Raw genomic sequence first — 54,334 nt, 5'->3', positions numbered from 1 at the left:
ACTTTGAAATATCCAATTTAATGGCTTTGGCATTTGTTTAACTAATCGCTCGGCAGCCTCAGATAAAGGTGTGTGTCCATACATAATTTCTGCCTCTAATGATTGAAGTGCTGATTTTAATAACCTAAGTTGCCTCGGCCTCTCACTGTATCTTTTAGCGTACGAAAACCCGAAAAAGGTGCTGACCGCAACGATTAACACTGCACCAAATATTTTCACCATACGCCCTCAGCCTTTCTATTTGATAACACTGGTTTTCCATATTTATCTTTCACCTGCATAACCGTTCCTGGACCCCTCGCTTTTGACAACTCCACAAACCTATCAAATATACCAAGCTCTAGCACTGCCTTGAGCGATGGACGTCTCACAACATCCTCATAGGAAAATCCGTGTGCGCTTATAAAAAGCTGAACACCTGCATGCACTGCCTCCATAATTGCTTCACTATCTTCTTTACGGCCAATTTCATCTACGATCAAAATATCAGGACTCATAGAACGAATCATCATCATCATTCCTTCTGCCTTTGGACATGCGTCTAACACATCGACTCGGGTACCAAAATCATATTGCGGGATTCCTTTCACACAGCCAGCAATTTCTGAACGTTCATCAACGATCCCCACTTTACAGGAAGGAATTTCCGAAGCACTTACCCCTTGACTCATGCAACGTGCTACATCTCTTAAAAGTGTCGTTTTTCCCGTTTGGGGAGGGCCAATTACCATCGTGTTTAACCACCTTTTTTCATACAAATATGGCAAAAGCGGTTCAGCAATCCCTATTTTTTGACGAGCAATACGAATATTAAAGGAAGAGACATCACGAATCATTTTCACTGCGCTTTTTTCTGTAATGACTTTTCCTGCTAACCCGATTCTATGCCCCCCGCGAAGCGTCACATACCCACGTTTTAATTCCTCTTCCATCGTATAAATTGAGAATTGACTTAATTTATTCAATAAGTAAATAGCATCCTCTGCAGTAGTGATATAGTCATAAAAAAACACCTTTCCGTGTGCAATACACTCTAGCGGCCTTCCAATTCGAACACGAATTTCCTCTAAAGCATCGTATTGCTTACATTCTTCAATTAAGTACTTCATCGTTTTTGGTAAAACTTCTAATACCTCTTTCATCGGCTTCTCCCCACTATACTCGACTTACTATTTCAGTAATGCGATAAAAATACAGCAAATTCCAAGCGCTAGAAAAAAGAGCTTCAAGAAAGAAATTTCACTTGCTACACTCGCTATCCCAATTGTCATTGTTAAAATTAATACGGTAGGTCCAACAAACGCCAACATACCATTTATAAACAACGCTTTCTTCGCATCATTCACATAAAGCATAAGCAAAGCAGCAAATATCTCCGCACTACCTGAAAATAATCGAAGTGCCCCCATAACAAGCACGGATGTTTCCATTGCCGCTAGCCACTGTTTCATTCTTCCACCTTCTCCCGTAACAGTTACTAACTTCGTATTCTAAAAAAGAATATATTTGTACAACCATATGCAGAGGTTGTCTATTTCAGAAGTAAAAACATAATTTTTCTCTAAAGTCTGAATTAGAATCTGAATATTCATATTATTTTATGGTATATTATGGTATATTTAGTTTGAAAGGGGTTTAAACCATGCAGCACATCACTTTATTACCACTAGATTTATGCTATACAAATGTGATTTTCGAGCTATCAAGTGATCCACATATAAAAAATGCATTGGGGATAACGGTAGAAAACATCGAAGACACGAAAACATTTCTTCTTTTCGCAATAGAAGAAGAGCGTCAAAAGAAATCCTTATCGAGAATGATTGTGAATGAAGAAAATGAAATAATTGGCCTCACCACACTTAAACATATTAATAATGAAAAAAAGCAATCTCACATTGGTAGTTGGATTGGCTATCCATACTGGGGAAAAGGCTATAACGAGGCTGCTAAAAAAGAAATCTTTAAAATCGCCTTTTTAGACTTACAACTTTCCTACGTATTTGCTGGTGCTAAAACGAATAATATCCGCTCACTAAAAGCACAAGAAAAACTACCCTATATTTCATTGCATGTGGAAAACAAGTTTCCAGACGAACACGCTGCACTAGAGAAAGAAGTAAGGTCACCTTGCTCTCTGCATGTCGTGTCACGTGAAAATTTTTTAAACTGGTTGAAATTACAGAATGAGGAGGAAAAATATGAAGGCATTGAAAATTAGTTTAACCGTTGTAGTAGAATTAGCTCTTATTTATCTTTTTTCATTATTAGTCGGTTGGTCATTTATAGAGACCTTTTTCCTTGGTAGTTTAGCAATATTTGCAATTATGTGGTTAATTATTATGAGTAACCATAGAAATAACATTACAGATCACGCAATAAGCAAAACATTAACTGGCGTTGAGACTGGCGAAATAAAACCATTTCAAATTGTTTTGACTCCATCTATTATGGGTACTCTTTCACTTGTTTTAGTCAGTTTTATAGTAACAGCTATTTACTATCTACCCTATTTCCTATAAAAAAAACACTCGTGAATTATCACGAGTGTTTTTTTACTATGCACGAGAAACGTATTTACCTTCACCAGTGTTGATGATAAGCATTTCGCCTTCGTTAATGAAGATTGGTACTTGTACAACAAGACCAGTTTCTAATGTAGCTGGTTTTGTTACGTTAGAAGCAGTATCACCTTTAATACCAGGCTCTGTTTCTGTAACTTGTAATTCAACTGTGTTTGGAAGTTCAACACCAAGTACTTCGCCTTGGTAAGTCATAATTGCTACTTCCATGTTTTCTTTTAGGAATTTAAGCTCGCGCTCGATTTGTTTTTCACCAAGTTCGATTTGCTCATAAGTTCCGTTATCCATAAATACGTGAGCCTCACCGCTTGCGTATAAGTATTGCATACGACGGTTTTCGATGTGTGCTTTTTCTACTTTCTCACCTGCACGGAATGTTTTCTCTTGAACAGAACCTGTGCGAAGATTACGTAGTTTAGAACGAACGAATGCAGCACCTTTACCTGGCTTTACGTGTTGGAAATCAAGTACTTGCCAAAGGGCATTGTCCACTGAAATTGTTAAACCTGTACGAAAATCGTTTACTGAAATCATGTAAAAAAATCCTCCTGTGTATTACAAAATAATAAGTTCTTTTGGTGATTTCGTAATTACTTCATTACCTTCACTTGTCACAATGATATCATCTTCAATACGTACGCCGCCAATACCTGGAATATAAATACCTGGCTCTACTGTTACAGCCATACCTGGTTCAAGTACTGTATCAGAACGGAACGCTAAACCTGGTGCTTCATGGATTTCAAGACCTATTCCATGACCAGTAGAGTGTCCAAAGTATTCACCATATCCTTTTTCCGTTATGTAGTCACGCGTTAGCGCATCAGCCTCGCGACCTGTTAAACCAGCTTTAATACCGTTCACACCACGTAGTTGTGCTTCTAAAACGATATTATAAATTTCTTTTAATTTATCAGATGGTTCACCGACTGCAATCGTACGAGTAATATCAGAACAATATCCTTTGTAATAAGCGCCGAAGTCTAATGTAACGAAATCTCCTGTTTCTATCACTTTTTCAGATGCCACGCCGTGCGGTAATGCCGAACGAAGACCTGAAGCAACGATAATATCAAACGAAGAAGATGTTGCTCCTTGTTTTCTCATGAAAAATTCAAGTTCATTTGACACTTCAATTTCAGATACTCCCGGGCGAATGAATGATAGAATATGCTCAAAGGCAGCATCTGCAATCTGTGCAGCTTCCTTTAATATCTTAATCTCTGAATCAGTCTTTATCAAGCGTAACTTTTCTACAAGTCCAGAAGTCGGGATAAATTCAGCATCAATCGCTTCCTTATGCACTGAATAAGAACTATATGTAAGAGTATCTTGCTCAAAACCAAGTTTTTGAATTCCAAGCTCTTTCACTTGCTTTGCCACTTCATCAATGATCAATCCTGCGTGCTGTACAACCTCATATCCAACCGCTTGTTTACTTGCCTGATCGACGTAACGGAAATCTGTAATAAATTGAGCACGATCTTTTGAAATAAGAACAACGCCTGCTGTTCCTGTGAAGTTAGCCATATATCTACGACTATGTTCATTTGTTAACAAAATACCGTCAATGCCAGCCTCATCAAATGCACTTCGTAATCTTTCAATTTTCTCCATTACTTTATGCCTCCCTCAATTTCTCCATTAATGCAAATAACGCTAACTTATAGCCATAAAAACCAAATCCTACAATTTGACCTGCACAAACAGCTGCCGTCACAGATTCATGACGGAACGATTCACGCTGATGAATATTAGAAATATGTACTTCAATAACAGGAATCGAAATGCTCGCAATGGCATCACGAATCGCATAGCTATAATGCGTAAATGCTCCCGGATTTAAAATGATCCCTTCATATATATCTTCCGCTTCATGAATAATGTCGATAATGGCACCTTCATGATTCGATTGGAAACATTCTAACTCCACTCCCATTGTTTCTGCTTCTTGCTTCATATCTGCTTCAAGTGTCGCTAGCGTGCCCTTTCCATATACATTTACCTCACGAACACCGAGGCGATTTAGGTTAGGACCGTTTACGAGGAGTAACTTTTTCATATTCTTAAAACTCCTTAATATTAAATATCTATACAATATTTTAACATAGGAGTTACTTATTTGAATAGTTCGTCTTCTCTTATCCTTCTTGTTCTGCTTTATTGCTATTTACTGCGTAAGAAACAGAATATGCTATAAACACACCATACAATATAAAAATACATATTGTCGTCACAATTGTCTCTTTTGGTAAATGGAGCGCACTTTTAATAACAGGAGCCATTAAACCCATCCCCAAAAACAGTAGTGCCCACCAAAATAGCCCATAAATAATTCCCGCTATAATCCCTTCAAACTTCGCAAAAAATGCTTTATACAAAAAGGCGATCAAAATTGAAAGAAGTCCCATACACACTATTCCGAACACATTGCCCCATACCCCCTCTTTCCAACTTCCAAACGCAAATGGTAAAAGGAAATAATTCGGTCCCGCCTCCGTGAATGAAAATATATGAAGGAAATACCAGATCCCGCCCCAAAAGATTCCACCAAACAAACCAATCTGCACAAAATTCCTTGTTCCTAATTGTTCTTGACTCACATCGACACCTCCGCTCAATAGTATGCCCGAAACTATTTTGAAGCATGTTTAAATCCTGCGAAATTTGTCTATAAAAAGAATAAGAAATGTCCGACTCTCATAACATTTTCCCTTGTCATCTACTTGTATTTGCCGATAAAATAAAGGAAACTCGGTGATTGTCTTATTTCAAAACGACAGAACCCAGTATGACAATTGCCTCTTTTTCTACATAAGAGAGAAACAAATACAGGTTGGTGTTAACATGGCAGAAGAGTCAAAACAAATATATGGCGGGCAAGCGGTCATAGAAGGAGTTATGTTTGGCGGTAGAGAATATACTGTTACAGCGGTTCGTCGTAAAGATAAATCGATTGAATTTTATCGATTACCACGCGTTCGTAATAAAGTACTATCTACCCTAAAAAAAATTCCATTTTTACGAGGGATTGCCGCTATTGTAGATGCAAGTGCGAATGGAGCAAAGCATTTAAACTTCGCTTCAGAACGATTTGACGTCCACCCAGAAGATGATGAACAAATTGCAAATAAAAAAGAAGAACAATCAAAATTAACGATGGTATTAGGAGTTGCAGCTGTTGGCGTTTTATCTTTTATATTCGGTAAAGTCATTTTCACAGCAGTTCCTGCACTATTAGCTGAATTAACGAGACCGATTTTCCCATCTCATACTGGGCAAATCATTGTCGAAAGTGTCATTAAGCTCATGCTATTATTGAGCTATATATACTTTATTTCTTTAACCCCACTTATTAAGCGGGTATTTCAGTATCACGGTGCAGAGCATAAGGTAATCAATGCTTACGAGAATAACCTTCCTCTGACTGTAGAAAACGTTCAAAAGCAAACTCGTCTCCATTATAGATGCGGCAGTAGCTTTATTATATTTACAGTCATTATTGGAATGTTCGTTTATTTCCTAGTCCCTACAGATCCTCTTTGGGCACGAGTTATAAACAGAATTTTATTAATTCCAGTTGTACTTGGTATTTCTTTTGAAGTATTGCAATTTACAAATCGATTACGAGATATTCCCGTATTACGCGTACTTGGATATCCTGGATTATGGCTACAACTATTAACAACGAAAGAACCAACAGATGATCAAGTGGAAGTAGCAATTGCATCGTTTGAAGAATTATTACGTTTAGAGAACAAACAATAATTATTTAAAAATGGTGTTCAACTCCTTTCCTCATCGTTAATATACTAATTTCAATATATGTTTTTAGGAGGTGTCCCTTATGAACGGTCGTTCGTTTACTTTCGCTATATTTGTGCTTATTATCGGATTGGCAATATTCGGCCTTGTTTCATCTGTTATTACAAATCCCATGGGTGTATTAAGAAATATCGGGTACATGTTACTTGTTGTCGGTATCTTTTACTTGCTATACAAGATGTTTACAAATTCCAGTGGTTCCGCAAATTCGCAAAGCTCATATAAGCGTGCGGCAAAACAATCGAACCGCAAACATGGGAAACAAAATGTAGCACCCCTAGGCAATTCCTTCTTTAAGTCAAATACTTCTAATGACAAAAGTAAAAAAGGGAATTCTTCCACTTTGAAACGAAAAAGAAAACAGTCTCATTTAACTGTCATTGAAGGCAAAAAAAGCAAAAAGAAAGACCGTGCTTCCTTTTAGGAAATACGGTCTTTTTTTATACTTTGAAGCACTTCTTTTAAACTTTTCTCTCTCATACTTTCAATTCGAAGATGATGATTTTCAAACGGTAAATTCCGTGTCACATCATTAGGTACCACAACGCACGTTAATCCCGCTGCAACTGCTGCTCTCAATCCATTTAATGAGTCTTCAAATACAACAGCTTCAGATGGCTTAATTCCTAATTCTTCTATTGCAACTCGATAAAGAGCTGGATCTGGTTTTACCTTCTCAACATCTTCTCTCGTTTTAATTACTTCAAAATATTCTCGAATTTGTAGCTCTTCTAAAAAATGAATAACCCATTCTCTAGAAGAACTAGAAGCTAGTGCAATTTTTAATCCCATTCCTTTCGCTTCTTCTAAATATTCTTTTACCCCGTCACGAGCTTCTGGTATTCTCATTTTCTCTTTATGTAAAGTTGCCACTTTTTCTTTTAATACACTTTTGTTAAACTTCTCTTTTAATTGATCATTTAAATATGTATAAAGTACCTCATCTGTTGTTCCAATGCATTTCGCAAATTCCTCTAAAGGTAGTTCCCCGCCGTATTCACGAACAGCATCTCTGAAAGAGTGAAACCATATCGTTTCTGTGTCCACAATTAATCCATCAAAATCAAAAATAATTGCTTTCATAATTCTCCCATCCTTTTCGAATTGAAATAAAAAAGGAAACGCCATACGTTCCCCTTAATTACTTTTCTCTTCATTTGCTCTTTGAACACCGCGAAGTGTTTCCACTCGGAATGCATCTTGTTCAAAGTATTGCACTAAATCACCAATGCGATCAATCGCTTCCCAACTTAAATGATGTTCAATTCCTTCTACATCATTGTAAATTTTACTTTCATCCACACCGATAATACGCATAAATTGCTCTAGCAAGTCATGACGATATACGAGACGTTCTCCGATTTTTTTACCTTTTGTTGTTAATACAAGCCCTCTATATTTTTCATAAATTAGATATTCATCTTTGTCTAATTTTTGCACCATTTTTGTTACAGAGGATGGATGTACACTAAGCGCTTCAGCAATATCAGATACGCGGGCGTAACCCTTTTCATCAATCAACAAATAAATTTGTTCAATATAATCTTCCATACTAGGGGTAGGCATCGGTTTCCTCCATCCAAGTTCATTTTGCTTATTCCGTACGAAGCAATCAATAAAATGATACACCAGAAAGAATAACGTGACAAGTTGAAAACGAGCCTAAATATATAAAACAAAAAAGAATCTGTATTTGCATACAGACCCCCCTTAAGTAAAATATTGTATTTCTGCATTAGGAAAAAATTCATTTATATAACCTCTTATCGTTTCTTCCAATACTGCTGCATCATCCTTTTTATATACATATTTTCCGATGCCATATCGTCCCCATTTATACTTCCGCTTCTCTTCATCCATTTCAAGCTTCGTATTTGGATAACGCTCTTGAATAACCTTTTTCGCTGGTTTCGTAAAACGATGCTGAATTAATTCAAACGTTAAATTTGGTATCGTCATATCTTTCAGCGCATTGTACAGTCGCTCAAATAGTTCACGATATCCTTCTTCCCATCCTTCATGCATATAAAGTGGCGCGACTATAAAACCAAGTGGATAACCTGCACCTGCTACTTTACGTGCCGCCTCAATTCGCTCCTCAAATGGCGATGTCCCTGGTTCAAAATTTTTAATTACATATCGTGAATTTATACTAAACCTGAAACGAGTTTTCCCATTATGCTTTGCATCTAATAAATGATCAACGTGCGAATATTTCGTGACGAAACGTAAGCGCCCATATTCACTTTCTCCAATGAATTCAATCGCCCGCTTTAATGCATGTGTTAAATGATCAATCCCAACAATGTCTGATGTACACGCTGCTTCAAATCTTGTTATTTCAGGTGCCCTTTCATCCATATATTGCTTTGCCTTCTCAAATATTTCATCAAGATTGACATACACACGAACGTAAGGCTTACTCCCAAGTGTTGTTTGCAAATAGCAATAATGACAATGTCCCATACACCCTGTTGCGAGCGGAATTGCATATTCAGCTGACGGTTTTGACGTATCAAACTTTAGCGTCTTCCTTACTCCAACGACAAGTGTAGCCTTTGCATTACGATACTTTTGCAAATCATTTTCTCCTGGCAAATTTCTAATTTGATTATGTGATGTCGTTTCACGAATTTCTAATCCCATCTTCGTAAACTTCTCATAAAGCTCTTTTCCAAGCGGATATTCAAGTGCCTTTGGTTCAAAGTAAACGAGTTTTGGCATAAATGGTTTCATGTGCTTCCCTCCCTCTCGTTAGTATGGGAAACGTTGAAAAATTAACACGCATTAAAGTTTTCCACTTCAGTAACTTGCGTTGCAAGTTACTGAATGTTATAATTTGGATAACAGCTACCTTGCAACGCAAGTTACCTGAGTAAAAGGTGGTGAAATCATGCACAGCCAAATGTTAAAAGGTGTACTAGAAGGTTGCATCCTATACATCATTTCACAAGAAGAAGTGTACGGATATGAACTGAGCACAAAATTAAATAAACACGGATTTACATTCGTAAGCGAAGGAAGCATCTATCCGTTATTATTACGTATGCAAAAAGAAAAATTGATCGAAGGCACATTAAAAGCTTCCTCACTCGGTCCAAAGCGAAAATATTATCACATAACCGATAAAGGATTAGAGCAGCTTGAAGAATTTAAACAAAGCTGGGGAATGGTTTCAACTACGGTAAATAACTTATTACAGGGGGAGTGATAGGGATGAATGCACAAGACATGATTGAATTGAATAATAAAAAACGTGAGCTTCTAACACCTGAAAATGAAGTTGCTTATAGCGATATGTTAATTTATCTTCGTTTATCTAACGTGCCAGAGCAACAAATGGAAGAACTGTTACTAGAAATATTAGATCACCTCATCGAAGCACAAGCAGAAAATAAAAACGCTTATGACATCTTTGGAGATAATTTACAATCTTATTGCGATGAACTTATATCAGCTTTACCAACTCAAACAAAGTTAGAAAAAGCCTCTTTAATTGGATTTTCTATTAGCTTACTTCTTGCTATACAGTTTGGCATAAATGCAATTATTTCATTTTTTATGTTTTTCTTTGAAAAAAACAATACATTATCAAGTCCGCCTTTTAGCATCCTTGGAACTACTTTGTCTGTTTCAATAATTATACTAGGTATACTATTTATTTTATATTTATTAAAGCGTTACTCCTTTAATCAGAAAATGAATTGGAAAAGAAGAATTCTATTTGGATTCGCATTTGCTACTCCATTTTGTTCCGCTGTATTCTTAAATATTTATTTCCAAAAGCAACCTTATCTCATTTATCATCTAAACTTTTGGCAAAATGCTTTAATTGCTATCTTATTTTTTATTTTATATAAATTACTATATAAAAAATCAAATTTTTAACAGCCCTTCAAAAGGCTGTTTTTTCTTCTGTCTAATTTTACAAATTGAAAAATTTCATAAAGAAAATAAGAAAAATGCAAAATAATTAAAGTTAATTGTTGACGTGATGCTTTTATTATCGGTATCATAAATCTTCGTGAGCAATTATTTTTCGTTATACGATTTTTTTATTATTACTGAATTTTTGAGAGGAGAAATTAGATGTCAGTTAAGAAGAAAACGCAAGTACGCACCGGCAAAATGGTACGTGAACTAATGTTAGCAGACGAAGATGTAAATGCTTCGCTAATTATGGTATATAGTGAAAACGGTGTAAACGCAGAAATTAAAATCGAGGGCTTAACGCCGAAATGTAACGAAGAATTATTTTTGAGCGGAAACGTGGATTGGAACAAGAGTGTTATTTATAAAATTGTTGATTTCACTGGAAACGCTGAAGTTGGTAAAGTTACATTAACAGCGATGAACAAAAACAATGTTTCTCTAGAAATTGAACGCGTTATGTGGAGTAAAGAAAATAAAGAAGCTGCCGAGCAAGAAGAAACACAGGTAGAAGCAGCACCGAAAAAGGAAGTAGTTGTAGAAGCTCCAAAAGCAATTACGCCTGCTCCTAAGCCTGTTACGCGTGTGGAAACACCTGCTATGGCACCTAAGCCTACTCCGGTACCGACACCGAAGCCAGTAAGCGTAGAAGCAGCTGTAGAACTAGTTACTCCAGCGCCTGTGAAAAAAGCGGTCCCTACTCCAGTTACAAAGCAAGAGACAGCACCGGTTGCTCCTGCAAAACCGAAGCAGCCTGCTTTGACTGAAACAAATTCAAAACTACAAGAAAATTATGTTAAACTCGTGAAAAAGACAATTGAAGTTTGTCAAGATTACGAGCTTGGCATCGACATAGATGATTCTATTGAAAGCTTAAAAGAAGAACTACAAAGCCAAGGTATTAGCGTTACATTTGACAAAGAAATTATGGACGTTGTAAGTCGCCTTCGTTCTTTACAAGATAAAGGAATCAAAGTAGAAAAAGTACTTAATTTACTATAAAAAAATAAGAGATGGCAATTGCCATCTCTTATTTTTTATAATTCCACTCATTACTTTCATACTTTTCTTTCGCTAACGTTTGAACTTCATGTAACTGTTCTTCTGTTAATTCATATGGAACAAGTTCTACATCCAATCCTTTTTCAAAGCCAACTTCAAACGCTTTAATTAACTGTTCTATCGTAAATGTACGGTCTGTTAATTCATTAATTGCTACTGCTTTAGAAGAGAACATACTCTTCATGCGTTCCTTCACACGTTCATTTGGGAATAAAAATAGATCATATAGTTCATCTAAATCAATTTCTAATGGAATCGATCCATGCTGTAGAATAACACCTTTTTGACGCGTTTGAGCACTACCAGCAATTTTTCGTCCTTCCACTACAATTTCATACCAAGATGGTGCATCAAAACATACGCCGGAACGTGGATTTTTTAAATTTTCACGATCTGCTTCTGTTTTTGGAACTGCATAATATGCTTCTAACCCTAATGCCTTAAAACCATCTAATAAACCTTGCGAAATAACACGATACGCTTCTGTAACTGTTTTCGGCATATTCGGATGATCTTCAGACACAATAACACTATACGTTAACTCTTTGTCATGTAGTACACCCCTGCCGCCTGTTTGACGACGAACGAATCCATATTTCTTTTCGTTAACTACATCCATATTAATATCTTTTTCAACACGTTGAAAATACCCAACTGTTAATGTTGGTACTTCCCATTCATAAAAACGAATTGTTGGTGGCATTTTCTTTTCACTTTGCCAATTTAATAAACATTCATCTAACGCCATATTAAATGCCGGTGAACATTGACCAGAGTTAATATAACACCATTTTTCTTTTCCCATCCTGCACCTCATATAACCAATTATTTTTCACATTCTCTAGTCTACCAAATTCGACAAAATTTGTGAAAGAATACGAAATTTCTTCTTATATGCAAATGAATCTGTTGCATAAATACATAAGGGCATTATAATATTGAAAGTAGGATAAGAAAAAAGGGAGCGATAGAATCGTGTCAACAACTTGGATTATTTTATTAGCCGTAATCGTAGCATTTATCGGCTACACTGTATGGATGTACTTCTATCAGAAAAAATTAATTAAAACTCTTACAGAAGAAGAATTTCGCGCTGGCTACCGTAAAGCACAGCTTATCGATATTCGTGAAGCAGACGAATATAACGCAGGGCATATTTTAGGTGCACGTAACATTCCGTTATCACAAATTCGCCTTCGCCATAAAGAACTTCGTCAAGATCAACCTGTTTACTTATATTGCCAAAGCGGATTCCGTACAGGTCGTGCAGCGCAATACTTAAAAAAACAAGGCTACAAAGATTTCTACCAATTACAAGGTGGATTTAAATCTTGGACAGGCAAAATTAAAAAGAAATAATAACATACAAAAAACTAGCTGAATAAATCAGCTAGTTTTTTCATTTCATCTTATTCGCAATGTATAATAAATTCTGCTTGATTATCTTTTCATCGTTCTCTTCTACATTCCGATACAGCAGTTGATATTCAATTCCTTTCTCTTTCCATATAAGCGTAGCAAATTCGTCACCACGTTCATAATCATCTTTATTTTTAAAATAAGCAGACGTTCCATTATTCAGTTTCATTTGTTCTTGAAATCGCTTCTCTTCCACAAGATCCGGAAAACTATAAGGAAAGTTCGCGACATTTAACTCAATATACTCATTTCTACCTGGCTCTTTCTGTTTATATTTAATCGTTAAGACAGTGCTCTTTTTCCCAAGCGTTCTTACTTCCCCCTTCACATCACTTGTAATGTCGTACGGTAAAAACGTTGGAACTTTAAACTTCACCGGAAAATATTTTGGAAGCTCCTTTAGCGGAATAGGATCTGTAACACGATCCATAGCTCCTCCCGTTGTTCCCACAAAGTGTTTTTCTTCTTGCATCGTTTGCTGAAACGAACACGAACTAAGCACGAAACTAGAAAACACGAAACAAATGATTCTTTTTTTCAATTTGTTTCCGCCCTTTCATATCGCTCTCTTAACGAACGAAGCGTTGATATTCTCTTCATATTCGCTTTGTCACCAAACTCCACCTTTGAAAACTTTCCACGTTATTCTCACACATTTTGACAACACTTTTTGCAAACAAAAAAGACCCCTATCATTCTTACGCCCAAGTGAAAAGGTTACGCGAATAAAAAGAAGTCTTATTAATACCATAGTTTGTGAAAAGCTTTTCAGGTCAAGATTTTTTCTTTCTTATTATTTTCCCTTTATAATAAGGGAAAGAGGTGATACATATGGCCAATATAAAACAAATTGCTAAAACTGCTGGTGTATCGATATCAACTGTTTCTCGTGTCCTGAATAATCACCCTTACGTAAAAGAAGAAAAGCGTAAGCGTGTTCTAGATGCTGTTGAAGAATTAAACTACGCAAAAAATATAAATGCTGTCCATTTAATAAGAGGGAAAACATATACAATTGGCGTTATGCTTCCTTTCATTAACCTCCCCTACTTCAGTACGATTATTGAAGGAATCGGAAACGAAGCGTTATTAGCTGGGTATCATATTAATTTATGTCAAACGAATTACGATAGCATTGAAGAAATTCGTGTTCTTGAAATGATGAAAATGAAACAATTTGATGGGATGATTATTTGCTCCCGAACGAGCTCTTGGGAACAAATCGAACCTTTTGCAAAATTTGCCCCTATTATTTCATGTGAAAAAATGAAACATCCCCTCATTTCATCCATCTACGTAGATCATTATGAAGGTTTCCGTCTTGGTACTGCCTATTTACTAAGTAGAGGCCATGAAAAAATCGGAATTTGTTTAGCAAGAAAAACAAGTGTAAATTCCATGGAGCGCGAAAAAGCGTTCGCCGATACACTTCGTAACGAAGGGAAAACGTTGCATCCTGAATGGATTTTCCACCAATGCTATACAATGCAGGACGGAGCACAAATACTCCATCGTATTTTAAATATGAAAAATCGTCCAACTGCTATTTTCACAGCGAACGATCAAGTTGCAGCTGGTTTATTAACAGAGGCTCGAAAACATGGTATTCGAGTACCTGAAGACCTTGCTATCCTTGGATTTGATAATCATGAAATTTCAAAGGCATTAGAAATTTCCACAATTGAACATCCCGGTCTCGCAATGGGCTCACATGCTTTTTCTTTATTCCATAAGCAGATCCAAAGCGAGCAAATTGTCGGCAGTGCAAAAGAACTTTCATTCCATTTAATTGAGCGAGAGACTGTCTAAAAAGAGCGTTACTTATAACGCTCTTTCTCAGCTCTTCACCTATTGACTTTATATTTCCCATCTCATATAATGAACCTAACGAACGGTAGGTAGGGGATGAAAATGACAGCAAACCGCATTAAAGCTGTAGCACTTTCTCATTTCGCACGCTACGGCTATGAAGGAACTTCATTGGCAAATATTGCTCAAGAAGTTGGGATTAAAAAACCATCGATTTACGCACACTTTAAAGGAAAAGAAGAGCTATATTTCATATGCTTAGAATCTGCTCTTCAAAAAGATTTGCAGAGCTTCACAGGCGATATCGAAAGCTTTTCCAATTCGTCCACTGAAGAATTGCTTTTAAAATTATTAAAAGGGTATGCAAAACGATTCGGTGAAAGTGAAGAATCAATGTTTTGGTTACGAACTTCTTATTTTCCGCCTGATGCATTTCGCGAACAAATTATTAATAAAGCAAATGTACACATTGAAAACGTCGGAAAACTTTTATTCCCTGTATTTAAAAGAGCAAGCGAACAAGATGAGCTGCATAACATTGAAGTAAAAGACGCCTTAGAGGCTTTTCTATGCTTACTCGACGGTCTTATGGTTGAACTATTATACGCAGGTTTAAATCGTTTTGAGACACGTTTAGACGCTTCTTGGAAAGTATTTTGGCGCGGACTTTCAAACTGACGGATTGCTCCTTTGCAATGCGTCGTTTTTAAGCACTTTACCTAACGACTGGTAGGAAGGAGAAATGACATATGGCATGGATTTATGTAATCATCGCTGGTATTATTGAAATATTTTGGGTGATTGGACTAAAAAAAGCAGAGGCACCACTTGAATGGGCTGGTGTTGCTCTATTAATTACAATTAGTTTCGTCTTATTATTTAGAGCTTATAAAGATTTACCTGTCGGCACTGTATACGCAGTCTTTACAGGAATCGGAGCTGGCGGAATCGTTCTTACAGAGATTTTCATCTTCGGAGAACCTTTCTCTATCGTAAAAGTTTTATTAATCGGTTTAATCTTCTTCGGAGTAATTGGTTTAAAACGAGTAACAGAAGAAAAAGAAGCGAAGGAGGCCGCATAAAATGGCTTGGGTATTTTTAATTCTAGCTGGTATTTGTGAAATTATTGGTGTACTCTTTATGAAAGTAGCCACTGAAAAGAAAGGCTGGGCACCAAAAGTTATTTTAATCGCTAACTTCGGCGTAAGCTTCTTCTTCTTATCTCTTGCGATGAACACATTACCGATGGGAACTGCTTACGCAATTTGGACTGGAATCGGAACTGCTGGAAGTGCACTTCTAGGCATTCTCATTTTCCGAGAATCAGCGGATTGGCGTCGTCTTGCTTTCTTAAGCTGTATTCTATGCGGCGCTGTTGGCTTAAAACTATTAAGCTAACGTGAGGTGAATGTCATGTGGAAAGAACAAGGAAAGAAAATATTAGCATGGATCACACTTGGTATCGTCATTCTATTACAAATAAGTTTTCATATAATAGAATCATTGTTTCATAAAGTATTATCCATTCTCACATTCCTTCCTAACATGACACTTGAAATTATATCAATTGTTTGGTCCATTATCGCCTCCATTGCAATCGTCATTATATGGAGTATCGCCAAACTATGGAATAAGTTATTAAAAAAGGACAGTACTTCTGAAAAAGAGTAACTGTCCTTTTTTATATTCATTCAGACTTTCTGTAGAAGTTAGATGTGATAAGACAAAACAGACCAACTATGGCAATACTTATACCAACCCTTTTATGTAAACTTGGAAATAGCGGTGGTATATCCGAGTAAACATTTGCTAATATGAGACCGATTGAAAATAAAAATATTCCTATTCTATATAACCATTTTCTTTTGTTCATCATTCTCCCCTCCTAACATTTTTCATACACTCCTTTCTTTTGGACATACTACCTAAAAAAGGAGTGGATAATATGCAAAATTCTATACATAAGCAAATTCTATTTTTATTTTTCCTCTTTCTTATTCTCGTTATCGTTTTCAGCTTTATATTACATACTCCAAAAGATGTACCAAATAGCGTTTCTTTTTATAAACTACTGCTCTCGTATTGTCGTTATTGAAGAAGGTGCCTTTTTTAAGGCACCTTTTAAAATTCTCTTTTTTCATATATTTTTACTGAAACAAAGGTAGATGCTATGAACATGCACATGGAACTAATGAATAACAAGCTGTTGTATAGTTGAATTTGTTCTAAGTTAATTTGAAACAAAGCTTCTAAAACAACTATCGGTGCCATGAATATTACTATCGTAATGAAAATGGTTTTCTTATACCCTAGCCAAAAGGATATTGGTAAAACAAAACTTAAATACAATAAAATAAAGCTAATACTAGCAACCATTGTCGTTTCAATAAATTCAAATAAGTTAACCCCACTCTTCATTCCCATCGTGAAACAACCGACCGTTACATTTATAAAAAGAATAATAATTGCTACTATATATTTCGCATACACAATTTGTTTTCTCAATATTGGTAAACTATTTACTATAACTTCACTCTCATTTTTACTATCTGCTTCAAATGTTTTTACTGTTGCCCCAATTGTAATAATTACTGACATAATTATGAACAGATTTTCCGTATCTGTTAAGGCCATATAAAAGAAAACAGGATACAGTATGTACCAAATTAAAAATTTCCATTGAATGATGAAATCTTTTAAAATTAGTTGCTTGATCATGTATTACCCCTCCTAATATGAAAATGCCCCTTCTATAACTCTGCCTCCTGAAACATTTTCATTGAGAGAAACATTGATATGACTATACTTACTAACACTCCAATACCAAGAACACCCATTGCTAGTGTAGCCTCTTGAGAGTGGAGTACTTTTAGCATAATTGTTTTATCACCAAAAATATTGCACATAAGACCAATCATACCCATTAAAGGAAAAAGCATACTCAAATTTAAGACAGTAATAACTTTATATCCCCCAATGTAATTAGTCGGTATCGTTACTGCACAATAAATCAAAGTTGCTACTATTGCTGAAAATATTGCATACCCAGGCATAACTATATCTCTGTTCAATAAAATATTTCCTAATATTACGACTATAAAAGTTACACTCAAACCAGCCATAATAAATAATGAACTTGCAATATATTTAGCTATAACTATCTCTGTTCTCGTTATAGGCAAACTCACTAACACTTTTTCTGCTTTACTTTTCTCGTCATAATAAAAAGAAATATATATAATCGTACTACATGTTATAAATACTCCTATTGCAATCCCCATTGGTTCGACGGAATCCTTAAAAATAGATAAAATGGGTATTAAAAAATAGAAAGGAAACATCTTCTTCTGTAAGAAAAACTCCTTCAAAATCAATTGTTGCATATAAATTCTCCTCTCTATAAATCACGCGTTTCATAAATTTTAATTGTAAGAAACATAGAAACGATATAGACACTAGCTAATATCATTCCTCCAACTATAAATACACCAATATGTACTGGATTCATAATCCACTCACTGAATGAAGATGTTGTTTCATACAGCCCATCACTAATAAATATCCAAAGAATTACACCCACTCCTATTGATGCTGCTGATCCTATACTTCTTACTACCTTCGATTTTGTACCATAATAACTAGGGAAAAACGTGACAACAAAAAATGTGGCATAAACAGCTCCATTTATGACTTCATACCATGGAATTTCAATGTATAGATTAGGATGATATACACCGATATCACTAATAACCACAATACCCCTTATAAGAAAAACAACTAACATCGTAGAGAGAATGGCACCAACAATGAATATTGCACAGGAAATATATCTAGCAATTATGATATCCTTTCGACTTACCGGTAAACTATTTATAACAATGTCACTTTTATTTCTTTCATCCATAACGGTTAACGTCATAACCGATGAAAAGGTTATAAATAGACAACTCATTGGAAATAACAATTCACCACTTGCATCTAACATAAAGAACAAAAGGGGCATAACAAGATTCACTAACCAAATTACCCGAAAAAAGAACAAATCTTTATATACGAGCTGACGCATAGGCACCTCTCCCTTTCGCAGTGTAAACGATAATGTCATCTAATGTAGGCTTTTCTAGTACAACCTCATTTCCAAACCAATCGATAATTGTTTGTTTATCCTTCGCTAAACCTTCAAAACCAAATTTATTTTTTCGTAATCCAACAAATAGTTCTTTTCCTTCTCGGTCTAATAAATCATTACTTCCTTTTACGATTACGTAGTTCTCCATTAAGTCTTCTTTTTCACCAGTAAATATAATTTCTCCATCGTTGATAAACGTAATATAATCTGCAATGCGCTCTAAATCTGTTGTAATGTGCGTTGAGAATAATACGGATACTTCATCTTCCATTACAATTTCTTGCAACATATCAAGTAATTCACTTCGAACAACTGGATCTAACCCTGCTGTCGGTTCGTCCATAATAATAAACTCTGCGTGGTGCGAAAGTGCGATGGCAATCGCAAACTTCATTTTCATCCCTTTAGATAGCTCTTTAATTTTTTTATACTTTGGAACTTGCAATCTATGCATATACGATTGATACTGCTCTTCGTCCCACTTTTTATATAACGGTGCAATAATACGCTTCATTTGTTCACACGTTAAATCTTCGTAATAATGATTTTCATCATATACAAAACCAATATTTTGTTTTATGTCCTTTTCGGCTTTCTTATTGTCTTTGCCAAAAATTTTTATATCGCCGCTATCTTTTCTAATTAAATTCATAATCATTTTGATCGTTGTACTTTTCCCAGCACCATTTGGTCCGACAAACCCCATAATATATCCTCGTGGTAATGCAAAACTTATATTTTTCACTGCAAAATCTTGATAACTTTTACAAACATTTTTTAGCTCTAACATCTCTTATTCCCCCTTATATAAACACGCAATCATCTGCTGCAATTCTTCAAGTGAAAGCTGCAACACTTTACTTTCTTTTACGATTTCTTCAGCTTTACTTTCCAATAGGCGAAGCCTTTGTTCTTTTAATAGTTCATTATTTTTACGTGAAACATAAGTCCCCTTCCCAGCAACAGTTTCTATATATCCTTCTTTTTCAAGCTCCTCGTATGCACGCTTCGTTGTAATGACACTAATTTGTAATTCCTTCGCTAAGCTACGAATAGACGGTAATTGATCTCCACCCTTTAAACCGCCATTTAAAATAAGCTGGCTTAATTGTTTTCTTATTTGCACATAAATAGGGTCTTGGGAAGAATTCGAAATAATAATATTCATGTTTTCCTCCAGTGTGTGTATATACTGTATATACCTTATATATACAGTATATACACACCATCCTATTTTTGGCAAGAAAAAAAGACCAACATTTTCCTGTTGGTCTTTCGTATATGTATCACTTTTCAAAGCGATCTAACATCTCGTCTCTCATTCCGAAACTTACTACTGCAATTCCTATATACATAAACAGAAGGAATGCCGGATGAACCGTGTTGTACCAGCTGCTGTCAACAATTAAGTAAATCGTTAATGCCACAACAAGAACAAACGCTAAGATAAACATATAAAAGTGTCTTGTACTACCCATGATAAACTCCTCTCTTCTCACTTCACCATTCAACAGTTTATTTTATCGAATAATTCGATATGACTCAAGGTTAACTTTCTGTTATGTAATCAAGTTCCACCTTTACAATGTCCTCACATGCTATTGAAATGATTGTTCCTTGTTTATCAATCGCCGTCACTTCTCTATTATCCATTACACGATTTGCTACTCTTTCTAACACTTTCCCTTGGTCTCGATAGCAAAATTCTTTTACATCTTTAATTGTTTCTCCATTTTCTAAATGGTATACCATTCTATAACATCGATATCCCACACTTTCACCCCCGTCTTGTTCGTTTTTTCACATATACATAAAAATGAGTAATCTTTGCCTCATCACATCTTCTTAATTTCAATAAAATTCTAACAAAAATAAATACTTTTATCAAACCGACTTTTTCAACAAAACTACCTATAAAACTACACCTTTACACCATTAGGAAACAAAAAATATATTTTTTTAACATTTTCTTCACTATTTCTGCATAAAGTGAAACTTTAATCAGTGGGGATTTTTGTTCATCCCCACTGATTATTAGTTGAACCAATCGGGCATTTACGGACAGTTTATCTCCCACCTGGCTTCTTTGCACCAGCTAAGTTTTGAGTTGGAAGTTTACTGTCCGTTAATGCGGGACAAATTATCCATACAAAAAAAGAACCCGCCTCAGCGAGTTCTTCTTTTGTTATTCTAATCAAACTTGTACAGGAGCTGGCTTTGCATAACGTAAAACTGGTTTACGTGCAGCCATCGTTTCGTCTAAACGTTTAATGACTGTCGTATGCGGTGCTTCTTGTACAACTTCTGGATTTTCTTCTACTTCTTTAGCGATTTGAATCATCTTATCAATGAAACCATCTAATGTTTCTTTTGATTCTGTTTCTGTCGGCTCAATCATAATACATTCTTCCACATTTAATGGGAAGTAAATTGTTGGTGGATGGTAACCAAAATCAAGCAGACGTTTTGCAATATCTAATGTACGTACACCAAGTTTCTTTTGACGACGACCTGATAATACAAATTCATGCTTACAATGTCTATCGAATGGAAGATCATAGAATGGCGCTAATCTTCTCATCATATAGTTCGCATTTAATACAGCATACTCCGTTACTGCACGCAAACCATCTGGACCCATAGAGCGAATATACGTGTATGCACGAACGTTAATTCCGAAGTTACCATAGAATGGTTTCACACGACCAATTGCTTCTGGGCGGTCGTAGTTGAAGTGATAACCACTTTCCGTTTTCTCTAAAATCGGTTTTGGTAAGTACGGAATTAAATCAGCTTTCACACCTACTGGACCAGAACCTGGGCCACCACCGCCGTGAGGACCTGTAAATGTTTTATGAAGGTTTAAATGCACAACGTCAAATCCCATATCTCCTGGGCGTGCTTGGCTTAATACCGCATTTAAGTTTGCACCATCATAGTATAATTTACCGCCTGCATTATGGACGATTTCTGCCATTTCTAAAATATTTTCTTCGAATAGACCTAATGTATTAGGATTTGTTAACATAAGTGCTGCTGTTTCTTCGTTTACAACACGTTTTAAGTCTTCTAAGTCAACAAGGCCATTTTCATTTGATTTTACTGTAATTGTTTCAAAACCAGCTACAGTTGCAGATGCTGGGTTCGTTCCGTGAGCAGAGTCAGGTACAATTACTTTCGTACGGTTAAAGTCACCATTCGCTTCATGGTATGCACGAATTAACATTAAACCTGTCCATTCTCCGTGTGCACCAGCTGCTGGTTGTAAAGTAACAGTATCCATACCTGTAATTTCAATTAAATGCTCTTGTAAGTCGTACATTAATTCCATTGCACCTTGTACTGTCTTTTCATCTTGCAGTGGATGAATATTTGCAAATCCTGCGAAACGAGCTACACTCTCATTAATTTTCGGATTATATTTCATCGTACAAGATCCAAGTGGATAGAATCCAGAATCAACACCGTGGTTACGGTTTGAAAGTGCTGTATAGTGGCGCATAATATCAAGTTCAGATACTTCTGGTAGCTCTGCATCTTCTACTCGAATATAATCGCTCTCAAACACATCTTCTAGTTTCACTTCTTCTACATCTAATTTGGGTAAGCTATATCCTATGCGTCCTTCTTTACTCACTTCAAAGATAAGTGCTTGGTCTTGATTCTTCATTGGATAGCCCCCATTTCGTTTACAAGTGTGTCAATTTCCTCTTTTGTACGAAGCTCAGTTACTGCTACAAGCATATGGTTTTCATGCTCTTTATAATCACGGCCTAGATCGTAACCACCGATAATATTCTTTTGTAATAATGCATCGTTTACTTCTTTCACTGGACGTTTGCAATCTACAACAAACTCATTGAAGAATGGTCCAGCAAATGTTACTGTGAAGCCTTTCGCTTCAAATTGACGTTTTGCATACTGTGCTTTAGAAATGTTTTGACGTGCCATTTCTTTCACACCCTGTTTGCCAAGTGCCGTCATTGCAACAGAAGCTGCTAATGCATTTAACGCTTGGTTTGAACAAATGTTAGATGTCGCTTTATCACGACGAATATGCTGTTCACGTGCTTGTAACGTTAATACAAATCCACGTTTACCATCTGAATCTACAGTTTGTCCAACAAGACGTCCTGGAATTTTACGCATAAATGCTTTCGTTGTTGCAAAGTAACCACAGTGCGGTCCACCAAACTGCGTTGGAATACCGAATGGTTGTGCATCACCGATTACAATATCAGCACCAAATTTCCCTGGTGGTGTTAATGCGCCTAATGATAATGGATTTGAAGAAACGATAAATAATGATTTTTGTTGATGAACGATTTTTTCAATATCAGCTAATTTTTCAACTTGTCCGAAGAAGTTTGGATATTGAACGATTACACAAGCAACTGTATCATCTACTTCACTTTGTAATACATCTAAATCTGTTACACCATCTTTATGATTAATTTCAACAACTTCAAGATTTTGACCTTTTGCATACGTTTCAAGTACTGCTCTTGATTCTGGATGAACCGCGCTAGATACAAGAATTTTCTTTTTGCGAGTATGGCCAGCTGCTAACATTGCCGCTTCAGCTAAAGCTGTACCCCCGTCATACATAGAAGAGTTTGCTACATCCATTCCTGTTAATTCACAAATCATTGTTTGGAATTCAAAGATTGCTTGTAATTCCCCTTGTGAAATTTCCGGTTGGTATGGTGTATAAGCTGTATAAAATTCTGAGCGAGAAATAACATGATCTACAATTACTGGAGCATAATGATCGTATACGCCTGCTCCTAAGAAAGAAGCGTATTCTTTTAAGTTAGCATTTTTACTAGCCATTTGAGATAGCTCTTTTAAAAGCTCTGGCTCTGATTTTGCTTCTTTAATTTTTAAATCCCCTTTAAAACGAACACTCTCTGGAATATCAGAGAATAATTCATCGATCGTTTGAACGCCGATCGTTTGTAACATTTCTTTTTTGTCTTCTTCTGTCATTGGAAGATAACGATGCAACATGAAATCTACCCCTCTCCCCGTTACTTTGAACGTTTGTAAAATGGTGTTGGAACAACTACTGCTTTGACGCGTTTATTACGAATTTCAATTTCTACTTCTGTATCAACTGCTGCGTATTTTACATCAATTAGTGCTAAACCAATGCTTTTCTTTAACGTTGGAGATTGTGTACCACTTGTTACTTCCCCAATTTTTTCTTCACCAATAAATACAGGGTAATGCGTACGAGGAATTCCACGTTCGATTACTTCGATGCCGACTAATTTACGAGGCGCACCGTTTTCTTTTTGCTCTTTTAACGTTGCTTTTCCAAAGAAGTCTGCTTCTTTATTTGTTTTTACCGCAAAGCCAATTCCAGCCTCAATCGGTGTAATATCTTTTGATAATTCTTGTCCATAAAGTGGTAATGTTGCTTCGAATCGAAGTGTATCACGAGCACCTAAACCACATGCTTTTAAGCCCTCTTCTGCTCCAACTTCAAGAAGTTTCTCCCAAAGTTTTGCAGCATCTTCACTCTTACAGTAAATTTCGAATCCATCTTCACCTGTGTAACCTGTACGAGATACAAGTGCTGGAATTCCATCTACAAGAATATCGTTTTTAAATTTAAAGAACTTAATTTCTTTCAAATCTTCTGACACAACTTTTTGTAAAATGCCTTCTGCTTTTGGTCCTTGAATTGCAAGCTGTGCAACTTCACTAGAAACATTGACTACTGTCGCATCGCCAATTACATGACTTGCTAACCATTCGTAATCTTTCTCGATATTTGATGCATTGATTACTAATAAATAGTCTTCTTCACCACGTTTGTAGATTAATAAATCATCTACTGTACCACCATTTTCGTAGCACATAGCTGTATATTGTGCGCCCCCTACCTTTAAGGTAGATACGTCATTTGTAACAACACGTTGTAAAAATGCTAAACTATCTACACCTTTTACTTCAACTTCTCCCATATGAGACACATCGAACAAACCTGCAGCTGTACGTACAGCTTCGTGTTCTTCTTTAATGCTTGAAAATTGAACTGGTAATTCCCAACCACCGAAGTCGATTGTTTTCCCACCATACTTCGCGTATACATCAAATAACGGTGTACGTTGTAATGTAATCATGCTCTCTCCCCCTTATGCTTTGACAAATCAATAAAAGTTGCTTCCCTTTTCTAAACATTTTCATTCTGAAAAGATAGGATATACGGAATCTCATTATATTTTTTTATGAAAGCGTAAATAAAAAATCACTTTCTTGGATAAAATACGAAAGATTCCACACATTTCACACCATTATCCTAACATCATTCGCTATATTTCATCAATATTCTAGCATAAAAAATAATTTAGAATTTTTTATGTTAAAACACAATAAATACAGCTTTTGAGATTTAATACTTTATTATTGTCTATCATATAGCCTTTAATAACGATAATTATGCCTTCTTTTAAGGCAAATCATCATACATTAAAAAATAATTACTTTAGTTTATAAAAGGTGGGAGAGTCGTAATGAATGTCGATATTTCCGTAGATCGGACGTGGCAAAACAATTTTTTAAATAGAATTGATGAAGATGGTCCTTGGACAAACTGGGATTTATATCACTTAGCTTATGAAACAGAAAAATCGTTACTTGTTCCTACTTTTGATGGACTACAAGCACCGAAACATTTATCCCATTTCACACCGCTTCCGCATCAATTAGAAGTCGCTCAAAATGTAATTGAACAAATGAATGGTAAAGCGATTCTAGCAGATGAAGTAGGTCTTGGAAAAACAATCGAAGCTGGACTTATTTTGAAAGAATACATGGTCCGCGGGCTTGTGAAAAAGGTACTTATACTTGTCCCAGCTTCTCTCGTATCACAATGGGCATACGAGCTGAATACAAAGTTTTTCATTCCCGCTGTAGCACAAAAGAAAAGCTACTCGTGGGAACAAGCTGACGTAATCGTATCATCAATTGATACTGCGAAACGTTCACCACATCGCGATATCGTGTTGAACTTAGAATATGACCTTATTATTATCGATGAAGCACATAAACTGAAAAATAATAAAACAAAAAACTATGAATTTGCACAACGATTAAAAAAGAAGTTTTGTTTATTACTAACCGCTACTCCTGTTCAAAATAAGATTGATGAAATTTTTAACCTTGTTTCTTTATTAAAACCAGGACATTTAGGCAATCAATCCAACTTTGAAGAATATTACGCTTCCAAAAATCGTTCAGCCGAATCAGATGAAGACTTAAAAGCTCTCATTAATAAAGTAATGGTGCGAAATAGACGACATAATACCGGTATCGATTGGCCGAAGAGACATGTACGTACAATTTTTGTTGAGTTTAATGAACAAGAACAAGCTCTATATAATGATATCGAAAATTGGCGAGGACAAGACGCCTTCACATCTGCTTTCTCATCGTTAACGTTAAAACGGGAAGCGTGTAGTAGTCGTGAGGCTGTTTACTATTCATTGAAAAAGCATGTAGAAAAAAGACAGAAAGAAAATGAACATTATATAAAAGATCCACATATCGATGTGCTAATGGACAAAATTAATCATATTCCTTTCAACTCGAAAGCAACTAAAGCTCTAGAGCTTATAAAAGAAATTGACGATAAAGTCGTCATTTTCACGGAATACCGAGCATCACAGATGTACTTACAATGGTTTTTACAACAACACGGTATTTCTTCTGTCCCATTCCGCGGCGGATTTAAACGCGGGAAGAAAGATTGGATGAAGGAACTTTTCCAAAATCGTGCCCAAGTGTTAATTGCAACGGAAGCTGGCGGAGAAGGCATTAACTTACAGTTTTGTAGCCATATGATCAATTATGATTTGCCATGGAATCCAATGCGTCTTGAGCAAAGAATCGGACGTATTCACCGTCTCGGTCAAAAGAATGATGTTCATATTTATAACTTAGCTACAAAGCATACTGTTGAAGAACATATTCTGAAACTGTTATATGAAAAAATCAACTTATTCGAGCGTGTTATCGGTGAACTCGATGAAATTTTAACGAGAATTAATATGAAAAACATCGACGCGCACATTCAAGAAATTTTCGCGCAATCAAAAAGCGAAGGTGAAATTAGAATTAAGATGGAAAACTTAACATCTATAATCGACTTTGCGAAACGAAATGAAGCTGAGGTGCAAGGCTATGCAGCAACATGAAATTCATAATTACTTATACAATTTCTTTGAGGCGAATAACTGTGAAATTTTAGAACGTTCTCCTCATTTATTAGATGTACAGTTAACAATTGAGATGGATAAATTATTAATGAATCGCCCTTTTTATTGGCACTATCTTGAGAAAACAGGAGGCGTACCGAATCCGATGCGCCTTACTCTTATTACAAATCCAGAAAATGAAGAAAATGATGGTGAGCTTATTCACTACGGTTCACCACGTCTACATCAAATTTTCCAAACGACAAAAGAATTAGGCTCTTACATACGTTTATATGAGGATGTAAGACATAATGGGGCAACACATACACCGCTCCACCCTTGGCTCGGTATTAATATAAAAGTTTCCTATCAATGTGATCGAAAAAAAGACATCCTTCACTCGATTGGTATTCATCTCATTTCTGGAACAATGATGGCAAACTTTCATGAAACATTAACAAACATTAAACTTACACCAAAAATACCTGATTTTTGTTTTACGCTCTCGCCCATAATTAAACCTCAAAGTGGTTTACAACGCATAGAAGACGCTTTAAAAAATATAATTGCAGAAGATGACCATACGTGGGCAAAAGAAGCAAGAGTGCGTTGGAATCATGATTTAGACCTTTTAAACCGTTTTTATGAAGAAAGTGACGAACTTCCTGAGAGCTATGAAATTGAAAAACAAGCTCTGCAAGAACAGTATGAACCACGTATTACAGTGCAAATTATTAACGGTGGACTCTTTTATGTTACCGCGAATCATTTTCTATCAAAATAAAGCTCCTTCTGCTTTAGAAGGAGCTTTATTTCGAGTTACTCTCTATCCTCATTACGCTCTTGTTGTTTTTGCTTTGCCATGCGTTTTTGATACGCACGATCCTTCGCGCTCACATGATTTGCATCAGTTGGAAGATTTTCTTTCGAACGTCCAATTCCATTGCTCATCTTTCCCACTCCTTTTTACGTTTTTCAGAATACATGTTTATTTTCAGCTAGAGTTACAATCCTTATACAAAAAAATAAGAGCAGCCATTGGCCACTCTTACTCGCTCACATATTTTTGAAACATATCATGGATGCCTTTATTTACTAGGTTCGAGATCTGCTCGTCAGATTTATTCGGATAACGATCACGCAATCTGATAGATGCCTTCACCATTAAATTTTCTAATACAGAACGGCCACCTTCTCCATAAATAATTTCAGCATATTTAACAAGCCTTCCATCCTCTACTGTTGCTGGATTATGATTGAAGAAAAATTTACTCATTGTCTCCACCTCTCTCTTTTGATAACGTTTACATTTATATAGATTATTTATGTTATTTATTTCACAATATTGTATGCATGTATATTTAATTAGTTTCATTATAAAGCAACATATCGATAGTAAATATGTGATTTTCCGTCCATTTTGTGAACAAACTAAAAATGAAAGCGTTTCCTTTATTATATACTAAAAAAACTTACTACGCTAGGGGCAATTTTTTTCAATCTACTAATCCCTCAAAAATTGATATATTTTTTCTTTTCCCATTAAACCTTATACAATTTTCAGAAATTATATTATAAAATATATGTATGACTTAAGGAGGCTTTGTATGAATCAAAATAAAAAAGCTATATTAGATCTTGTCTTTTATCTCGTAATCCCATTCCTCATTTGGAAATTTGCAAAACCTTATATCGATCCTTATTACGCGATGTTACTTTCCTCTGTTCCGGGGATTATTTATACACTGTATACCTTTAAAAAAGAAAAACAGTTTAACGTGACAGGGTTCTTTATTTTAATTACACTCATTTCTAATACAACGGTAGATTTATTATCTGGGTCAGCTGAACGAATGTTGTGGAATGATGCATATTATCACATCGTACTCGGTATTATCGTCATCTGTACAATTTTCATAAAAAAACCACTCATGTTATATTTCGCTGCGGATATTGCAGCACTGCAAGGTCATGACCGTGATAAAAGTCGTGAGCTGTATCGTGATAGTCGTATATATCCAGCACTGCAATATTTAACGTTATTTTTCGGGCTACAATTTATATTAAAAAGCTTTTTAAAAATTTATTTCATCTCTGTTTTTGGTGTAGATGGCTATGGTGAAATGAGAGCGATTATGACCGCTGTAGGCTGGGGCATTTCTATTTGTATCGGAATAGGATTTGTATGGGTGAACAATAAAATACATGCCGTTACGGAAGAACAAGAATCCGTGCAGTAAATAAAAATCCCCTAGTGTAATACGACACTAGGGGATTTTTGGTTTGCTAAACATATGACTAAAATTCAACTTGATTTTTTTCTTTTACTTTTTACATTTCGGTAAAACAAAGCAGCACTCAGCGGCATAACACCAAACCACTTATTCATAAATGGCTCTTTTTCAGCACGACGTTGTTCTTTCTTTTGTTTTCGATCTTCTTTTGGAGCATCCATATACGACACAAACTGCTGCGTCACAAAGCGAACATAATCATTAGTAGACATATTATCATCACCTCTACTTGATTAGTATGTCCACTTTTTTATACATTAATCTTTTCCTTTAATTCATTCATAATTTGCTTTACAGACTTATTTGTCGTATCGATATGAATATGAGCCTCTTCATAATAAGCTCGGCGTAATTCAAATTTCGTTACAAATGCATCTATATCTTTCTTTTGAAATAGTGGACGTGTCGTATCTTCACGAAGCCTTTCTGCAATTACATGCGGATCACAATATAAATACACGACAGTTCCGTTCTCTTTCATCCACTTGCGATTTTCTGCTCGTTCAATAATTCCCCCACCAGTTGTAATAATGACATTATGGACTGGTAGCGAACGTAACATTTCGCTTTCATATTCCCGAAAAGCCATTTCGCCTTCTTCGGCAAAAATATTTCGAATTGCCTTCTCTTGCTTCTCTTCGATTTTTTGATCAGTATCTACAACATCCATTTGAAGTTCTTTACTTAACGCTTTTCCAATTGTTGTTTTCCCTGCTCCCATGTAGCCGGTTATGTATATAGATTTCATTTTCTGTCCTCTCAATCGTCATTTATTAATTGTTATTATAACGAAAGATGCTACTTTGTTTAATAAAAAAACGTTTTGTTCTTCATACTATGAAGAACAAAACGTAACATTCGCTTTTACTTATAAGTACCTCTTCTCACCCACTGCGTTGCAATCCATTTCTCGCCTTTCGTTACAGGTGCCCCTCCATGTAACGTAAGCTCATTTAGTGATTGATCTTGATAAAAATACTCAAAGTATACTGCCATTCCTTTTCTAGGATGTACAGAAAGATTTAATTTCGGGAAGTACGTTTCCCCGCCTTCTTCTACATCATTTAAGTACATTACAAGCGTACTAATACGATTGTTAGCAGCTGATCTACTATGTTCCGCAAAATAATCATAGTGTGCTTTATATTGTTGATCCACTTCATAATTTAAAATGTGCAATCCTTCACCATGCGACGCAGGAACATTCATGATAGATGAAATTCGTTTTTCAATCTTTGAAGTAAATTCATTATCTTCCAAAAATGCACCGCTACTTGTTCGAATATCATTTACATCACGTGATGAACCAATTTTAGAACGCTCCATTTTATTTTTAGACATTTCAATTAATTCATCACATTCTTCATCACTTAGTACATTTGCTAATACGACAATAAGAGGTTCTTCGAATTTTGAAATAATGTGTATTTCTCTATCTTCTGTCATAATCGTATTTCCTTTATGATCAAAAATAGTTTGTTCCTTATTTTCACCTATTTGATTGTTGTTTGTCATTTCCCTATTCTCCCTAAAAATAATGATTGGATAGCATGAATATATCATATTCTTTCTACCTTTCTCTTTTTTGAGAAAATTTAAACTTTTAATCATTATATTTATCCATTTCTTCTAAAAAATCAATTTAATTTACAATAGGAAACCTTGATTTATTTACATATATTTTACATATTATCCTTCTATCCAATCGACTATTTTCCCATCCTTTTTTCTATACCGAAAACCCACCGTATAGAAAGCTTCCTGTTTGAGTGTGCACTGCAACGTAACGAGAATTAAATCATTTTCAAAGACATAATTTCCACTCGCTTCTCCCTTTTCATACTGAAAGAAAAATGTACCTTCTTTTTCTTTTTGCTGTAAATCTTTTTTTATATCTGTAATAGATCGGTTAAGTAATTCATCCAATAAAAACTTTTGTTCTATTTCTATATAAAAATTTTTATCTGTAAACAACATATTTGTTTCGTATATAAAAAAAGAAGTTAATAAAATAAGAAAGATAATCGTTCCAGGCATTGTAAATCCATTTTGCTTTCTCATACGTTTATTCCTATTTCGCTATATCGCATAACTACACCTTCATATATTTTCCCACTAGTATCTTTCACATTTATAATGAGTACATGAGGTGTTAGTTTGTAAGAAACCGTTCCAATATTTTGTAAAACAACTTCCCTCCCGCGCCTATTTACCTTTCTTATAAGACGACTATTCTCTTTTTCATACGATACTTCACTCCCATTACGCGATCGGAATCGTAAAATACTTTCTCCATTTTCAAATGCTAGCTGTTCTCCAGATGATACTTCACGAAACTCCAATTGCATTTGCCCTAAATACACATCCCACTCCCAATCATTTAACCCTTTCGACTGTTTATTTTCCATTTCAATGAAATGTAGGCGGGGAAAGAGCAAAAAAAATATTGATAATAGAAACAGACATACAATCATTTCTATTAATGAAAAACCAAATTCTAATTTATTTTTTCTCCTACATAAAAGCATTGTTCCATCATTCTGTCTTTCACATCTCTCCACACAGTACAAACTTCATTGCCTCCCCAATATGTGTAATACACAATTCCATTTATATTCTTTTCTATTATTCGCTTGTCTTCATTTCCATACATATATATAGCTGCTTCTTTTTTTAATAATCCAGTTGCCTTATAACGAATTTGTATATTTTTTCTTTCTTGCATAACTAATACTGTTTGCGGTAGTAGTAACGATACAGCCATCATTAAAACACTTAACGATACAATCATTTCAGCCATTATGGATCCTTTTTGACATTTCACGATACGTAAATCTCCCTCTTCCAAGCTGAAATACAATTTCATATTTATAATTTCGATACGAAATTATAATCGTACCACCTCTATTAATATTTCCACTTGGATTATATGTCATCGGATTTGGAAACGTATGCAAATCAATTTGTATATCTTCTTCATACTCTCGCTTGACGATATAATACTTTGTACCTGACTCTTTTATAGCATACATATTTCTATCTTTATGCCAACGTAATGTATAGTGCTTTTGACGGTTTATCGCTAATTGCTGCATATACAAAATATCATTTGAAAACTGTCTCAAAAATTGTTCAACTTTTTGTCGCTCGTATAAGGAATGAACACTAAAATACGTAACTATACTTAATACAGAAATAGCAAATAAAACGAGTAACATTTCTAAAAAAGTAAACCCCTGTTGTTTCACAATGCCCTAATTGATACTGCGCCATCATCTGAAATATGAATAGATTCGCCATTCGGGCACTTATCAGTTGTAATATACTTTTCATCTGTCAGTTCTTTTAACGATGGAATTTTATTATGTTGTAATTGATATACTTGTATTTGCGCTTCTATAGATTTCACGTAAGCTGCACAACCTTTTCCTTGGACCGATGAGCGCTGTGTAACTACATTCGGAATAATTAATAGTAATAATATAGTTATGACAACCATTACTAATAGCATCTCTAACAGAGTAAACCCTTCCTCATTCTGCATACAAATGCCCCCTAAATAGAATTCATCATTTGAAACATCGGCATAATCATCGCTAAGTACATAAGGACAACGATTCCTCCAATACATGTAAATAAAATAGGCTGAATGATAACTAACATATGTTTAATTTTCCGTTCCATCTTTTCCATAATAAGATCGCTATAGTCACCTAATTCAAGCCCTAAATTGCCGTTTGCTTGTCCATGCGTAATAACATAAGAAAGTTCTTTCTCGTAATACCCACTTTTAGCAATGATAGATTGTAACTGTTCTCCTCCAATTAATTGTCTTTCAATCCGGCTCGCTTCATATTTAAAGAACGGATGATATCTTTGCTCCATCATTATTGTTAAAGCTTCACATACTGATAGTCCACCATTTAATAAACCACTCAACTGAGTAGCAAAATAATGTGAATGCTTTAAAATAAGAAATGTTTTGATGAGGGGAATACGAAGCATAATTTTTACCTGTCTAATATGTGGAAGTTTCCTAAAATACAACATGTATAAAATACCTCCAATAATAACAGTTAAAATAGCGGTTAAAATAATGTAAGGTAGCAGTTTTATTGCACTTAAAATTTGTTCTGTAAGTAGTGGTGTATTAGAACCGAACGAACTATAAACCATTTCAACCTGAGGTAATAAAATGAGTTTAAAAATAAAGAGCATGATTAGTAGAAAAAACATCAAAAACATAGGATACTGCATTATTTTCATCATGTCTCTCCTATACTTATCTTTCTTATAAAGAAGTGCACTTCCTTGTTGCAAAGCAAAAGAAATATCACCATGTTGCTCGGCATAAAATAAATAACTTAACATGTCCTGATGAAACTTTAACTGATGAAAAGAATCGTGTAGACTTTTCCCATCTTTTAACCCCTCAATCATGCGCTGCAATTGTACTTTCTTTTCTACAGGTAATTGAAACTGTAAAAATTCTAATGCTTGTAAAAGAGAGTAGCCTTTTTCTAATAATTCTCCTAAACGTTTCAACAATACTACTTGATCACTTAAACTCCATGTTTTCTTAAACATAAACATCTTCTTCTAAAAAACCTAAAGCATATCCTTTTCGTATTGACGATTCTAAAGTCTCATGTTTGTAAGTAACACATTCTCCACCAGCTTCTTTAAGCGCTTGTTTTAACTCATATCCATATAGTAGCTCATATATGCTAGCCTGCCTTACTTGCCTCATTGATTTACATAAAGTTGAGCACTTTCCTCTGCAAAACGGACACTTCAATTCGACAAGTCGCTGTGCAGCTACAGCCAATAAAGACTGTTCAATCTCTTGTCTCGTTATACCATAATCCATGAAGCGAATGATTGCTCCTTTCGCATCATTCGTATGCAGTGTTGTCATTACTAAATGTCCTGTCAAACTTGCTCTTATAGCTATTTTTGCTGTTTCTTCATCACGGATTTCACCGACTAAAATAATATCTGGATCATGACGTAAAATAGCCTTTAATCCTGTTTCATATGTGAGACCCGCTTTTTCATTTATTTGAATTTGTAATACATCGTCACTTCTTTTTTCAACCGGATCTTCAAGTGTAATGATGCGACGTGTTTTCTTTTTTCTAATTACCTCTAATAATGCATACATTGTCGTCGTCTTCCCAGATCCAGTCGGTCCAGTAAACACAAGTAGCCCCTGTGAATAGCGTAAAAACGAGAGTAGTTTTGCTGCCGTACTTGGAAATAACGAAAGATGTGATAAGGGCTGAACAGATGCTTGTAAATGAAGGCGAATAACGAGACTTTCTTGGTATACTGTTGGAAGTGTTGAAAGGCGTAAATACACTTCTTGTCCATCAATTTGCAAATACAACGAACCATTCTGTGGCTTCCGTTTCTCGCCTATGTCCATAGATGCTAAAAATTTGAAATGTGAGACAAGTTTTTCTCCAAATTCCTTTTCAATACACTGTCTCGTCATTAAATCTTTTCCTATACGTAGTTGAACCGCTACATCCTTCTGCCGGGGCACAATATGTAAATCTGACGCTTGTACCCTACACGCTTCTTTTAAAATTGCATTCGCAAAAATTTCAATCCCATTCATCACTTTTCCCTCCTCACTATGTATATAGCATGAAAACATGCGCAATAAAAATTTGGACTTTTGTATTTTCAATAGAGGAAAAAGGAAAAATATGTTTGTGAAATTATGAACAATTTCCGAATTATTGTCTGAAATTACCTATACTCATGTTTATCTGTATTATAATGTTATTATCTTGGATAAAGTGATAAAGGTGGAGATCCTCATGGAACAAGCTTTAAAAATTACAGGTGTATTATCTGACCCAACTCGTTATTACATTTATAAATATATTTCGCAAAAACATAGTTACGTAACGGTACAAGAAATTGCAGATGAGTTTGACATTCATCCAAACGTAGCGCGTTTACATTTATCTAAATTAGAAGATGTTCATATGCTAAAATCGGAAACGAAGAAAACTGGAAAAGGCGGACGACCGAGCAGATTGTATGTCTTATCTGAAGATGTTATCCAATTACAATTTCCATTCCGTGATTATCAATTGTTAGCAAGAATCGCATTTAATTCTTTACTTAGTCTTGGTGCTGCTGGTGAGAAAGCGCTATACGAAACAGGAAAACAATTCGGAGCTGAATTAATGCAACAACATATGCAACGTTTAAATGTGAGTGAAGATGCTTTAACAGTGGAACAAAAAGTTCAAATTGCAAAAGAAGCTTTCTCAACAGCTGGCTTATCACCTGCATTTGAATTAAGTGCAGATGGAACAAAAATTTTCTATGATGTACACAATTGTCCATTTAAAGAAGTTGCTGTTCATCATCCAACTGAAATTTGTAACATGCACGGAGATATGATGAAAGGGATTTTTGAAATCCTATTCCCTAACATGGAATTAACTCGAAATGATAGTCTATTAGATGGATGTAAATCTTGTAATTATAAACTAACAATTTAATTTTTCATATAAAAAGAAGCCAATAATAATTGGCTTCTTTTTATATGAACGAATATTTACAATAGTAAGAAAAATAAACTATAATGAGGTGAGGTTTACTTTTTTTAGAAAAGGAGGGAGATGGCATGGAGCGCATGTTTCGCGTTCTCGGCTTTTGGACTGGAATTTTCTCGGTTATGTTTTACGTAGGGGATATGCAACCGGCCGCACTACTATTTTTAGGACAAACAGGTTTCTTCGTACTTTTAAGCTATTTAAAATTAACAGAGCGTATGTATATATACGTATTTGGGGCATATTTAACTGTTTTCTTCATAGGATTTACATACTACACGACATTCTTACTTGTGCCTGGGGCTGGACATTAAAAGATGGCATTTTGCCATCTTTTTTTTAATTCCGGAATTTCCTAGTTGACTTATAGGTTTTATTACCTTATATTCTATATAACAGATTGGAATTAGGGGGAATCAACATGAATACACTGCTTGTCGGAATTAACGTTGCAGTCATGCTCATCTTAGTTGGCGTATTATATTATATGCAACGTAAGCATGTATCTTTTAATAAACGTGTATTTACCGCTTTAGGAGTCGGAATTTTATTCGGTCTTATATTACAATTTATTTATGAGCCAACTTCTAAAGTAATTATTGAATCAAATACTTGGTTTGGCTTAATCGGTAACGGTTATGTAAAATTACTTCAAATGATCGTTATGCCACTTATTTTAGTATCTATTATTTCAGCATTTACAAAATTACAGTTAACGAAAAACCTTGGTAAAATTAGTGGCCTTATTATCGGTATTTTAATTCTTACTACAGGAATCGCTGCAGCTGTCGGTATCGCTGCAAGTGCAGGATTTGATGTATCTGCAACCGGCCTACAACAAGGTGATGCAGAATCTGCTCGTCTGAAACTAGTTGAAGAAAGATTTACTTCTATTGAAAAGACAACAATTCCAGATAAATTATTAGAGCTATTACCTACAAATCCGTTTCTTGATTTAACAGGCGCTCGTCCAACATCAACAATTTCTGTCGTAATATTTGCAGCCTTTATCGGCATTGCCTTTATAGGTGTAAAACGAAAATATCCAGAACAAGCAGAGCTATTTAAGAAGATGCTTGATGCTGTATATGCAATCGTAATGCGTATGGTAACATTAATTTTACGCCTTACTCCATACGGCGTATTAGCTCTTATGGCAAAAACAGTTGCTGGTAGCGACATAAATGCTATTTTAAAACTTGGCAACTTCGTGTTAGCGTCTTACGTAGCACTTATCGTAATGTTCGTTATCCACTTATTATTAATTGCGCTATCTGGTTTAAATCCAATTCAATATTTAAAAAAGGTGTTCCCTGTATTAACATTTGCATTCACATCTCGCTCTAGTGCTGGTGCGATGCCATTAAATATTGAAGCGCAAAAAGAAAAGCTTGGTATTTCCGAAGGAATTGCAAACTTCGCAGCTTCATTTGGGGTATCTATCGGACAAAACGGTTGCGCAGGTATTTATCCAGCAATGCTTGCAATGATGGTCGCTCCAACTGTAGGAATTGATCCATTACAACCACAATTTATTTTAACTTTAATCGCTGTTGTTGCTATTAGCTCATTCGGTGTTGCCGGAGTTGGTGGCGGCGCAACATTCGCAGCTTTAATCGTACTATCTACAATGAACTTACCAATCGGTATTGTTGCTCTAGTTATCTCGGTTGAGCCATTAATCGATATGGGGCGTACAGCTCTTAACGTAAGTGGCTCTATGACAGCAGGTCTTATTTCAAGTAAATGGCTTGGTGAATTAGATCAAGATACGTACAATCAAGATGATACAAAAACTGGTGAAATTGCTTCATAATGAAAAAAGACGCTAACATACAATTGTTAGCGTCTTTTTTATTCCGTCCCCTCTTTATAGATTTTATCTTGAGAATTATCACTCTAAGTATTCTTCTAGTTGCTCTTTTAACTCTTCCTCAATCTCATAACAAGATTCATCAGTGAGTTCCCCTACTTTCTTACTCCCCAAAATGTTTGATTGAATTGGCATTCCTAAAAAGATTCTTTCACATTTCCAAATTGGAATATTATGAAATCCAATCAGCTCTTTTTCTTCATCTAATATAGCTATAGCAACTGATGAATAATAACCCACCTCAAAGGGATTCTCTTTTTCTCTTGCAAATCCCATATCTAATTCCATGTGTTTTTCTATGTATAAATGTGAATACTCTTTATGCAGTTTAAGTGATATTCGCTCTATTTCCTTCTCCATACATTGAATGTTCTCTTTTAACTCCAACGTAAACTCCTGTTCTTTATATTTCATTTTCGCCTCCTTAAACATAGAAAAAGAGAATACAATAACATATCCTCTTTCCTCAAATATATTTCATTATCTCACAGCCCGTCCTTTTCACAAATAACCATTTTGTTCGCACCATTTATGAAATTGTCCTACGTCTACTCCAACTAACACGATATCCTTTAGCTCTACATCAATGACTTGTTCTCCAATTACAATAGCAAACTGCGATGCTAATTTTGTCTCATTTTTCTTTACAATTCCAATTCGGTTCCGATGCGGTCCATCTTTTATATATGCTTTTTGTCCTACAATATCAAAGTTCAAAATTCTCACCTCTTTTACTGCGCTCAAATTGGAAATACGATCTCCACCTCGGAAAATTTCCTTTCATTGCACTATTTCTCTATATATATGACGAAACAATAAAAGAGTCCTTCCTTCTTTACAATTATTTTTTCTTTGTTTCATTTTTGTGATTGAAACGTAAAGTTTATAATAAAATACACTTGGAAGCGCTTTCTATGTAATTTTTTATGTTATAATATATAAGTAGAACTTCGTAAAGAGGGTTAAAAAATGAATACAAAAATGATTAAAAAAGTAATTGAAGCATTAAAAGTATATGGCTTTCAGGATGTATCATTCTGTGACAAAACGAGGCAATTTTTATTTCATAACGAAACCGATATTATGAGCGGCTATGCAGAAATAACATATAGTAGTCAATTTGAAAAATTCAACGTACAAATTCATCCAATTGAAACACATCACCAAGCAGAGTTACAAGAGATTGAAAGACATATACAAGCTTGTATAAGAAAAGTGGAATATTTAAACGCACTTCTTACCGGGCAGACAAAACTAGATGATAAAATTATTATTATGTAAAAAAAGAACGTGATCCAATCACGTTCTTTTTTCATTATACGTTCATCTTTTCCTTTAGTTGTAATCCTGTAACAGATTCTAATACATCCATCGATTCTCCAAATGTCATATCAAAAATTGTCTTGTCCTCTATGTATGGAAACTGTCTGAAACGCTTTTCTAACACCTTCACAGCATCTGATGTAAAGTTTGCACTATCAATGCCAAATTCTGTTTCAAGAAGAACGATCCAATCTAACACATGAAAACCTAATCCATTGACGAATGAAATCAATTTTTCTTCTGGGTTTGAAGATAAGAATACTTGGCGTTCCATCTCACTAAAAAGTTCTTCTCCTAAGATTTCAGCTAACTCATCATCATGTTCACGTTCAACAAGTTCTTCGTAGCCGTAATCATCCACAAGCTCTTCTACTTCTTCACTATCCTGACAAAGCAATTGACTAAGAAGTGCCTCTTTCTTAAATTCACTATTTTGTACGACTTCTAAAAAGCTCGTTTCCCATCCATTTTCTAATTTCATATTATGTACTCCTTTATATACGTTTCTTATCATCACTGTACCCAAAAGATCACTTTTATAACCTTTTAGGTAGTTACTATTATTTCATATGATTCATAACATAAGATGCAAACTCAGCTACATCTCCTTCAAAAATATTTATTTCTGGCAAGTGATAGAACGTTGTTTGGAGCGGGCTTCCTGCATGATATACATATATCGTTTTCTCTAGTGCAATCGCCATTCCAAACTCTGTATGGCTCCCATTTCCGCCATCTAATATAAGTAAAAATACATCCGCTTCTTTTACAGCATTTTGTTCTGCCTGACCAATTTCTCTTAATTGTTCTTCATTTGCTGCTTTTTCGTTTTTGGTCCAATCATATGTATGGTGCCATCCTGCATGTTTCAGTTCATTTGCTACGGAACGTACAAGATGTTTATTTTGGAAACCTGAGGCGATATAAAAATTCATTTATATACACTCCTTCATTATGTATAGGGAAACTCCTTTTTAGCGTTATTTGTTATAGCTACAATAAAGAACAACTTCAAAAAAAATCCCCATCTTTAAAACTTATTTGCGTTTAAATGATGGGATGCTTCATGGTCTTCTTTTATTTTTTGTTTTTTATAACTTTCATCAGCTAACATTTCTAGTTCAGCTGTTATCTCCGACTTTTCAAGCTCTCTTTCTTGCGAAAATTTCCTTGAAATATAAACAATAACACTACCAACGTACAACACAAAGCATATAATAAGTGCAGTATTTTCATAGAGACTTAGCTCCAACACAGTCACTCCTAATCCATTCGTATTTTCACGCCTTATTAATTGGAATTTCCCTATTAACCCATTTGTTATCCCGCTATTTGAGGGCAGTAAGACTCCCTCCTCAAAATTCAGTAACAGTAAAGAAGTTAGATGTGGGATGCACCCAACTGATTAAAGTTTCACTTTATTGTAACATAAAAATATCAATTCTTGGAATCTTTCACCCTACTAAAAGAGGCATGATTATTTCATCATGCCTCTGAAATATTTTGAATGATTGTTTTAATTGCTTCTTTTCCATTATATTTTTTTAGTGCTGTTTTATACTTCTCATTATTTTGATTTAATTCTTCGACATACTTTATAAGAGATTTTACATTTACATCTTCTTCATATAATACGGAGGCATATCCTTGTCTTTCAAAGGACTCTGCATTTAATATTTGATCTCCACGGCTTGCAAATTTCGATAATGGAATTAAAACCATCGGCTTTTGTAATGTTAAAAATTCAAAAATTGCGTTGGAGCCCGCGCGTGAAATAACAAAATCTGTTACCGCTAATATATCTGGCAGTTCTCCATGTACATATTCAAATTGTCTATATCCTTCTTTATTTTGTAAACTTTCATCAAGGTTACCTTTTCCGCAAAGGTGAACAATTTGATACTTTTTAAGAAGTTCTGGTAATGCTTCTCGAGCCGTATCATTAATTTTTTTCGCGCCCAAGCTGCCTCCCATAATCGTAATAACTGGCTTTTTACGTGAAAAACCTAAAAACGCTAAACCTTTTTCACGATTTCCCTTCAGCACTTCTTCACGTACAGGAGACCCCGTATATATTACTTTTTCTTTCGGTAAATGTTTCGCTGCTTCTTCAAATGTAACAAATATTTTCGAAGCAAAACGAAGCGCAATTTTGTTTGCTAGTCCTGGCGTCATATCAGATTCATGTAATAAAACTGGTACCCTGTTTAACCATCCGCCTATTACGACTGGTACAGATACGAAACCGCCTTTTGAAAAAATCACATCTGGTTTTAGTTTTCGAATTCTTACATACGCATCCATAACCCCCTTCATTACAAGAAAAGGATCTTTTATATTTTTTAAATCAAAATAACGACGTAGCTTTCCACTCGAAATACTATAGTAGGGAATGCCTTCCTTTTCTATAATCGTTTTCTCAATACCTTGGTGAGAACCAATATAAGAGATATCCCAGTTGTCTTCCTGTAAATATGGGATAATGGCTAAATTAGGTGTTACATGTCCTGCCGAACCGCCACCTGTAAAGACTATTTTCTTCATACGTCTCCCCCTTCTAGACTATAATACACTAAAATATCTTGCCTCAGGGTGAGAAAATACCATAGCCGTTACGGACGCTTCTGGCTCCATCATGAATCCTTCTGTTAATGAAATACCTATTTCCTCTGGATGAATTAAGCGAAATAGCTTTTCTTGATCCGCAAGTTCTGGACACGCCGGATAACCAAATGACACTCGTATTCCTCTATATTTCGTACGGAAACGTTCTTCCATCGTCAGTTCAGGTGAGTCCGGAATGCCCCAGCGGTCACGAATGAGCATATGTGTTTTTTCAGCAAGTCCTTCCGCTAATTCAAGCGCTAACGATTGAATGGCATGACTACGTAGGTAATCACCTTTCGCCTTCCACTCTTCAGCGATGTCCCGAACTCCTTCCCCAACCGTAACAGATAAGAAAGCAACATAGTCCATCTCATCTCCTATTGGGCGCAAATAATCACCTAAAGTACGATAGGGAGCCTTTCCTTGTCTAGGGAATGTGAAACGCTCTATAACACGCGTATGATCTTCTGGATCATATATTACAATGTTTTGTCCGTCGCTTTGCGCTGGGAAAAATTGATACACTACTTTCGGCTTTAACCAAGATTGTCCTTCCTGCAATAATTCATCTATTAAATCATTTAATTCATGTGCTCTCTTATCTCCCTCTTTCAAAAGCTTCTTCACATTTCCTTTTAATCCAAGGTGATGCCCAAGTAGCATTTGTCTATTCAGAAATGGTGCGAGATGAAGAGCCGGAATATCACGTAATACAATTCGTTTTGTTGAATCAGGCACCATAACCTCTGATTTTGGTAATGGCTCAATTACTGCTGGAATTTCTACTTTCTTCTCCTCTTTTTTTACGATATGAAGATGACGTTCTTTTTTATCCTGTTTCATCTTCTCACGCTCTTCTTCTTTTTGAAGCTTATTAATAATATCGAGCCCCGTCATCGCATCACTCGCATAACAAACGAGTCCTTTATATGATGGTGAAATCCGATTATCTGTAAACTTTCTCGTTAACGCTGCACCACCTACAACAATGGGCACATCAATATTTGCCGCTTTTAAATCTTCAGCAGTCGTTACCATTTGTTGCGCTGATTTTACTAATAAACCTGAAAGGCCTATAATGTCCGGCTTCTTTTCTTGTACTTCTTGAACAATTCGATCCGAACGTACATTAATTCCTAAATTAATAATCTCATATCCGTTATTCGCTAAAATAATTTCAACGAGATTTTTCCCAATATCATGCACGTCACCTTTTACAGTTGCTAACAATACTTTCCCTTTTTTCGCACTATCACTAGATTCCATATGTGGCTCTAAATAGCTTACAGCGGCTTTCATACTTTCGGCACTTTGCAATACTTCAGCAACAATAAGTTCATTATTATTAAATAGTCGTCCTACCTCGTCCATCCCTGTCATAAGCGGACCGTTAATAATATCAAGAGGTTTTCTTCCTTCTTCAAGTGCAAGACTTAAATCCTCGTGTAATCCTTGTTTCGTACCTTCTACAATATAATTTGCTAGTCTTTCATCAAGCGTTAACGTTTCTTGCACAACGACATCTTTCTTTTTAGCAACTCGGTAAAAGTTTGTAAATTCTTCTAACGTCTCTTTCGTCGTTTCAAACAGTAATGCATCTGCAAGGCGTTTTTCTTCCTCTGGAATCGACGCATAGCGTTCTAATTTTTCCGTATTCACAATCGCGTAATCTAATCCTGCTTTCGTAGCATGGTATAAAAAAACTGAATTTAATACTTCACGTCCAGCCGGTGGTAAACCAAATGATATGTTACTTACACCTAAAATCGTTAAACACTCTGGTAACGCTTCTTTAATAAGGCGAATTCCTTCTATAGTCGCTGCCGCTGAGCCAATATATTCTTCATCACCTGTCCCTACTGGAAACACAAGTGCATCAAAAATAATATCTGACGGGCGTATCCCATACTTCTTTGTAAGTAATTCATAGCTTCTTTTCGCAATTTCTATCTTTCGTTCCGCACTAACCGCCATACCGTCTTCATCAATTGTTCCTACAACTATAGCGGCACCATACTTTTGAAGAAGCGGTGTCACTTTTTTAAATCGTTCTTCTCCATCTTCTAAATTAATTGAATTAATAACAGCTTTTCCTTGAATATAAGTAAGAGCTCGCTCCATCACATTTTCATCTGTTGAATCAATCATAATCGGTACTTTTAAAACTTTCGTAACTTCTGCTAAGAAGTTTTCCATATCTTCTATTTCATCGCGATCAGGATCTGCCATACAAATGTCAATAATATGAGCATTTTTCTTCACTTGCGCTCTTGCCACTTCAGCAGCCTCTTCAAATTTCCCTTCTGCTACTAAGCGTTTAAATTTACGTGACCCAATAACATTCGTTCTTTCACCTACAAATAACGGTCTCATAGACTCATCATATTGCAGTGCTTCTAATCCACTAATTCCATGTCCTTCTCTCTCATGATGGTCACGAGGCCTAAGAGATGCTAGCGCGGATTTCATTGCTTTTATATATTCTGGTGTCGTGCCACAACAACCACCAATAATATTAATCCATCCTTCTTCAGCAAATCGCTTCACCTTTTCAGCAAGAGAAGATGGAGATTCATGGTAATGTCCATCTTCATCAGGAAGACCTGCATTTGGATAACAAGAAATGTAACACTCCGATAAATCAGATAGTGAACGAATATGGTCCCTCATAAACTCCGGACCAGTCGCACAGTTTAACCCAACAGATAATGGTTTCATATGTTCTACTGATAAATAAAAAGCTTCAATTGTTTGCCCAGCCAGAGTCGTTCCCATTGGCTCAATCGTTCCTGAAATCATAATAGGAACCGTTTTTTTCAGTTCTTCAAAAGCGGCTTGAATTCCAATATAAGCTGCTTTCACGTTACGCATATCTTGACTCGTCTCAACGAGTAATACATCAACTTCTCCTTTTAATAATCCTCGTGCCTGCCTTGTATAAGCCTCAATCAATTCTTCAAAAGTCACACCACCTGTAACACTAATTGCTTTCGTTGTTGGTCCCATCGCTCCCGCAACATATACTTCCTTCCCGCTTTCTTTAACAGCTTGCTTCGCCAAAAGTGCTGCCTTTTCATTTAGTTCTTCATCTAAATGAGACAGATCATAATCACTTAGTACAATATTCGTTGCCCCAAATGTATTTGTTTCAATAATATCCGCTCCAGCTTCAATATAAGCTTTATGAATCTTTAAAATAACGTCTGGTCTTGTTTCCACTAAATATTCATTACAGCCCTCGTACTCTTCTCCTCCGAAATCTTCAGCAGTTAAATCCTCTTGCTGAATCATTGTCCCCATTGCACCATCTAATATTAAAATGCTATTTTTTAATTTTTCTTCTATACACTTCATCAATTAATACCTTCTTTCACTTCTTGCTTTTCTCTTACATATTTAACAAGATGTTCTGTAATTTCATACTTTAAAAATGGTGTAATAAGATAAATACCATTAAAATATTTCATCGCTGCGTCGACCAATTCTTGTGAAATGCGGATCCCTTCCTCAATTGCTGCCTCTTTTGTTTCATGTCCATCCATTCTCTCTCTTATTTCTTCAGGAAGAGTAATACCCGGCACCTCAAAATGAAGAAAATCTGCATTCCGCTTACTTACTAACGGCATAATTCCAATAAAAATAGGTTGTTCCAAATGCTTTGTCGCTTCATACACTTCTTCAATTAACTTGATATCGTAAATTGGCTGAGTTAAAAAATACTCCGCTCCAGCATCTATTTTTCGTTCCATTCGCTTAACCGCTGCTTTTAAGTGCCTCACGTGAGGATTAAATGCGCCGCCTACAGAAAACCTTGTCGCCGGTCCAATTGATTTCCCTAAAATTGAACGTCCATCGTTCATTTCTTTAATCATTTTAATAAGCTCAATAGAGGATAAATCATATACAGAAGTGGCACCGGGAAAATCACCAACGCGCGCTGGATCACCAGTTAAAGCTAACACTTCTTCCATCCCTAACGCCGATAAACCTAACAAATGAGATTGTAGTCCAATGACGTTATGATCTCTACACGTTAAATGCGTCAATACTGGGATATCATGCTTCGTTAATAACGCACCCATCGCCATATTAGAAACACGAGGCGATGCTAATGAATTATCTGCTAGAGTAATAGCATCTGCTCCCGCTCTTTTTAACGCTCTTGCTCCTTCAAAAAAACGCTGTGTATCTAACGTTTTCGGTGGATCTAATTCCACTACAACTGTCGTTTGTTTTTTCGCTTTCTCTGCTAGAGTGACGCGAGCCTTCGAACGTTTCTCATGCGTATGAACGACTTTCGGCCTTTGAATCGTGTCTTTTTCTATTACAGGAGTAATATTCGCAACAGCGCGCTTCATACTTTGAATATGTTCTGGAGTCGTACCACAACAACCACCCAATAACCGAATACCTTGCTCAATAAATCTCGGTGTCATCGCTTCAAAATAAGCTGGGCTTCCCTCATATACGTAACGTCCATCCACATAATTCGGGAGGCCTGCATTTGGGTATGCTGATAAATAGCCATTTTGAGGAATCGATATCATTTTGAAAGCTTCCGTCATATGAAGCGGCCCTAGTTGACAATTCAATCCAACAACATTTGCACCGTAATCTATAAGTTGCTTTAATATTTCATTGACATCATTTCCATTTTGAGTCGTACCTGCTTCATGTAACGCTAATTGCGCAACAATTGGAATATTCGTTTGCTTACGCAATACTTTAACGGCATGAAGTAATTCAAATTCATCGTAAAAAGTTTCTAATAGTAATCCATCAACCTGTTCTTCTAGTAAAGCCCCTGCCTGTTCAAGTAACATAAACTCTCTTTCCATATCAGTCGTTGTAACAGCTCCGATATGTTTCATACCACCAATTGTTCCTAAAATTGCATTTTTATCTGTCACAGATGCTTTCGCTAGTTTTACTGCCGCTCTATTAATTTCTGTAACTTGATTTTCTAAACCATACATACGTAATTTCGCCTCATTTGCTCCATACGTATTCGTTTGAATTACATCTGCTCCAGCAGCTACATATTGTTTATGAATCGATATAATTAAGTCTGGATCAGATACATTCAATTCTTCAAAGCTACTTTGCAAACCATGTGAATGCAATAACGTCCCAACCGCACCATCACCTATTACAATTCCTTTTGATAATAAATCTAGTAATTTCACGACTCTCCCTCATTTCTATCAATATAAAAACCCCCTCTTCACTTTGAAGAGGGGGACATAATCGTTCCTCCTCTTATTATGCAAAACATTCGTTTTGCAGGTATTAGCACCGTTTCAAACATTTCGTTTGAAGGTTGCCGGGTTTCACAGGGCCTTTCCCTCCACCGCTCTCAATAAGAGTTGTCTTTATTATTTTATTTATGTAGCTAAAAGGAAATGCGTTCCCCTTTTAACAATGTTTGTTAATTTTTTAATAAATTTAGCATGCACAAAAGTAAAAGTCAATGACACTTGCGGAAAAATAAAAATTATTTAAAATAAAGTTGCAATTCAGTTATATTTTATTGTAAAGTTAAAAACATAATAAAAATTTCATACGAACATTCTTATCTAGAGAGGTAGAGGGACTGGCCCTGTGACGCCTCAGCAACCATTAACATTTTGTTAATAAGGTGCTAATTCCAGCAAATTGTGAAAGATTTGACAGATGAGAAGAAGACTCTATTCAAACCGAAAGCCTTCTTCTTAGAAGGCTTTTTTTTATTTTATATTCACTTAATGTTTCAATTTAAAAAGGAGGAATTTTCATATGTCAACAATCGAAACAAAACTAGCACAAATCGGAAATCGCAGTGAAACTACAACCGGAACGGTTAATCCACCAGTTTATTTCTCAACCGCTTATCGTCACGAAGGAATTGGTAAATCTACTGGCTTTGACTATTCACGAACTGGCAATCCAACTCGAGGTCTTTTAGAACAGGCGATCGCAGACTTAGAATATGGCGAACAAGGTTATGCCTGTAGTTCAGGGATGGCGGCTGTTCTCCTCGTCCTTTCTCTATTCCGCTCTGGAGACGAACTTATTGTATCTGAAGATTTATACGGGGGAACGTATCGATTATTTTCTGAGCATGAAAAAAAGTGGAATGTTCGATGTAGATACGTAAATACACAGTCTATTAAACAAATTGAGCAAGCTATCACAACTGAAACGAAGGCTATTTTCATAGAAACTCCAACTAATCCATTAATGCAAGTTACTGATATTGCTGCTGTCGCAACTGTAGCGAAAAGGAACGGACTACTCCTTATTGTAGACAACACTTTCTACACACCTTATATACAGCAACCATTAACAGAAGGTGCTGACATTGTACTTCATAGCGCAACGAAATATTTAGGGGGACATAACGATGTACTAAGCGGGCTTGTCGTTGCAAAAGGAAAGGAACTTTGCGAGGAAATCGCTCATTATCATAATGCATCAGGTGCAGTTTTAAGCCCATTTGACTCATGGTTATTAATTCGCGGTATGAAAACGTTAGCGCTTCGCATGAGGCAACATGAAGAAAATGCGAAAGCAGTTGTTGCGTATTTAAATGATGAAGACGGGGTGACAGATGTATTTTATCCAGGAAGAGGTGGCATGATCTCATTCCGCCTTAAAGATGAAGCTTGGATTAATCCATTCTTACAATCTTTATCCTTAATTACATTTGCCGAAAGTCTTGGTGGTGTAGAAAGTTTAATGACTTATCCAGCAACGCAAACACATGCTGATATTCCTGAAGAAATTAGAACAACAAACGGCGTATGCAATCGTCTTCTTCGATTCTCAGTTGGCATTGAAAATAGTAACGATTTAATTCAAGACTTAAAGCAAGCAATTAAACTCGTAAAAGAAGGTGTAAGAATATGAGCTATTCTATAGATACACTCTTACTACACAACCAATATAAACACGACTCGCAAACAGGCGCTGTGAACGTTCCTATTTATAACACATCAACTTTTCACCAGTTTGATGTAGATACGTTCGGAAAATATGACTATAGCAGGTCAGGAAACCCAACTCGTGAAGCTCTTGAAGATATCATTGCTTTATTAGAAGGCGGAACAAAAGGATTCGCCTTTGCATCAGGCATTGCAGCGATTTCCACTGCATTCCTCCTTCTTTCACAAGGTGATCACGTACTCATTTCAGAAGATGTGTACGGAGGCACTTACCGAGTGATAACTGAGGTACTCTCCCGTTACGGTGTTTCACATACATTTGTTGATATGACCAATTTAGAAGAAATAAAACAAAACATTAAACCAAATACAAAGCTCTTTTATGTAGAAACACCTTCTAACCCACTTTTAAAAGTGACAGATATTCGCGAGGTTTCTAAACTCGCAAAATCTATTGGGGCTCTTACTTTTGTTGATAATACATTTTTGACACCACTATTCCAAAAACCACTTGAACTTGGAGCCGATGTCGTTCTTCATAGTGCTACAAAATTTATTGCTGGTCATAGTGATGTTACTGCCGGATTAGCAGTAGTAAAAGATTCAGAACTCGCTCAAAAGCTTGGATTTTTACAAAATGCATTCGGTGCTATTTTAGGACCTCAAGATTGTTCTCTCGTACTTCGCGGTCTAAAAACATTGCATGTACGCCTCGAACATTCAGCTAAAAATGCCAATAAAATCGCACATTATTTACAAGAGCACTCTAAAGTAAAAAATGTCTATTATCCGGGATTACAAACTCATCTCGGATTTGATATTCAACAATCTCAAGCAACATCAGCTGGAGCGGTCTTATCGTTTACTTTGCAGTCAGAAGATGCACTCCGCAAATTTTTATCAAAAGTAAAATTGCCTGTTTTTGCAGTTAGTTTAGGAGCTGTAGAGTCAATTCTTTCTTATCCAGCAAAAATGTCACATGCAGCACTGTCGCAAGAAGCTCGTGATAAAAGAGGAATCTCTAATTCATTACTTCGGTTATCAGTCGGTCTTGAAAATGTTAACGATTTAATATCCGATTTTGAAAATGCCCTTTCTTATGTAGAAGAACCTGTAAATGCATAGAGAAAAAGAAGATATGAGATTAGGTTTTCATATCTTCTTTTTATGCGGTTTAGCTATATTCATTTGAATTTCTTCTTTTCTTATAGTCCATAAAAAATAAAAGTATATCATCTATTTCTAAATAATGGATTAATTGATATATTAAGAAATAAAAAGGGGTGAAAATAATGGATACTTATGCAGATATTTTAATCGTTATCGATTTACAAAATGGCGTATGTTATAGCGAGGAGCATTTATTTGATTTACAGAACTTACTAAAAAAAGTAAATAAAAGAATTTATTCATATAGAAAATTAAATAAACCAATCCTTTTCGTTCAACATTGTGATGATGATTTAGTACCCGAGAAAGAACTTTGGGCTATTCATACCGATCTAGATGTTCAAGAACAAGATTTTTTTGTAAGAAAAACACATGCAAATTCATTTTATAAAACAAACTTAAAAGAAATTTTAGATCAATTATCTGTAAATCGCATTGAATTTTGTGGCGCCCAAACAGAGTACTGTATGGATGCAACGATTAAGTTTGCCCACGGACTAGGATACGAAAACTTTATGGGACAGAAAACAACCTCTACGTTGAATAATCCTTTTATGTCCGCAAAAGAGACAATTGATTTTTATGAGAACATATGGAATCACAGATTTTTAACGTTGCTAAAAGATGAATTTTAGAATAAATGACTAATGACTTGATCATCCTAAGATTTATCAGCCGTAATCAAATATTTCATTATCACCATAAAGAAGCGAATGACATTCAGCTTCTTTTCTTTTAACCTGTTTTATATTCTATATATATCATTATAATTCCTTTGTCATATTATTTTAAAAATTTCGTATATTCATTTGAAAGAATAAGAAAATCATGATAAAATTGTGTTACAAATATATCTATATCTTTCAATTTTTAAAACGCATCGAAATTTTCACCCAAAAATGTCATTTTACAAAAACATGCTAATTTACCTATTTTATTTACATCCGGGTCTCTTTTCTTACAATTTCTTTACTTTAGGACTTTTTTTCTGCAACAACTATTTTCTTTTCTTTAAATTTTTGGTATGTATAGTATGGTATAATAGCTCACACGGAGGTGGAAAAGAACATGTTAGAAACCTTTCAAAAAGAATTAGAACTATATGAAAGTAATGCAGAATTATTAAAAGTGCTAGCTCATCCTGTTCGTTTATGTATCGTAAAAGGATTAATCGAGCGCGGTCCAAGCAACGTTTCTACAATGTATACTGGCTTAAACATGCCACAATCTACAATTTCACAGCATTTAGCAAAATTAAAAAGCGCTAAAATCGTTTCTAGTGAAAGAAAAGGATTGGAAATTTATTACAAAGTAGAGAATGAAACAATCATTCAACTCGTTCGTGTATTATTAGGTTAGGGACTAATAATCGCAGAAAAAGAACGTATTCTATATTTTTTATCTCATATCTTTAATATAAATATATATCATGAGAGGAAATATATAATACTACATAAGTCGTATTAAAAAACAAGACACAGTATATACTGTGTCTTGTTTTTTATATTGTTACATACTGATCCAAATGTAAATGTTGCATATCTTTTGTATGTATAACAACATCAAACGAACTCCCTACTCCTCCATTTAAAATCATAGAACGAACTGCTCGATTTTGTTTTTGCGTTTCAGAAAAAGGATTCGTATCTTGATGGCTCGTAAGCTGTTCTAATATCCCTGCAGCTAACAAGAACTCAGATTGTTTCTTATGCCATACTGCACTCATTCCTTGCATACTAAAGATCTCCTTTAGCTCGTCCCAATGAACATGAGTAGTAAGATCCATTTCACCTGGATGCGCTAGTGGGTTACGCATTAGCTTATGCTGATAATATCCTCGCAAACTTCCTTCGCGGTGTGCTGGATGCATCCATTCTTCTTTTGTGTATCCGTAATCAACTGTAATACATATACCTTTTTGAAACCATTTCGAAATTTCTTTTATATACTCCTCCATAACAATTGGTACTTCAAAACGTTGCCCTTCAGCAATATAAATATTATATTTCAATAAATAGCGACCAATTCTTTTATTTAACGGCCTACATACTTCTGAAAGGTTTCCTTCCTCTGTATATGTAATACGTACTTCATACAATATACCATTTCTTTTCTCAATTACTTCAACAGGAAATGCATCAAACAACTCATTCGAAAAAAGAATTCCCTCGAAAGAATCTCCCATTTCACTATAGGAGGTATAGTACGATACATTAGAAAATGAGCCAAGTTGCTCCTGCTGTAATTTCCTATGAAAAGGGCTCACTTCAATCATTGAATAGTTTAAATTAATAAAGGTGTTTGGAGATAATTGCTTCCATTCTTGTAAAACATCATAGGCAAACTTCCCTGTTCCCCCACCAACCTCACAAATATTCGAAGCAACTTCACCATTTTCAACAAGACGAATAAAAAGTTTTGCAAAAGTTTTTGCAAAAACAGAGGATACATTGCTACTTGTAAAAAAATCCCCTTGTCTTCCAATCTTTTCACGTTCTTTCATATAATATCCATGACCCTCCGTATACAATACAAGGTTCATATACGTACTATATGAAATTGAATAATCCTTTTCTTTCCCCATCCATTCTCTTAAAATGAGCTCCATTCCCATAATAACTCCTTATTGTAAAAACGGATTATTTTCTTTTTCAAAGCCAATGCTTGTTTCTGGACCATGTCCACATAACACCGCTGTTTCATCTGGTAATACAAATAATTTCTCTTCAATACTTCCAATTAATTCAGCAAAACTTCCACCAGGCAAATCTGTTCTTCCAATGCTCATTTGGAACAATACATCTCCTGAGAATACAGCATTCGCTTCTTTACTATAATAAGAAATACTTCCTGGAGAATGTCCTGGTGTCTCAAAAACTTCAAAATTAAATGATCCAATTGTTAATGTACCTTCTGCATCAATAATATGATCCGCTGGTTTTGCTGTAATACTGCGGTTCATCATAAAAATTTGAGAGCCGTTTACAGTTGCATCTCCTAACCAATCTGCTTCTTCTTTATGTACGTACACAGGAATATAAAAAGCGTCTCTTACGGCATCAACAGCACCGATATGATCAAAGTGTGCATGTGTTAATAAAACAGCCAATGGTTTTAATTGTTCTTCTTGTAAATATGTAACGAGCTTTTCACCTTCATGACCAGGGTCAAAGATAATGCACTCTTTTTGATCGTTCATTAAAATATAAGCATTTGTTTGTAATGGGCCTAACGGCATTTGTATCCATTTCATATAAAAATCTCCTCCAGTTATTAAAAACTTACTTTTAATGATACAACATTTCTTTCTCTGAGGAAAAGAAAGGATGCTATCTCGACAATCATTTTTAAAACATGTACAATATAAAAGAGTAAATATTCCAAAAACTCATAATAAGAAATGGGTAGACAGAGGAGGATATTGTATGGGCCTTGTTATTATTTTTACACTTGTCACTCTGTTAGCTGTATTTGCTACGCTTAGAACACTTCGTGAAAAAAACTTTTTCGCGAGCGGCTTTGCAATTGCAACTGTACTCGTTTTCGGATGGTTTACGATCATGACTGTTCTATATAACGGGTATCCACCAGCAGCTTAATTCGTTTACACTTTATTCTTCATCGAGATTTTACACAAAAAGAGGAAGGGTTCCCCCTTCCTCTTTTCATATTTCACAACTTATATCATCTTCGCTTCGTATTTGTGCTTTTTTACAAGCCAAGCTCCTCCGATAACACCTGCATCATTACCAAGTGTTGCAATAGCTAACTTCGTGCTCTTTACAGCACGTGAGAAAGCGTATTGCTCGAAATAGCGTTGAATTGGTTCTAATAGCGCATCTCCAGCTTTAGACACGCCTCCACCAATAACAATTTTCTCTGGGTTCAATGTACTAGAAAGGTTCGCTACAGCTAATCCTAAATAAGAAGCTACTTTTTCTACTACTTCACCTGCTAATTCATCACCTTGTCCAAGTGCTTCAAAGACATCTTTTGATGTAATACGTCCTTCTTCAGCTAACATAGAACGCAACACGCTCTCTTTATTAGTCTCTTGTATTTTTTGCATAGCAACACGTACAATACCTGTCGCAGATGCTACTGTTTCTAAGCAACCAGACTTCCCGCAATTACATGGGAAAGCATTTTCTGTAACGACTGTAATATGTCCAATCTCACCAGCAGCACCACTCACGCCGTGTACAATCTCACCATTGGCGATTACACCACCACCAACGCCCGTACCAAGTGTCATACAGATTAAATCTTTTGCACCTTCACCAGCACCTTTCCACATTTCACCAAGCGCTGCTAAGTTCGCATCATTATCAATAACAACAGGTAATCCTGTTTCTACTTCTAATAAATCTTTTAGCGGATAGTTTTTCCATCCTAAATTAACCGCTTCATAAATCATTCCAGACGCCACATGTACAGGACCAGGAGCTCCCATACCAATACCAATTAATTTGCTCTTCAATTCGCCTAATTCTTCTAGCTTTTTATCAATTGCTTTCGCAACATCAAGTGTAATATGTTTTCCTTGCTCACCTGTATTCGTAGGGATTTCCCACTTATGTAAAATTTCACCGTATACATTAATAAA

At 35.5% G+C, this 54,334-nt stretch carries 72 protein-coding genes and 2 riboswitches (2 of these 74 cut by a window edge); of the genes, 26 read left to right on the top strand and 46 right to left on the bottom strand.

Annotated features, from left to right (window positions below):
- The 3 genes in view from spoIIIAB to ACTFRM_RS16595 are tightly spaced (at most 27 nt apart) and all read right to left on the bottom strand, a layout consistent with a single transcriptional unit that may run on beyond the window.
- Positions 1-222, bottom strand: partial view of a stage III sporulation protein SpoIIIAB gene (gene spoIIIAB, locus ACTFRM_RS16605; RefSeq protein ID WP_000238702.1) — the beginning only. 294 nt of this gene lie to the left of the window's left edge; only the first 222 of its 516 coding nucleotides appear in the window; the start codon lies at positions 220-222; its stop codon lies off the left edge, out of view.
- Complete coding sequence (gene spoIIIAA / locus ACTFRM_RS16600; RefSeq protein WP_000665905.1) at positions 216-1,142, bottom strand: stage III sporulation protein AA; 927 nt, start codon at positions 1,140-1,142, stop codon at positions 216-218. Before spoIIIAA ends, spoIIIAB begins: the two co-directional genes overlap by 7 nt.
- A gap of 27 nt (positions 1,143-1,169) precedes the next feature.
- Entirely contained in the window at positions 1,170-1,451 is a 282-nt protein-coding gene (locus ACTFRM_RS16595; protein ID WP_000816050.1) for a YqhV family protein, read from the bottom strand.
- Between the two features lie 191 nt (positions 1,452-1,642).
- Between ACTFRM_RS16595 and ACTFRM_RS16590 the strand changes: the two genes are divergently transcribed.
- Positions 1,643-2,221, top strand: a complete 579-nt coding sequence (locus tag ACTFRM_RS16590; RefSeq protein WP_001163837.1) for a GNAT family N-acetyltransferase — start codon at positions 1,643-1,645, stop codon at positions 2,219-2,221.
- Entirely contained in the window at positions 2,202-2,522 is a 321-nt protein-coding gene (locus ACTFRM_RS16585; protein ID WP_000645572.1) for a hypothetical protein, read from the top strand. The genes ACTFRM_RS16590 and ACTFRM_RS16585 overlap by 20 nt, the downstream gene beginning before the upstream one ends.
- 36 nt (positions 2,523-2,558) lie before the next feature.
- Here ACTFRM_RS16585 and efp read toward each other — a convergent pair whose 3' ends face one another.
- The 4 genes from efp to ACTFRM_RS16565 all read right to left on the bottom strand — a co-directional run bounded on the left by efp (position 2,559) and on the right by ACTFRM_RS16565 (position 5,185).
- Positions 2,559-3,116 carry an elongation factor P gene (gene efp / locus ACTFRM_RS16580; protein WP_000626516.1) on the bottom strand — a complete coding sequence of 186 codons (558 nt, stop codon included), beginning with the start codon at positions 3,114-3,116 and terminating at the stop codon, positions 2,559-2,561.
- Between the two features lie 21 nt (positions 3,117-3,137).
- The gene (pepQ, locus tag ACTFRM_RS16575) at positions 3,138-4,199 is read right to left on the bottom strand and encodes a Xaa-Pro dipeptidase (protein WP_088321950.1); all 1,062 of its coding nucleotides are present in this window, start codon (positions 4,197-4,199) and stop codon (positions 3,138-3,140) included.
- 4 nt (positions 4,200-4,203) lie between these two features.
- Entirely contained in the window at positions 4,204-4,644 is a 441-nt protein-coding gene (gene aroQ / locus ACTFRM_RS16570; RefSeq protein WP_000735140.1) for a type II 3-dehydroquinate dehydratase, read from the bottom strand.
- Between the two features lie 79 nt (positions 4,645-4,723).
- On the bottom strand, positions 4,724-5,185 hold the full coding sequence (locus ACTFRM_RS16565; protein ID WP_000076880.1) for a YqhR family membrane protein: 462 nt from the start codon (positions 5,183-5,185) through the stop codon (positions 4,724-4,726).
- Between the two features lie 244 nt (positions 5,186-5,429).
- Here ACTFRM_RS16565 and ACTFRM_RS16560 point away from each other — a divergent pair, with 244 nt between their 5' ends.
- Both ACTFRM_RS16560 and ACTFRM_RS16555 read left to right on the top strand, forming a co-directional pair.
- Positions 5,430-6,350, top strand: a complete 921-nt coding sequence (locus tag ACTFRM_RS16560; RefSeq protein WP_000807121.1) for a DUF1385 domain-containing protein — start codon at positions 5,430-5,432, stop codon at positions 6,348-6,350.
- Between the two features lie 79 nt (positions 6,351-6,429).
- The gene (locus tag ACTFRM_RS16555; RefSeq protein WP_001014463.1) at positions 6,430-6,831 is read left to right on the top strand and encodes an SA1362 family protein; all 402 of its coding nucleotides are present in this window, start codon (positions 6,430-6,432) and stop codon (positions 6,829-6,831) included.
- Here ACTFRM_RS16555 and ACTFRM_RS16550 read toward each other — a convergent pair.
- From ACTFRM_RS16550 to splB, 3 genes are all read right to left on the bottom strand, one after another.
- Complete coding sequence (locus ACTFRM_RS16550; protein ID WP_048538414.1) at positions 6,828-7,490, bottom strand: HAD family hydrolase; 663 nt, start codon at positions 7,488-7,490, stop codon at positions 6,828-6,830. The genes ACTFRM_RS16555 and ACTFRM_RS16550 overlap by 4 nt on opposite strands.
- A gap of 54 nt (positions 7,491-7,544) precedes the next feature.
- Positions 7,545-7,973, bottom strand: coding sequence for a transcriptional regulator MntR (gene mntR / locus ACTFRM_RS16545; RefSeq protein WP_075677907.1), 429 nt, complete (start codon positions 7,971-7,973; stop codon positions 7,545-7,547).
- A gap of 144 nt (positions 7,974-8,117) precedes the next feature.
- Positions 8,118-9,143, bottom strand: a complete 1,026-nt coding sequence (splB, locus tag ACTFRM_RS16540; RefSeq protein ID WP_000802107.1) for a spore photoproduct lyase — start codon at positions 9,141-9,143, stop codon at positions 8,118-8,120.
- Positions 9,144-9,300: 157 nt separating this feature from the next.
- On the opposite strand from splB, the gene ACTFRM_RS16535 reads away from it, so the two are divergent.
- The 3 genes from ACTFRM_RS16535 (at position 9,301) to ACTFRM_RS16525 (ending at position 11,339) form a co-directional block, all read left to right on the top strand.
- The gene (locus ACTFRM_RS16535; RefSeq protein ID WP_000556078.1) at positions 9,301-9,618 is read left to right on the top strand and encodes a PadR family transcriptional regulator; all 318 of its coding nucleotides are present in this window, start codon (positions 9,301-9,303) and stop codon (positions 9,616-9,618) included.
- A 5-nt stretch (positions 9,619-9,623) separates the two neighbouring features.
- Entirely contained in the window at positions 9,624-10,295 is a 672-nt protein-coding gene (locus ACTFRM_RS16530; RefSeq protein WP_440043462.1) for a DUF1129 family protein, read from the top strand.
- Between the two features lie 201 nt (positions 10,296-10,496).
- A complete protein-coding gene (locus ACTFRM_RS16525) occupies positions 10,497-11,339 on the top strand; it encodes a hypothetical protein (protein WP_000111900.1) in 843 nt (280 codons plus the stop codon).
- Between the two features lie 28 nt (positions 11,340-11,367).
- Here the strand turns inward: ACTFRM_RS16525 and ACTFRM_RS16520 are convergent, their stop codons facing one another.
- On the bottom strand, positions 11,368-12,204 hold the full coding sequence (locus ACTFRM_RS16520) for a lipoate--protein ligase family protein (protein ID WP_000514081.1): 837 nt from the start codon (positions 12,202-12,204) through the stop codon (positions 11,368-11,370).
- Positions 12,205-12,374: 170 nt separating this feature from the next.
- On the opposite strand from ACTFRM_RS16520, the gene ACTFRM_RS16515 reads away from it, so the two are divergent.
- Positions 12,375-12,758, top strand: a complete 384-nt coding sequence (locus ACTFRM_RS16515; protein ID WP_000108653.1) for a rhodanese-like domain-containing protein — start codon at positions 12,375-12,377, stop codon at positions 12,756-12,758.
- Positions 12,759-12,798: 40 nt separating this feature from the next.
- Here ACTFRM_RS16515 and ACTFRM_RS16510 read toward each other — a convergent pair whose 3' ends face one another.
- On the bottom strand, positions 12,799-13,335 hold the full coding sequence (locus ACTFRM_RS16510; RefSeq protein WP_440043482.1) for a DNA polymerase III subunit delta: 537 nt from the start codon (positions 13,333-13,335) through the stop codon (positions 12,799-12,801).
- A 314-nt stretch (positions 13,336-13,649) separates the two neighbouring features.
- Between ACTFRM_RS16510 and ACTFRM_RS16505 the strand changes: the two genes are divergently transcribed.
- The 5 genes from ACTFRM_RS16505 to ACTFRM_RS16485 all read left to right on the top strand — a co-directional run bounded on the left by ACTFRM_RS16505 (position 13,650) and on the right by ACTFRM_RS16485 (position 16,298).
- Positions 13,650-14,627, top strand: a complete 978-nt coding sequence (locus ACTFRM_RS16505) for a LacI family DNA-binding transcriptional regulator (RefSeq protein ID WP_001273985.1) — start codon at positions 13,650-13,652, stop codon at positions 14,625-14,627.
- 96 nt (positions 14,628-14,723) lie between these two features.
- On the top strand, positions 14,724-15,305 hold the full coding sequence (locus tag ACTFRM_RS16500; protein WP_002005730.1) for a TetR/AcrR family transcriptional regulator: 582 nt from the start codon (positions 14,724-14,726) through the stop codon (positions 15,303-15,305).
- 71 nt (positions 15,306-15,376) lie between these two features.
- On the top strand, positions 15,377-15,709 hold the full coding sequence (locus ACTFRM_RS16495; protein ID WP_000312339.1) for a DMT family transporter: 333 nt from the start codon (positions 15,377-15,379) through the stop codon (positions 15,707-15,709).
- A 1-nt stretch (position 15,710) separates the two neighbouring features.
- On the top strand, positions 15,711-16,025 hold the full coding sequence (locus tag ACTFRM_RS16490) for a DMT family transporter (RefSeq protein WP_000312623.1): 315 nt from the start codon (positions 15,711-15,713) through the stop codon (positions 16,023-16,025).
- 15 nt (positions 16,026-16,040) lie between these two features.
- Entirely contained in the window at positions 16,041-16,298 is a 258-nt protein-coding gene (locus ACTFRM_RS16485) for a DUF3975 family protein (RefSeq protein WP_000265430.1), read from the top strand.
- A 16-nt stretch (positions 16,299-16,314) separates the two neighbouring features.
- Here ACTFRM_RS16485 and ACTFRM_RS16480 read toward each other — a convergent pair whose 3' ends face one another.
- The 11 genes from ACTFRM_RS16480 to gcvT form a co-directional block, all read right to left on the bottom strand.
- Entirely contained in the window at positions 16,315-16,503 is a 189-nt protein-coding gene (locus ACTFRM_RS16480) for a hypothetical protein (protein WP_002164431.1), read from the bottom strand.
- A gap of 245 nt (positions 16,504-16,748) precedes the next feature.
- Positions 16,749-17,342: an ABC-2 transporter permease gene (locus ACTFRM_RS16475; RefSeq protein ID WP_440043481.1), complete on the bottom strand. Its 594-nt coding sequence runs from the start codon at positions 17,340-17,342 to the stop codon at positions 16,749-16,751.
- Positions 17,343-17,377: 35 nt separating this feature from the next.
- Positions 17,378-18,010, bottom strand: coding sequence for an ABC-2 transporter permease (locus ACTFRM_RS16470; RefSeq protein ID WP_001186551.1), 633 nt, complete (start codon positions 18,008-18,010; stop codon positions 17,378-17,380).
- A gap of 14 nt (positions 18,011-18,024) precedes the next feature.
- Positions 18,025-18,693: an ABC-2 transporter permease gene (locus ACTFRM_RS16465; protein ID WP_001249555.1), complete on the bottom strand. Its 669-nt coding sequence runs from the start codon at positions 18,691-18,693 to the stop codon at positions 18,025-18,027.
- Positions 18,674-19,546: an ABC transporter ATP-binding protein gene (locus ACTFRM_RS16460; RefSeq protein WP_000891311.1), complete on the bottom strand. Its 873-nt coding sequence runs from the start codon at positions 19,544-19,546 to the stop codon at positions 18,674-18,676. Before ACTFRM_RS16460 ends, ACTFRM_RS16465 begins: the two co-directional genes overlap by 20 nt.
- Before the next feature lie 3 nt (positions 19,547-19,549).
- Positions 19,550-19,924, bottom strand: coding sequence for a GntR family transcriptional regulator (locus ACTFRM_RS16455; RefSeq protein WP_001021349.1), 375 nt, complete (start codon positions 19,922-19,924; stop codon positions 19,550-19,552).
- Positions 19,925-20,042: 118 nt separating this feature from the next.
- Positions 20,043-20,234, bottom strand: coding sequence for a hypothetical protein (locus ACTFRM_RS16450; RefSeq protein WP_000535933.1), 192 nt, complete (start codon positions 20,232-20,234; stop codon positions 20,043-20,045).
- A gap of 70 nt (positions 20,235-20,304) precedes the next feature.
- Positions 20,305-20,508 (bottom strand): DUF3929 family protein, encoded by a 204-nt coding sequence (locus ACTFRM_RS16445; RefSeq protein ID WP_000262496.1) that lies wholly within the window; start codon positions 20,506-20,508, stop codon positions 20,305-20,307.
- A gap of 442 nt (positions 20,509-20,950) precedes the next feature.
- Positions 20,951-22,426, bottom strand: coding sequence for an aminomethyl-transferring glycine dehydrogenase subunit 2 (gene gcvPB, locus ACTFRM_RS16440; protein WP_000795703.1), 1,476 nt, complete (start codon positions 22,424-22,426; stop codon positions 20,951-20,953).
- Entirely contained in the window at positions 22,423-23,766 is a 1,344-nt protein-coding gene (gene gcvPA / locus ACTFRM_RS16435) for an aminomethyl-transferring glycine dehydrogenase subunit 1 (protein ID WP_000903240.1), read from the bottom strand. The genes gcvPB and gcvPA overlap by 4 nt, the downstream gene beginning before the upstream one ends.
- Before the next feature lie 20 nt (positions 23,767-23,786).
- A complete protein-coding gene (gcvT, locus tag ACTFRM_RS16430) occupies positions 23,787-24,887 on the bottom strand; it encodes a glycine cleavage system aminomethyltransferase GcvT (protein ID WP_000631769.1) in 1,101 nt (366 codons plus the stop codon).
- Positions 24,888-25,277: 390 nt separating this feature from the next.
- Here gcvT and ACTFRM_RS16425 point away from each other — a divergent pair, with 390 nt between their 5' ends.
- The gene (locus ACTFRM_RS16425) at positions 25,278-26,960 is read left to right on the top strand and encodes a DEAD/DEAH box helicase (protein WP_001100040.1); all 1,683 of its coding nucleotides are present in this window, start codon (positions 25,278-25,280) and stop codon (positions 26,958-26,960) included.
- Positions 26,947-27,744 carry a YqhG family protein gene (locus ACTFRM_RS16420; RefSeq protein ID WP_001183964.1) on the top strand — a complete coding sequence of 266 codons (798 nt, stop codon included), beginning with the start codon at positions 26,947-26,949 and terminating at the stop codon, positions 27,742-27,744. Before ACTFRM_RS16425 ends, ACTFRM_RS16420 begins: the two co-directional genes overlap by 14 nt.
- A 35-nt stretch (positions 27,745-27,779) precedes the next feature.
- Here the strand turns inward: ACTFRM_RS16420 and ACTFRM_RS16415 are convergent, their stop codons facing one another.
- Both ACTFRM_RS16415 and ACTFRM_RS16410 read right to left on the bottom strand, forming a co-directional pair.
- Positions 27,780-27,911, bottom strand: coding sequence for a hypothetical protein (locus ACTFRM_RS16415; RefSeq protein ID WP_000064668.1), 132 nt, complete (start codon positions 27,909-27,911; stop codon positions 27,780-27,782).
- Between the two features lie 97 nt (positions 27,912-28,008).
- On the bottom strand, positions 28,009-28,236 hold the full coding sequence (locus tag ACTFRM_RS16410) for a hypothetical protein (RefSeq protein ID WP_000032702.1): 228 nt from the start codon (positions 28,234-28,236) through the stop codon (positions 28,009-28,011).
- Positions 28,237-28,309: 73 nt separating this feature from the next.
- Here ACTFRM_RS16410 and ACTFRM_RS16405 point away from each other — a divergent pair, with 73 nt between their 5' ends.
- Together ACTFRM_RS16405 and ACTFRM_RS16400 are read left to right on the top strand one after the other, a co-directional pair.
- Positions 28,310-28,426 carry a hypothetical protein gene (locus tag ACTFRM_RS16405; protein ID WP_003279814.1) on the top strand — a complete coding sequence of 39 codons (117 nt, stop codon included), beginning with the start codon at positions 28,310-28,312 and terminating at the stop codon, positions 28,424-28,426.
- Between the two features lie 141 nt (positions 28,427-28,567).
- Positions 28,568-29,200, top strand: coding sequence for a VC0807 family protein (locus ACTFRM_RS16400; protein WP_001073111.1), 633 nt, complete (start codon positions 28,568-28,570; stop codon positions 29,198-29,200).
- Positions 29,201-29,265: 65 nt separating this feature from the next.
- On the opposite strand, the gene ACTFRM_RS16395 is transcribed toward ACTFRM_RS16400, so the two are convergent.
- The 10 genes from ACTFRM_RS16395 to comGA all read right to left on the bottom strand — a co-directional run bounded on the left by ACTFRM_RS16395 (position 29,266) and on the right by comGA (position 34,877).
- Positions 29,266-29,466, bottom strand: a complete 201-nt coding sequence (locus tag ACTFRM_RS16395) for a YqzE family protein (protein WP_000106083.1) — start codon at positions 29,464-29,466, stop codon at positions 29,266-29,268.
- Positions 29,467-29,504: 38 nt separating this feature from the next.
- The gene (gene aroK, locus ACTFRM_RS16390) at positions 29,505-30,002 is read right to left on the bottom strand and encodes a shikimate kinase AroK (protein WP_000836654.1); all 498 of its coding nucleotides are present in this window, start codon (positions 30,000-30,002) and stop codon (positions 29,505-29,507) included.
- Positions 30,003-30,118: 116 nt separating this feature from the next.
- Positions 30,119-30,769 carry a 2OG-Fe(II) oxygenase gene (locus tag ACTFRM_RS16385; RefSeq protein WP_000183856.1) on the bottom strand — a complete coding sequence of 217 codons (651 nt, stop codon included), beginning with the start codon at positions 30,767-30,769 and terminating at the stop codon, positions 30,119-30,121.
- Between the two features lie 174 nt (positions 30,770-30,943).
- Entirely contained in the window at positions 30,944-31,315 is a 372-nt protein-coding gene (gene comGG, locus ACTFRM_RS16380) for a competence type IV pilus minor pilin ComGG (protein WP_001231317.1), read from the bottom strand.
- Complete coding sequence (gene comGF / locus ACTFRM_RS16375; protein ID WP_000923101.1) at positions 31,312-31,782, bottom strand: competence type IV pilus minor pilin ComGF; 471 nt, start codon at positions 31,780-31,782, stop codon at positions 31,312-31,314. The genes comGG and comGF overlap by 4 nt, the downstream gene beginning before the upstream one ends.
- The gene (locus ACTFRM_RS16370) at positions 31,752-32,054 is read right to left on the bottom strand and encodes a hypothetical protein (RefSeq protein ID WP_000829469.1); all 303 of its coding nucleotides are present in this window, start codon (positions 32,052-32,054) and stop codon (positions 31,752-31,754) included. Before ACTFRM_RS16370 ends, comGF begins: the two co-directional genes overlap by 31 nt.
- Positions 32,047-32,502: a competence type IV pilus minor pilin ComGD gene (gene comGD, locus ACTFRM_RS16365; RefSeq protein ID WP_000813141.1), complete on the bottom strand. Its 456-nt coding sequence runs from the start codon at positions 32,500-32,502 to the stop codon at positions 32,047-32,049. Before comGD ends, ACTFRM_RS16370 begins: the two co-directional genes overlap by 8 nt.
- Complete coding sequence (gene comGC / locus ACTFRM_RS16360; RefSeq protein WP_001178687.1) at positions 32,499-32,798, bottom strand: competence type IV pilus major pilin ComGC; 300 nt, start codon at positions 32,796-32,798, stop codon at positions 32,499-32,501. The genes comGD and comGC overlap by 4 nt, the downstream gene beginning before the upstream one ends.
- A gap of 11 nt (positions 32,799-32,809) precedes the next feature.
- A complete protein-coding gene (gene comGB, locus ACTFRM_RS16355; protein WP_302479207.1) occupies positions 32,810-33,847 on the bottom strand; it encodes a competence type IV pilus assembly protein ComGB in 1,038 nt (345 codons plus the stop codon).
- Positions 33,834-34,877 (bottom strand): competence type IV pilus ATPase ComGA, encoded by a 1,044-nt coding sequence (gene comGA, locus ACTFRM_RS16350; RefSeq protein ID WP_001013170.1) that lies wholly within the window; start codon positions 34,875-34,877, stop codon positions 33,834-33,836. The genes comGB and comGA overlap by 14 nt, the downstream gene beginning before the upstream one ends.
- Positions 34,878-35,082: 205 nt before the next feature.
- Here comGA and ACTFRM_RS16345 point away from each other — a divergent pair, with 205 nt between their 5' ends.
- The 3 genes from ACTFRM_RS16345 to ACTFRM_RS16335 all read left to right on the top strand — a co-directional run bounded on the left by ACTFRM_RS16345 (position 35,083) and on the right by ACTFRM_RS16335 (position 37,648).
- Positions 35,083-35,778: a helix-turn-helix transcriptional regulator gene (locus ACTFRM_RS16345; RefSeq protein ID WP_000434125.1), complete on the top strand. Its 696-nt coding sequence runs from the start codon at positions 35,083-35,085 to the stop codon at positions 35,776-35,778.
- A gap of 125 nt (positions 35,779-35,903) precedes the next feature.
- A complete protein-coding gene (locus ACTFRM_RS16340) occupies positions 35,904-36,146 on the top strand; it encodes a DUF2626 domain-containing protein (RefSeq protein WP_000440716.1) in 243 nt (80 codons plus the stop codon).
- Positions 36,147-36,253: 107 nt separating this feature from the next.
- Complete coding sequence (locus ACTFRM_RS16335; RefSeq protein ID WP_001094345.1) at positions 36,254-37,648, top strand: L-cystine transporter; 1,395 nt, start codon at positions 36,254-36,256, stop codon at positions 37,646-37,648.
- 78 nt (positions 37,649-37,726) lie between these two features.
- Here the strand turns inward: ACTFRM_RS16335 and ACTFRM_RS16330 are convergent, their stop codons facing one another.
- Together ACTFRM_RS16330 and ACTFRM_RS16325 are read right to left on the bottom strand one after the other, a co-directional pair.
- Positions 37,727-38,119: a hypothetical protein gene (locus tag ACTFRM_RS16330; RefSeq protein WP_088321955.1), complete on the bottom strand. Its 393-nt coding sequence runs from the start codon at positions 38,117-38,119 to the stop codon at positions 37,727-37,729.
- Between the two features lie 87 nt (positions 38,120-38,206).
- Complete coding sequence (locus ACTFRM_RS16325) at positions 38,207-38,422, bottom strand: DUF3912 family protein (RefSeq protein ID WP_001008327.1); 216 nt, start codon at positions 38,420-38,422, stop codon at positions 38,207-38,209.
- A 252-nt stretch (positions 38,423-38,674) separates the two neighbouring features.
- On the opposite strand from ACTFRM_RS16325, the gene ACTFRM_RS16320 reads away from it, so the two are divergent.
- The gene (locus tag ACTFRM_RS16320) at positions 38,675-38,986 is read left to right on the top strand and encodes a hypothetical protein (RefSeq protein ID WP_001093239.1); all 312 of its coding nucleotides are present in this window, start codon (positions 38,675-38,677) and stop codon (positions 38,984-38,986) included.
- Positions 38,987-39,020: 34 nt separating this feature from the next.
- Here ACTFRM_RS16320 and ACTFRM_RS16315 read toward each other — a convergent pair whose 3' ends face one another.
- The 6 genes from ACTFRM_RS16315 to ACTFRM_RS16290 form a co-directional block, all read right to left on the bottom strand.
- Complete coding sequence (locus ACTFRM_RS16315; RefSeq protein WP_000764267.1) at positions 39,021-39,509, bottom strand: hypothetical protein; 489 nt, start codon at positions 39,507-39,509, stop codon at positions 39,021-39,023.
- Positions 39,510-39,588: 79 nt separating this feature from the next.
- On the bottom strand, positions 39,589-39,963 hold the full coding sequence (locus ACTFRM_RS16310; RefSeq protein ID WP_001012342.1) for a nucleoside 2-deoxyribosyltransferase: 375 nt from the start codon (positions 39,961-39,963) through the stop codon (positions 39,589-39,591).
- A gap of 95 nt (positions 39,964-40,058) precedes the next feature.
- On the bottom strand, positions 40,059-40,319 hold the full coding sequence (locus ACTFRM_RS16305) for a DUF3966 domain-containing protein (protein ID WP_001250699.1): 261 nt from the start codon (positions 40,317-40,319) through the stop codon (positions 40,059-40,061).
- A 194-nt stretch (positions 40,320-40,513) separates the two neighbouring features.
- On the bottom strand, positions 40,514-41,572 hold the full coding sequence (gene murG, locus ACTFRM_RS16300; protein ID WP_000724776.1) for an undecaprenyldiphospho-muramoylpentapeptide beta-N-acetylglucosaminyltransferase: 1,059 nt from the start codon (positions 41,570-41,572) through the stop codon (positions 40,514-40,516).
- Between the two features lie 18 nt (positions 41,573-41,590).
- Positions 41,591-44,989: a methionine synthase gene (metH, locus tag ACTFRM_RS16295; protein ID WP_440043460.1), complete on the bottom strand. Its 3,399-nt coding sequence runs from the start codon at positions 44,987-44,989 to the stop codon at positions 41,591-41,593.
- Entirely contained in the window at positions 44,989-46,821 is a 1,833-nt protein-coding gene (locus ACTFRM_RS16290; protein ID WP_088321957.1) for a bifunctional homocysteine S-methyltransferase/methylenetetrahydrofolate reductase, read from the bottom strand. The genes metH and ACTFRM_RS16290 overlap by 1 nt, the downstream gene beginning before the upstream one ends.
- A gap of 70 nt (positions 46,822-46,891) precedes the next feature.
- Positions 46,892-47,001: riboswitch (SAM riboswitch) on the bottom strand.
- 203 nt (positions 47,002-47,204) lie between these two features.
- A riboswitch (SAM riboswitch) is annotated at positions 47,205-47,315 on the top strand.
- Positions 47,316-47,410: 95 nt separating this feature from the next.
- Between ACTFRM_RS16290 and metI the strand changes: the two genes are divergently transcribed.
- The 4 genes from metI (at position 47,411) to ACTFRM_RS16270 (ending at position 51,087) form a co-directional block, all read left to right on the top strand.
- Positions 47,411-48,523, top strand: a complete 1,113-nt coding sequence (gene metI, locus ACTFRM_RS16285) for a cystathionine gamma-synthase/O-acetylhomoserine thiolyase (RefSeq protein WP_088321958.1) — start codon at positions 47,411-47,413, stop codon at positions 48,521-48,523.
- Positions 48,520-49,683, top strand: a complete 1,164-nt coding sequence (gene metC / locus ACTFRM_RS16280) for a cystathionine beta-lyase (protein WP_000122299.1) — start codon at positions 48,520-48,522, stop codon at positions 49,681-49,683. Before metI ends, metC begins: the two co-directional genes overlap by 4 nt.
- 167 nt (positions 49,684-49,850) lie before the next feature.
- On the top strand, positions 49,851-50,363 hold the full coding sequence (locus tag ACTFRM_RS16275; RefSeq protein ID WP_440043459.1) for a cysteine hydrolase family protein: 513 nt from the start codon (positions 49,851-49,853) through the stop codon (positions 50,361-50,363).
- 433 nt (positions 50,364-50,796) lie between these two features.
- Positions 50,797-51,087 carry an ArsR/SmtB family transcription factor gene (locus tag ACTFRM_RS16270; protein WP_000894377.1) on the top strand — a complete coding sequence of 97 codons (291 nt, stop codon included), beginning with the start codon at positions 50,797-50,799 and terminating at the stop codon, positions 51,085-51,087.
- A 142-nt stretch (positions 51,088-51,229) separates the two neighbouring features.
- Here the strand turns inward: ACTFRM_RS16270 and ACTFRM_RS16265 are convergent, their stop codons facing one another.
- Both ACTFRM_RS16265 and ACTFRM_RS16260 read right to left on the bottom strand, forming a co-directional pair.
- Positions 51,230-52,342 carry a class I SAM-dependent methyltransferase gene (locus ACTFRM_RS16265; RefSeq protein ID WP_000525154.1) on the bottom strand — a complete coding sequence of 371 codons (1,113 nt, stop codon included), beginning with the start codon at positions 52,340-52,342 and terminating at the stop codon, positions 51,230-51,232.
- A 9-nt stretch (positions 52,343-52,351) separates the two neighbouring features.
- Positions 52,352-52,981: an MBL fold metallo-hydrolase gene (locus ACTFRM_RS16260; RefSeq protein ID WP_000871231.1), complete on the bottom strand. Its 630-nt coding sequence runs from the start codon at positions 52,979-52,981 to the stop codon at positions 52,352-52,354.
- 172 nt (positions 52,982-53,153) lie between these two features.
- Between ACTFRM_RS16260 and ACTFRM_RS16255 the strand changes: the two genes are divergently transcribed.
- Positions 53,154-53,327 (top strand): DUF2759 domain-containing protein, encoded by a 174-nt coding sequence (locus tag ACTFRM_RS16255; RefSeq protein ID WP_000524852.1) that lies wholly within the window; start codon positions 53,154-53,156, stop codon positions 53,325-53,327.
- Positions 53,328-53,407: 80 nt separating this feature from the next.
- Here ACTFRM_RS16255 and glcK read toward each other — a convergent pair whose 3' ends face one another.
- Positions 53,408-54,334, bottom strand: the 3' portion of a protein-coding gene (glcK, locus tag ACTFRM_RS16250; RefSeq protein ID WP_000391704.1) for a glucokinase. It continues 57 nt past the right edge of the window; only the last 927 of its 984 coding nucleotides appear in the window; its start codon lies beyond the right edge, outside the window; the stop codon is at positions 53,408-53,410.

This window comes from Bacillus cereus group sp. MYBK227-1 (genome assembly GCF_051916325.1).
Classification (GTDB): Bacteria; Bacillota; Bacilli; order Bacillales; family Bacillaceae_G; genus Bacillus_A; species Bacillus_A cereus.
The sequence above is the reverse complement of the archived record's forward strand: the minus strand, read 5'-3'. Positions and strand labels throughout refer to the sequence as shown.

Bases quoted from the DNA above. Each gene is read 5' to 3' on its own strand.
- spoIIIAA (WP_000665905.1), bottom strand. From the start codon at position 1,142: ATGAAAGAGGTATTAGAAGTTTTACCAAAAACGATGAAGTACTTAATT.
- ACTFRM_RS16595 (WP_000816050.1), bottom strand. From the start codon at position 1,451: ATGAAACAGTGGCTAGCGGCAATGGAAACATCCGTGCTTGTTATGGGG.
- ACTFRM_RS16590 (WP_001163837.1), top strand. From the start codon at position 1,643: ATGCAGCACATCACTTTATTACCACTAGATTTATGCTATACAAATGTG.
- ACTFRM_RS16585 (WP_000645572.1), top strand. From the start codon at position 2,202: ATGAAGGCATTGAAAATTAGTTTAACCGTTGTAGTAGAATTAGCTCTT.
- efp (WP_000626516.1), bottom strand. From the start codon at position 3,116: ATGATTTCAGTAAACGATTTTCGTACAGGTTTAACAATTTCAGTGGAC.
- pepQ (WP_088321950.1), bottom strand. From the start codon at position 4,199: ATGGAGAAAATTGAAAGATTACGAAGTGCATTTGATGAGGCTGGCATT.
- aroQ (WP_000735140.1), bottom strand. From the start codon at position 4,644: ATGAAAAAGTTACTCCTCGTAAACGGTCCTAACCTAAATCGCCTCGGT.
- ACTFRM_RS16560 (WP_000807121.1), top strand. From the start codon at position 5,430: ATGGCAGAAGAGTCAAAACAAATATATGGCGGGCAAGCGGTCATAGAA.
- ACTFRM_RS16555 (WP_001014463.1), top strand. From the start codon at position 6,430: ATGAACGGTCGTTCGTTTACTTTCGCTATATTTGTGCTTATTATCGGA.
- ACTFRM_RS16550 (WP_048538414.1), bottom strand. From the start codon at position 7,490: ATGAAAGCAATTATTTTTGATTTTGATGGATTAATTGTGGACACAGAA.
- mntR (WP_075677907.1), bottom strand. From the start codon at position 7,973: ATGCCTACCCCTAGTATGGAAGATTATATTGAACAAATTTATTTGTTG.
- splB (WP_000802107.1), bottom strand. From the start codon at position 9,143: ATGAAACCATTTATGCCAAAACTCGTTTACTTTGAACCAAAGGCACTT.
- ACTFRM_RS16535 (WP_000556078.1), top strand. From the start codon at position 9,301: ATGCACAGCCAAATGTTAAAAGGTGTACTAGAAGGTTGCATCCTATAC.
- ACTFRM_RS16530 (WP_440043462.1), top strand. From the start codon at position 9,624: ATGAATGCACAAGACATGATTGAATTGAATAATAAAAAACGTGAGCTT.
- ACTFRM_RS16525 (WP_000111900.1), top strand. From the start codon at position 10,497: ATGTCAGTTAAGAAGAAAACGCAAGTACGCACCGGCAAAATGGTACGT.
- ACTFRM_RS16520 (WP_000514081.1), bottom strand. From the start codon at position 12,204: ATGGGAAAAGAAAAATGGTGTTATATTAACTCTGGTCAATGTTCACCG.
- ACTFRM_RS16505 (WP_001273985.1), top strand. From the start codon at position 13,650: ATGGCCAATATAAAACAAATTGCTAAAACTGCTGGTGTATCGATATCA.
- ACTFRM_RS16500 (WP_002005730.1), top strand. From the start codon at position 14,724: ATGAAAATGACAGCAAACCGCATTAAAGCTGTAGCACTTTCTCATTTC.
- ACTFRM_RS16495 (WP_000312339.1), top strand. From the start codon at position 15,377: ATGGCATGGATTTATGTAATCATCGCTGGTATTATTGAAATATTTTGG.
- ACTFRM_RS16490 (WP_000312623.1), top strand. From the start codon at position 15,711: ATGGCTTGGGTATTTTTAATTCTAGCTGGTATTTGTGAAATTATTGGT.
- ACTFRM_RS16485 (WP_000265430.1), top strand. From the start codon at position 16,041: ATGTGGAAAGAACAAGGAAAGAAAATATTAGCATGGATCACACTTGGT.
- ACTFRM_RS16480 (WP_002164431.1), bottom strand. From the start codon at position 16,503: ATGATGAACAAAAGAAAATGGTTATATAGAATAGGAATATTTTTATTT.
- ACTFRM_RS16470 (WP_001186551.1), bottom strand. From the start codon at position 18,010: ATGCAACAATTGATTTTGAAGGAGTTTTTCTTACAGAAGAAGATGTTT.
- ACTFRM_RS16465 (WP_001249555.1), bottom strand. From the start codon at position 18,693: ATGCGTCAGCTCGTATATAAAGATTTGTTCTTTTTTCGGGTAATTTGG.
- ACTFRM_RS16460 (WP_000891311.1), bottom strand. From the start codon at position 19,546: ATGTTAGAGCTAAAAAATGTTTGTAAAAGTTATCAAGATTTTGCAGTG.
- ACTFRM_RS16455 (WP_001021349.1), bottom strand. From the start codon at position 19,924: ATGAATATTATTATTTCGAATTCTTCCCAAGACCCTATTTATGTGCAA.
- ACTFRM_RS16450 (WP_000535933.1), bottom strand. From the start codon at position 20,234: ATGGGTAGTACAAGACACTTTTATATGTTTATCTTAGCGTTTGTTCTT.
- ACTFRM_RS16445 (WP_000262496.1), bottom strand. From the start codon at position 20,508: ATGGTATACCATTTAGAAAATGGAGAAACAATTAAAGATGTAAAAGAA.
- gcvPB (WP_000795703.1), bottom strand. From the start codon at position 22,426: ATGAAGAATCAAGACCAAGCACTTATCTTTGAAGTGAGTAAAGAAGGA.
- gcvPA (WP_000903240.1), bottom strand. From the start codon at position 23,766: ATGTTGCATCGTTATCTTCCAATGACAGAAGAAGACAAAAAAGAAATG.
- gcvT (WP_000631769.1), bottom strand. From the start codon at position 24,887: ATGATTACATTACAACGTACACCGTTATTTGATGTATACGCGAAGTAT.
- ACTFRM_RS16425 (WP_001100040.1), top strand. From the start codon at position 25,278: ATGAATGTCGATATTTCCGTAGATCGGACGTGGCAAAACAATTTTTTA.
- ACTFRM_RS16420 (WP_001183964.1), top strand. From the start codon at position 26,947: ATGCAGCAACATGAAATTCATAATTACTTATACAATTTCTTTGAGGCG.
- ACTFRM_RS16415 (WP_000064668.1), bottom strand. From the start codon at position 27,911: ATGAGCAATGGAATTGGACGTTCGAAAGAAAATCTTCCAACTGATGCA.
- ACTFRM_RS16410 (WP_000032702.1), bottom strand. From the start codon at position 28,236: ATGAGTAAATTTTTCTTCAATCATAATCCAGCAACAGTAGAGGATGGA.
- ACTFRM_RS16405 (WP_003279814.1), top strand. From the start codon at position 28,310: ATGCATGTATATTTAATTAGTTTCATTATAAAGCAACATATCGATAGT.
- ACTFRM_RS16400 (WP_001073111.1), top strand. From the start codon at position 28,568: ATGAATCAAAATAAAAAAGCTATATTAGATCTTGTCTTTTATCTCGTA.
- ACTFRM_RS16395 (WP_000106083.1), bottom strand. From the start codon at position 29,466: ATGTCTACTAATGATTATGTTCGCTTTGTGACGCAGCAGTTTGTGTCG.
- aroK (WP_000836654.1), bottom strand. From the start codon at position 30,002: ATGAAATCTATATACATAACCGGCTACATGGGAGCAGGGAAAACAACA.
- ACTFRM_RS16385 (WP_000183856.1), bottom strand. From the start codon at position 30,769: ATGACAAACAACAATCAAATAGGTGAAAATAAGGAACAAACTATTTTT.
- comGG (WP_001231317.1), bottom strand. From the start codon at position 31,315: ATGAGAAAGCAAAATGGATTTACAATGCCTGGAACGATTATCTTTCTT.
- comGF (WP_000923101.1), bottom strand. From the start codon at position 31,782: ATGCTTTTATGTAGGAGAAAAAATAAATTAGAATTTGGTTTTTCATTA.
- ACTFRM_RS16370 (WP_000829469.1), bottom strand. From the start codon at position 32,054: ATGGCTGAAATGATTGTATCGTTAAGTGTTTTAATGATGGCTGTATCG.
- comGC (WP_001178687.1), bottom strand. From the start codon at position 32,798: ATGCAGAATGAGGAAGGGTTTACTCTGTTAGAGATGCTATTAGTAATG.
- comGB (WP_302479207.1), bottom strand. From the start codon at position 33,847: ATGTTTATGTTTAAGAAAACATGGAGTTTAAGTGATCAAGTAGTATTG.
- comGA (WP_001013170.1), bottom strand. From the start codon at position 34,877: ATGAATGGGATTGAAATTTTTGCGAATGCAATTTTAAAAGAAGCGTGT.
- ACTFRM_RS16345 (WP_000434125.1), top strand. From the start codon at position 35,083: ATGGAACAAGCTTTAAAAATTACAGGTGTATTATCTGACCCAACTCGT.
- ACTFRM_RS16340 (WP_000440716.1), top strand. From the start codon at position 35,904: ATGGAGCGCATGTTTCGCGTTCTCGGCTTTTGGACTGGAATTTTCTCG.
- ACTFRM_RS16335 (WP_001094345.1), top strand. From the start codon at position 36,254: ATGAATACACTGCTTGTCGGAATTAACGTTGCAGTCATGCTCATCTTA.
- ACTFRM_RS16330 (WP_088321955.1), bottom strand. From the start codon at position 38,119: ATGAAATATAAAGAACAGGAGTTTACGTTGGAGTTAAAAGAGAACATT.
- ACTFRM_RS16320 (WP_001093239.1), top strand. From the start codon at position 38,675: ATGAATACAAAAATGATTAAAAAAGTAATTGAAGCATTAAAAGTATAT.
- ACTFRM_RS16315 (WP_000764267.1), bottom strand. From the start codon at position 39,509: ATGAAATTAGAAAATGGATGGGAAACGAGCTTTTTAGAAGTCGTACAA.
- ACTFRM_RS16310 (WP_001012342.1), bottom strand. From the start codon at position 39,963: ATGAATTTTTATATCGCCTCAGGTTTCCAAAATAAACATCTTGTACGT.
- murG (WP_000724776.1), bottom strand. From the start codon at position 41,572: ATGAAGAAAATAGTCTTTACAGGTGGCGGTTCGGCAGGACATGTAACA.
- metH (WP_440043460.1), bottom strand. From the start codon at position 44,989: ATGAAGTGTATAGAAGAAAAATTAAAAAATAGCATTTTAATATTAGAT.
- metI (WP_088321958.1), top strand. From the start codon at position 47,411: ATGTCAACAATCGAAACAAAACTAGCACAAATCGGAAATCGCAGTGAA.
- metC (WP_000122299.1), top strand. From the start codon at position 48,520: ATGAGCTATTCTATAGATACACTCTTACTACACAACCAATATAAACAC.
- ACTFRM_RS16275 (WP_440043459.1), top strand. From the start codon at position 49,851: ATGGATACTTATGCAGATATTTTAATCGTTATCGATTTACAAAATGGC.
- ACTFRM_RS16270 (WP_000894377.1), top strand. From the start codon at position 50,797: ATGTTAGAAACCTTTCAAAAAGAATTAGAACTATATGAAAGTAATGCA.
- ACTFRM_RS16265 (WP_000525154.1), bottom strand. From the start codon at position 52,342: ATGGGAATGGAGCTCATTTTAAGAGAATGGATGGGGAAAGAAAAGGAT.
- ACTFRM_RS16260 (WP_000871231.1), bottom strand. From the start codon at position 52,981: ATGAAATGGATACAAATGCCGTTAGGCCCATTACAAACAAATGCTTAT.
- ACTFRM_RS16255 (WP_000524852.1), top strand. From the start codon at position 53,154: ATGGGCCTTGTTATTATTTTTACACTTGTCACTCTGTTAGCTGTATTT.